Here is a 57,671-nt window from a genome sequence, read left to right as displayed (position 1 = left end):
GTTCGCAGCATTATTGCGCTGGCCGGAAAAATCGCCGCTATTTGGCGCGCTTTCCCGGTCATTCCAGGGCAAATCGGGATTGTACGTGAAAAAAAACGGCATCCAAAGATGCCGTTCATTTTGTTGATCTGCCTTTACATCCGTTCACCTTGGGGCGCACGAGTGTGCAGCTTTCAACGTTTGCAACATTTATTACCGCTCGCGGACGCAGAAAACTTCATCTGCGCCCCACGGCAAGAACTGCCTGGTCACAGGCCCAGCCGGGTCAATCCTCGCGGATTGGCTGGCCGACCATCGCATCGACGCGTTCGCGCAATTCCTTGCCCGGTTTGAAGTGGGGGACCCGTTTTTCAGGGACCATCACCTTGTCGCCGGACTTGGGATTGCGGCCGATACGCGGCGGACGGCGGTTGAGCGCGAAGCTGCCAAAGCCACGGATCTCGATGCGCTGGCCGGTCGCAAGGGCGTCGACCATGGCATCGAGGATGGTTTTGACCGCGTAATCCGCATCCTTGGCGACAAGTTGCGGATAACGCTCAGCCAGACGGGCGATCAGCTCCGACTTTGTCATCGTGACCGGAAGATCAGTTCTTGTTGTCGAGTTTGGCCTTCAGCAGCGCGCCCAGGCTGGTGGTGCCCGAAGCAGCGTTGGAGTCAGCCGACATCTTCTGCATGGCTTCCTGGGTCTCGGCGTTGTCCTTGGCCTTGATCGACAGCTGGATGCTGCGTGCCTTGCGGTCGATGTTGATGACCAGGGCTTCGACCGAATCGCCCACCTTCAGGTGGGTACCGGCATCTTCCACGCGGTCGCGGGAGATTTCGGAAGCGCGCAGGTAACCTTCAACTTCGTCGGTCAGCTGGATCACGGCGCCCTTGGGCTCAACCGACTTGACGGTACCGGTCACGATCGCACCCTTGTCGTTCAGGGCGGCGAAGTTGTTGAACGGATCGCCTTCCAGTTGCTTCACGCCCAGGGAGACGCGCTCGCGTTCCACGTCGATGGCCAGCACAACGGCTTCCAGCTCGTCGCCCTTCTTGAACTTGCGCACGGCTTCTTCGCCAGCTTCGGTCCAGGACAGGTCGGACAGGTGCACCAGGCCGTCGATGTTGCCCGGCAGGCCGATGAACACGCCGAAGTCGGTGATCGACTTGATCGAACCCTTGACCTTGTCGCCCTTCTTGTGGCTCATGGCGAAGTCGTCCCACGGGTTCGGCTTGCACTGCTTCATGCCCAGGGAGATACGACGACGCTCTTCGTCGATTTCCAGAACCATGACTTCCACTTCGTCGCCCAGCTGGACAACCTTGTTCGGGGCCACGTTCTTGTTGGTCCAGTCCATTTCGGAGACGTGCACCAGGCCTTCGATGCCTTGTTCGACTTCCACGAATGCACCGTAGTCGGTCAGGTTGGTGACCTTGCCGAACAGGCGGGTGCCTTGCGGGTAGCGACGCGACAGACCGGTCCACGGATCGTCGCCCAGTTGCTTCACGCCCAGGGAGACGCGGTTCTTCTCTTGATCGTACTTGAGGACCTTGGCGGTGATCTCTTGACCAACCGACAGCACTTCCGACGGGTGACGCACACGACGCCATGCCAGGTCGGTGATGTGCAGCAGGCCGTCGATGCCACCCAGGTCAACGAACGCACCGTAGTCGGTGATGTTCTTGACGATACCGGTGACGACGGTGCCTTCCTTCAGGGTTTCCATCAGCTTGGCGCGCTCTTCGCCCATCGAGGCTTCGATCACGGCGCGGCGCGACAGCACCACGTTGTTGCGCTTGCGGTCCAGCTTGATGACCTTGAATTCCAGGGTCTTGCCTTCGAACGGGGTGGTGTCCTTGACCGGACGGGTGTCGACCAGCGAACCCGGCAGGAAGGCACGGATGCCGTTGGTCAGAACGGTCAGGCCGCCCTTGACCTTGCCATTGACGGTACCGGTGACGATCTCGCCGGACTCCATCGCCTTTTCCAGCGAGAGCCACGATGCCAGACGCTTGGCCTTGTCGCGCGACAGGATGGTGTCGCCGAAACCGTTTTCCAGGGATTCGATCGCAACGGAGATGAAGTCGCCGACGTTGACTTCGACTTCGCCGTTGTCGTTCTTGAATTCTTCAACAGGGATGAACGCTTCGGACTTCAGGCCGGCGTTGACGATCACGAAGTTGTGATCCAGGCGCACGACTTCTGCCGAGATGACTTCACCCGAACGCATGTCCTGACGCGACAGCGATTCTTCGAACAGAGCAGCAAATTCGCTGGAGGTATCAACACCTGCAGCGATAACGGTAGTGGTAGACATAAAAGAAAGTAAGAAAGATTGGCCGGTATCCGTGTGATGCAATCATGCTGACTTGCACTGCCGCCTTCGTTGCCGCCGACGACATGGGTACTGGGTTAGGTTTATCAACACCCGACAGACTTTGCATCTGCCGGGCACCAATGGCACTACGGGTACAACAAGGACTTGCCCGTTATGGGGCCGGAAAGTACCGTTTCAAGCAGCTTGCAACGGCCTTCAGTGCCCCAGGGCAGCGTACCAGCTGAGTACCTGCTGCACCGCTTCGTCAGCGGTCATGTCGGATGTATCCAGGTGATATGCGCCCTCCGCAGCCTTCAAGGGGGCCGACGAGCGATTCATGTCGCGTTCGTCGCGCTCCTTCAAATCTCTGGAGAGGTCTTCGATATTAGCAGAAAAACCCTTGTCAATCAATTGCTTATAGCGCCTTGTCGCGCGCGCTTCCACACTGGCCGTCAAAAATACCTTCAGACGGGCGCCAGGAAAGATGACGGTGCCCATGTCGCGGCCATCGGCGACCAGCCCAGGAGGTTTCCTGAATGACAACTGCAAGCCATATAAAGCCTGGCGCACGGTGATCAGGGCGGCGATCTTGGAGGCGGTATTGCCGACCTCTTCGGCGCGGATGGCCTGGGTCACGTCTTCATTGGCCAGGAAGATATGGGCGCCATCGAAATGGCAGTGCAGGTGCTCGGCCGCCTTGGCCAAGGCGTGTTCGTCATCCAGCGCTACACCGCGCCGCAACACGGACAGCGCCGTCAAGCGGTACAGCGCACCCGAATCCAGGTAATGGAAACCCAGCTCCCGGGCCACCTTCTGCGCCACGGTACCCTTGCCCGAGGCGGTCGGGCCATCGATGGTGATGACCGGTATCTTTGCTTTTTCCATGGCCTGAACCCTTTATTTGTGAATAATTTAGTGCAATTCCGTTAAACACAGGGTTTATCAGATCAAGGTTTGTTCGGCAATCTTTTTGAAGACGTCGAAATAATCCGGGAAGGTCTTGGCCACGCACTTGGGGTCGTTGATGCGGATACGGTTGCCACGCCGCAATGCACCATCTAGCGACGCCAGCGAGAAGCACATGGCCATGCGGTGGTCGTCATAGGTGTCGATGGCGGCCGTACCAATCTCGGCCGGCGGGGTCACTGTCAGGGTGTCGGCGCCCTCTTCCACTTGCGCGCCCAGCTTGCGCAATTCGGTGGCCATGGCGGCCAGGCGATCGGTTTCCTTCACGCGCCAGCTGGCGATGTTGCGCAAGGTGCTGGGGCCGTCGGCATAGAGCGCCGCGACGGCGATGGTCATGGCGGCATCGGGGATGTGATTGAAGTCGGCATCAATGGCCTTGAGCGGCCCGTTGGAAGATGCCTCGATCCAGTTCTCGCCCATGGTGATGGTGGCACCCATCTGTTCCAGCGCCTCGACGAAGCGCACGTCCCCCTGGATGCTGTCGCGGCCCACGCCCTCAACCCGGATCGGACCGCCGGTGATGGCACCCGCCGCCAGGAAATACGAGGCCGAGGAAGCATCGCCCTCGACGTGGATGCTGCCGGGACTGCGGTAATGCTGGCCCGGCTTGACGGTGAACTGTTGCCAGCCGTCACGCTCGACTTCCACGCCGAAGCGGCGCATCAGGTTCAGGGTGATCTCGATGTAGGGCTTGGAGATGAGTTCGCCAACCACCTCGATTTGCATCGCCTCTTCGCGCGCCATCAGGGGAGCCGCCATCAGCAAGGCCGTCAGGAACTGGCTGGAGACATTGCCGCGCACCTTCATGCGCGCCGAGGTCAGCTGGCCACGGCGGATGTGCAGCGGCGGGTAGCCCGGATTGCCGGTGTAGTCGATGTGCATGCCCACCGCGTTCAAGGCATCCACCAGGTCGCCGATGGGACGCTCATGCATGCGCGGCACGCCATGCAGGGTGTAGTCGCCGCCCAGCACGGCCAGGGCCGCCGTCAGCGGACGGATGGCGGTGCCGGCGTTGCCCATGAAGAGATCGGCCTGGTGCACCGGCAGCGCACCGTTGACGCCATGCACGATGTAATCCTGGGTGCCTTCGATCTGTTCCCATTTCACGCCCAGGGTCTGCAGGGCCATCAGCATGACCAGCGTATCGTCGGAAGCCAGCAGGTCGAAGATGCGGGTGGTACCGCCCGAGAGGGCCGCCAGCAGCAGGATGCGGTTGGAGATGCTCTTGGAGCCGGGCAGCTTGACCGTGCCCTGCACGTGATGCACCGGGGCCAGGTCGATATGACGGGGATAGGAAGCTTGTTTCATCTTGGTTGCTTTTCTGTGGATGATTCGGTGGAGCAATCCGGCCGCCCAGGCGGCCGTCACATCGTTGCCGGGAAGAATGGTTCAGGAAGCCTTGCGCTCGGCCGCTTCGATGGCCGCTGCCCACTGCAGCCGCGCATGTTGGGCATTGGCATAGACCTGCTCGATGGCCGCGCCGTCGCCAGACGCAATCATCGCGCGGATGCCCTGCAATTGCACCAGGTAGGCATCGACTTCGGTGAGCAGCGCATCGCGGTTGGCCAGCGTGATGTCGCGCCACATCTCCGGCGAGGAAGCGGCAATCCGGGTGAAATCGCGAAAGCCGCTGGCAGCGTACTGGAACAGCGTGTCGGCATGCGGCTTGGCGGCGATGTCGTCCACCAACGCGAAGGCCAGCACGTGCGGCAGATGGCTCACCGAGGCAAAGACCGCATCATGCTCCTGCGGCGAGAGCCGATGGATGATCGCGCCACAGGCACGCCAGGCTTGCGCCACGGTCTCGACGTCGGCGCCACTATTCTCGGGCAAGGCGGTGATGACCACCTTCTTGCCTTCATACAATTCCGCCAGGGCCGCTTCCGGCCCATGCTTTTCGCGTCCGGCAATCGGATGGGCCGGGACGAACTGGCCAATCCGTTCACCCAGCGCCTTGCGGGCGGCAGCGACCACGTCGCTCTTGGTACTGCCGGCGTCGGTGACAATGGCCTGGGGATCGAGGTGCGGACGGATGGCGGCCAGGATGCCTTCGGTCTGCGCGACCGGCGCGGCCACCAAAATCAGGTCGGCGCCCTGCACGGCGGCGGCCGCATCGGTGGCAATGGCATCGATGATGCCCAGCTCGCGCGCCCGTTCCAGGCTGGCCAGCGAGCGGCCCACGCCGACGATGTGCGCGGCCTGGCCGGCACGGCGCAGCGCCAGGGCGAACGAGCCGCCAATCAAACCCACGCCGAAGATGGCGACTTTCTTGAACACGTTGAATTCAGCCTTGAAGAGTGGCAGGACGACAGGCGCTCACAGGCCCAGCGGATAAGAGCCCAGCAGCTTGAAGAAGGCGGCATTCTGGCGCAGTTCTTCCAGCGCCTTGGCGACCTTTTCATCCTGCTCGTGACCTTCCAGGTCCACATAGAAATAGTATTCCCACGCCCCCATGCGGGCCGGCCGCGACTCGAAGCGCGTCATCGACACGCCATGGCGCGCCAGCGGGGCCAGCAGGTTGTAGACCGCACCGGCCTTGTTGGGCACCGACAGCACGATGGAAGTCTGGTCGCGCCCCGACGGCGCCGTGCGCAAACGACCGATCACGGCAAAGCGGGTGCGGTTGTGCGGATCGTCCTGGATGTGGGCATTGACGGTTTGCAGGCTGTACTTCTGGCCGGCGATTTCGCCGGCAATGGCCGCCACGCTTTTATCTTCACCTGCCATGCGCGCGGCCTCGGCGTTGGAAGCCACCGCCTGGCGCTCGATGGCAGGATAGTTCATATTGAGCCAGGCATTGCACTGGGCGAGGGCCTGCGAGTGGGCGCAGATGCGGGTGATGCCATCCATGTTGCCGCTGGCGGTCATCAGGCTGTGATGCACGGGGATGGCCACTTCGCCGCTGATGGTCAGGGTGGTCTGCAGCAGCAGGTCCAGGGTGCGATTGATCACGCCTTCGGACGAATTCTCGATGGGCACCACACCGAAATCGGCGGTACCGGCTTCGGCATCGCGGAACACTTCATCAATCGACACACACGGCAAGCCTTCGATGGCATGGCCGAACTGCTGGTACACCGCCTGCTCGCTGAAGGTGCCTTCGGGGCCGAGGTAAGCCACCACCACACGCTTTTCCAGCGCACGGCATGCTGACATCACCTCGCGGAAGATGGTCTGGATATCGGTGCCCAGCAAGGGGCCGGGATTGCGGTCGGCGGCGCGGCGCAGCACCTGGGCTTCGCGCTCGGGGCGAAACACCGGGGCATTGGTCTCGGCCTTGACGTGGCCCACTTCCTGCGCGACGCGGGCGCGCTGGTTCAGCAGGTCGAGGATCTGCGCATCGATGGCATCGATCTTCTGGCGCAGGGGCAGCAACTTGTCGTCACTCATCTTGCTCTTTCAGTGTCTGCAGGCCGCACGCCGGCGCGAAGACCGGCCTGCGGCGCTGTTTGGCGTGGCGTTGGCAGGGCGTGGCAGAAGACCAGCACCGCACGGGCAACGCGCCCGGGGAGGTGTGGCCTCAGCCGTGCTGCTTTTCGAAGTCTTTCAGATAATCGACCAGGGCTTGTACGCCCTCGATCGGCATCGCGTTGTAGATCGATGCACGCATGCCGCCGACCGACTTGTGGCCTTTCAGCTGCAGCAGGCCGCGCTCTTTGGCGCCGGCCAGGAAGGTGTCATTGAGCGACTCGTCGCGCAGGAAGAACGGCACGTTCATGCGGGAACGGCAATCCGCTGCGATCCGGTTGCTGTAGAAATCGGTGCTGTCCAGGTAACCATAGAGCAGCCCGGCCTTGGCGATGTTGCGCGCTTCCAGCGCAGCCACGCCACCCTGGCGCTTGATCCATTGGAACACCAGGCCGGCGATGTAGATCGCATAGGTCGGCGGGGTGTTGTACATGGAATCGTGGTCGGCCACGGTCTTCCAGTCGAAAGCCGAAGGGCAGAACGGCAGCGCGTGGCCCAGCAGGTCTTCGCGCACGATGACGATGGTCACGCCGGCCGGGCCGATGTTCTTCTGGGCGCCGCCATAGATGACGCCGTATTTCGACACGTCCACTTCGCGCGAGAGGATGTGCGAAGACATGTCGGCCACCAGCGGTGCACCATCGGTATCGGCCGCAACTTCCGGGGTGTACTGGTATTCGACGCCATCGATGGTCTCGTTGCTGCAGATGTGCACATAGGCCGCATTGCGCGAGAGCTTCCAGTCGGCGCGCGCCGGGATGCTGGCGAACTTGCGGTCGGCCGAGGAGGCTGCCACGTTCACGGTGCAGTAACGCCCCGCTTCCTTGATCGACTTGGTGGACCAGGAACCGGTGTTGATGTAGTCGGCCACGCCCGCTTCATGCTTGCCGGCCGGCGAACGCAGCGCAGCCAGGTTCATCGGGATGATGGCATTCTCGGCGATGGCCCCGCCCTGCAGGAACAGCACCTTGTAGTTGGAAGGAATGTGCATCAGCGCGCGCACGTCAGCCAGCGCGGCCTCGATGATGGACATGTATTCCTTGCCGCGATGGCTCATCTCCATGACCGACATGCCACTGCCATGCCAGTCCAGCATCTCGTCGGCTGCCTGTTGCAGCACTTCCTTGGGCAATACCGCCGGACCGGCGGAAAAGTTATAGACCATTTCTGCGTTCGCCATCAAAAAAGGCGGCAGGCGCGTTGCCCGCCGCCCTGGACTTGCTTCACTCGCCAGCGGCAGGTGTCTCGCCGCCAGCGGCCTCGGTGCCTTCGCTTTCGATCACGTCTTCCACATCGGACTCGACCACGCGCTGCAGGCCGGACAGCTTGGTGCCATCTTCCACTGCAATCAGGGTCACGCCCTGGGTGGCGCGGCCCATCTCGCGGATCTCGGAAACGCGGGTACGGATCAGCACGCCACCGGTGGTGATCAGCATGATCTCATCGGTGGAGTCCACCAGCGTGGCGGCCACGACCTTGCCGTTGCGCTCGCTGGTCTGGATGGCGATCATGCCCTTGGTGCCACGGCCGTGACGGGTGTACTCGGTGATCGGAGTACGCTTGCCGAAGCCGTTTTCGGTGGCGGTGAGCACGGACTGCTGCTCGTTCTCGGCCACCAGCAGGGCGATGACCTGCTGGGTTTCTTCCAGGTTCATGCCGCGCACGCCCCGGGCGGTACGGCCCATCGGACGCACGTCGTTTTCATCGAAACGCACGGCCTTGCCGCCGTCGGAGAACAGCATCACGTCATGCTGGCCATCGGTCAGCGCGGCGCCGATCAGGAAGTCGCCCTCATCCAGGTCCACGGCGATGATGCCGGCCTTGCGCGGATTGGAGAAGTCCGACAGCGGGGTCTTCTTGACCGTGCCCAGGCTGGTGGCCATGAAGACGTAGCGGTCATCCGGGAAGCTGCGGTTGGCGCCCGACACCGGCAGGATCACCGTGATCTTCTCGCCATCCTGCAGCGGGAACATGTTGACGATGGGCTTGCCGCGCGAATTGCGCGAACCCTGCGGCACTTCCCAGACCTTCAGCCAGTACAGGCGCCCCCGGTTGGAGAAGCACAGGATGTAGTCGTGCGTATTGGCGATGAAGAGCTGGTCGATCCAGTCGTCATCCTTGGTCGCCATGGCCTGCTTGCCGCGTCCACCGCGCTTTTGCGCGCGGTACTCGGAGACCGGCTGCGACTTCATGTAGCCGGTGTGCGACAGCGTGACCACCATGTCCTGCGGCGTGATCAGGTCTTCGGTGGCCAGGTCGGTGGCGTTGTGCTCGATGGTGGAGCGGCGCTCGTCCTTGGCGCCGATGCCGTAGTCGTTGCGGGCGGCGTTGAGTTCGTCGGTGATGATGGCGGTCACGCGGGCCGGCTTGGAGAGGATATCCAGCAGGTCGGCGATCTGCGCCATCACGTCCTTGTATTCGTTGACGATCTTGTCCTGCTCCAGACCGGTCAGGCGCTGCAGACGCATCTGCAGGATTTCCTGGGCCTGTTCGTCGGAGAGCTTGTAGAGGCCATCGGACTGGATGCCGTAATGGGCCGGCAGGCTTTCCGGACGGAAGGCTTCGATGCCGCCTTCGTTGGCTTCGCCGGCGCGGGCCAGCATCTCGCGCACCATGGACGAATCCCAGGCGCGCGTCATCAGTTCGGCCTTGGCGATCGGCGGGGTCGGTGCGGCGCGGATGATGGCGATGAAGTCATCGATGTTGGCCAGCGCAACCGCCAGGCCTTCCAGCACGTGGCCGCGTTCGCGCGCCTTGCGCAGTTCGAACACGGTACGGCGGGTGACCACTTCGCGTCGGTGCGAGAGGAAGCATTCCAGCAATTGCTTCAGGTTCAGCAGGCGCGGCTGGCCATCGACCAGCGCCACCATGTTCATGCCGAAGGTGTCTTGCAACTGGGTCTGCTTGTACAGATTGTTGAGCACCACTTCCGGCACTTCACCGCGCTTCAATTCGATGACCACGCGCATGCCCGACTTGTCGGACTCGTCGCGCAGGTCGGAGATACCTTCGAGCTTCTTGTCGCGCACCAGCTCGGCGATGCGTTCGAGCAGCGCCTTCTTGTTGACCTGGTAGGGCAGCTCATCGACGATGATGGCGATGCGGCCTTCGCGGCCATATTCTTCGAAGTGGGTCTTGGCGCGCATGACCACACGGCCACGGCCGGTGCGATAACCGTCGCGCACACCCGAGACGCCATAGATGATGCCGCCGGTGGGGAAGTCCGGCGCAGGTACGAGCTCGATCAGTTCATCGATGGTGCAATGTTCGTTGGCCAGCAGGTGCAGCGCGCCGTTGATCACCTCGGTGATGTTGTGCGGCGGGATGTTGGTGGCCATGCCCACGGCGATGCCGGAGGAGCCGTTGACCAGCAGGTTGGGGATACGCGTCGGCAGGACCGAGGGTTCCTTTTCCTTGCCATCGTAGTTGGGCACGAAATCGACGGTTTCCTTTTCGATATCGGCCAGCAATTCGTTGGAAATCTTGTCCAGGCGGCACTCGGTGTAACGCATCGCGGCCGCACCGTCGCCGTCGATGGAACCGAAGTTGCCCTGGCCATCGACCAGGGTATAGCGCAGCGAGAAGTCCTGGGCCATGCGCACCAGGGTGTCATAGATGGAGGCGTCGCCGTGCGGGTGGTACTTACCCATGACTTCGCCGACCACGCGCGCGCACTTCACGAACGGGCGGTTCCAGACGTTGTTCATCTCGTGCATCGCATACAGCACGCGGCGGTGCACCGGCTTCAAGCCATCGCGCACGTCCGGCAGTGCCCGACCCACGATCACGCTCATGGCGTAATCGAGGTAACTCTTGCGCATCTCTTCTTCGAGGGAAATGGGGATGGTTTCTTTAGCGAATTGATCCATTGGAGAGTCGAAAGATGTTTCCCGGCCAGAAAATCGTGCCGGGCGGGCGTGGCCCTTGGACTGATCAGAACAGTGCATTCTAGCACGCCAGGAGGGTCAAAAGCCCCTCAACCGCCCTCTTCACCCCTGCAACGGTTCGCTTCGCCGGTGCTGCAGCGGCCCTACCCCGTTCGACTCGCTATATATATTAGAGATGTGCTGCCGGCCAGGATCACTACCGCGCCGGAACAGGGCCAACATTGCCTGCTGGAACCATGGCGACGGGTGTCGCGATAAGCCGGCGAAATGGCAATGTGGAAAAATTTTCCGAAACTCAATTCTGCGCTCCGCGCCATCGGGAGAAATCCTATGCCGCAAGAACGGCAACGGGCGAGAGAAAATGACAACTACTTGCCTAAGCGAAAATGCGCGAACTGTATGAAAAATAAGGATTTTCTCTAAAAAATCCGGCTTTTTTCAGCCTTAAAGGAACAAAAACGGGCCAAAAATATCGCGTTGCGAAGAAACAACACAGTCCCAAAAACGTTGTCTGGACCAATTGGCAAGCATCGCTGAAGGGCAATCCGTGTGGCAGAATGGCGGCTAAGTTCATTACTAGCCCCATGGAACAAGGGCCTGTGACGACCTGAACACATGATATTATTCATTTTTTTGATGTCGTAATCTTGTAGCGCAGTTTATCTGCGGATATCTCACCCGAGAGGAGAAACATGAACAAATTAGCAAAACTCGTCTTCGCTGCTGCGTCCGCAGCCATCGCACTGTCTGCCACCGCTCAGGAAACCAAGGACATCAAGGTTCGTCCCGGCAGCCTGTACCTGCAAGATGGCCGTGACGTCGTGACCCGCAGCGGTTACGGTCTGTGCTGGCAAACCGCTTACGTGAACGGTCCGTGCGAAGAACCGCCCGCACCGGCTCCGGTTGCCGCTGCTGCTCCTGCTCCGAAGCCCGCTCCGGCTGCTGCTCCGACCTCGGAAAAAGTCACCTACGCTGCTGACGCCTTCTTCGATTTCGACAAGGCAACCCTGAAGCCGGCTGGCAAGGCCAAGCTGGACGAACTGGTTGGCAACCTGAAGTCGATCAACCTGGAAGTCATCATCGCCGTCGGCCACACCGACTCGATCGGTTCGGTCGCCTACAACCAGAAGCTGTCGGTTCGCCGTGCTGAATCCGTCAAGGCTTACCTGGTGTCCAAGGGCGTTGAAGCCAACCGCGTCTACACCGAAGGCAAGGGCAAGTCGCAACCGGTCGCTGACAACAAGACCGCTGCTGGCCGCGCCAAGAACCGTCGCGTGGAAATCGAAGTTGTGGGTACCCGCAAGTAATCGATTGCCGCTACAAGGCTCTGATGAAAACCCCGCTTCGGCGGGGTTTTTTTATTGCTGATGCGTTTGCGGGTCAGCCCTCTTTTAGAGAGTCGCTTGATCTGGCGCGTCCAACCGCTGCTGCCGGATTGGGCTATCATTAGGCCCCATGAATACGACCAATGCGACCATGAACGCCGATCCCCAAGAGATCCAGAAATTCAGTGAACTGGCCCATCGCTGGTGGGACCCGGGTTCCGAATTCCGTCCCCTTCACGAAATCAACCCGCTGCGCCTGGAGTGGATCAACGCCCGCGCCCCGCTGGCCGGCAAGAAGGTGATCGACATCGGCTGCGGTGGCGGCATCCTGGCTGAATCGATGGCCAGGAAAGGCGCCGACGTCACCGGCATCGACCTCTCCGACAAGGCCCTGAAAGTGGCCGACCTGCACAGCATGGAGTCCGGCGTGCAAGTGCGCTACGAAAAGATCGCCGCCGAAGACATGGCTGCCCGCGAAGCCGGCCAGTATGACGTGGTGACCTGCATGGAAATGCTGGAACACGTGCCCGATCCGTCGGCCATCGTGCGCGCGGCAGCCACCCTGGCCAAGCCGGGCGGCAAGCTGTTCTTCTCGACACTGAACCGCAACATGAAGTCCTACGTGATGGCCATCATCGGTGCCGAATACGTGCTGCGCCTGCTACCCAAGGGCACGCACGACTACGCCAAGTTCATCACCCCGGCCGAGCTGGCGCAGTACACGCGCGCAGCCGGCCTGCAGATCGATGCCTTCAAGGGCATGGGTTACAACCCGCTGACCAAGATCTATTCGCTCAACGAAGATACCAGCGTGAACTATCTGGTGGCCTGTACCAAGCTGGCCTGAGCGGCCACACTGTCCGACCACACCTCACCGCCGCAGCCCTTACGCTGCGGCGTTTTTCTCCCTTGTCCTGACAACCATGCCACTACGCCCTCCGCGCGCGATCCTGTTCGACCTCGACGGCACCCTTGCCGATACCGCTCCCGACCTGGCGGCCGCTGCCAACTTCCTGCGCCACCAAAAAGGCATGGAAAATGCCCCCTATGAAAGTTTGCGCCCGGTCGCCTCGGCCGGTGCCCGCGGGCTCATCGGTGCAGCGCTGGGCATCCATCCCGGCGATGCGGAATATGAAGAGTTGCGCGTAATTTTCCTGGATCGCTACCAAGCCAACATGACTACCCACAGCCGTCTCTTCGACGGCATCCCGGAACTGCTGGCGCAACTGGAAGCACGCGGTATCGCCTGGGGCATCGTCACCAACAAGGCCGCGCGTTTCACCGACGTGCTGGCGCCTCAGATCGGACTGGGCCATGCCGGCTGCATCGTCTCGGGCGATACCACCCCGCATGCCAAACCGCATCCGGCCCCCTTGCTGGAAGCGGCCAGGCGTCTGCAGCTGGCGCCCGAGGAGTGCTGGTACGTCGGCGACGACCTGCGTGACGTCCAGGCCGGACGCGCCGCCAACATGCCCACCATTGCCGCCGCCTGGGGCTATTGCGGCCACACCGAGCCCGCCGCCTGGCAAGCCGATGCCCTGCTGCACGCGCCGCTGGACATCCTGACGCTGCTGGACTGATTCGCCTCTCCTCTGCCTTGCAGTTGATGCGCTCGCGGAAACTTGAGCGCATCTTTCCCCTCCTAGCAGTGCCATGTCGCCTCGCATTAGAATGGCGACAAGCCGGCACCTGCCGCAGCATCACCCCCATCACAACCAGAACCGGCCACCTGCGCATTCATCTCCCCAGGACGGACCGGCACCGACAAGGGAAACCCCATGAGCAAGCCGGACCGCGCCTCTCTCACCCAGCACGCCGCCTGGCAACGCCTGCAACGTCCGCTGCGCTGGGCCGGCTGGACCGTGGCCGTACTGCTGGCACTGGCCGCACTGAGCTGGGGCGCACTGCCGGCGCTGGTGCGCAAGATCGCCATCGACCAGACCCAGGCCCAGATCGGCCGCAAGCTGGAGATTGGCGAGATCGCCTTCAATCCCTTCAAGCTGGCCTTGCGCGCCTCGGACATCACGCTCTATGAAGCCGATGGCACGCATCCCTTCTTCAGCGCCAAGGGCTTGCTGGCCGACCTGTCCGCTGCCTCGCTGCTGCGCCTGGCGCCGGTACTGGATGAGATCAGCCTGAACACACCGCAACTGCACGTGGTGCGGCTGGACGCCCAGGGCATCGGCCACTACAACTTCTCCGACATCCTCGACAAGCTGGCGGCACAGCCCAAGAGCGAAGGCCAGGCGCGCTTCTCGCTGGCCAATGTGCAACTGCAGGATGGCCAGATCCGCTTCGAAGACAAGGTAACCGGCAAGAACATCGACATCGCCGCGCTGCAGCTCGGCCTGCCCTTCATCTCCAACCTGCCCGGCAATATCGACAGCTTCGTGCAGCCGCAACTGTCGGCCACCATCAATGGCACGCCGCTGCACCTGAAGGGCCGCAGCAAGCCTTTCGCCTCGACGCAGGAATCGGCCTTCGCCATCGACATCGACCAACTTGATCTGGTGAGCTACCTGCCCTTCGTCCCGGTCGAATTGCCGGTGGCGATCCAGAGCGCCAAGCTCAGCACCAGGCTGGACCTGGGTTTCACCCGCAAGGATGACAAACCGGCCGTGACCCTGGCAGGTGACCTTCGCCTGGATGACCTCGCCCTGCAGGACAAGGCTCGCGCACCGCTTCTCAAGGCCAGGTCGCTGGCGCTGCAGGTGAAGCAATTCGACGTGCTGGCGGCCAGCGGCGAACTCGGCCAGCTGACGCTCGAGCAGCCGCAGGTCTGGGCCAGCATGAATGCGCGTGGAGAGATCAACTGGCAGCGTGCGCTGGCCGGTAGCGGCAATGCCGGTGGCAAGGCGGCCAAACCGGCTGCTCCCCCTGTGGCAACGGCCGCCACGCCGCCGTCCACCATCGTGCTGCAGCAACTGACCGTGCACGGTGGCGAGCTCAACTGGCGCGACGAAGCCAACGCCACGCCTGCCCAGCTCATCAAGCTGGGCAAGATCGATATCAATGCCACCCAGCTCTCCACCGCTGCCGATGCCAAACCTGCGCACCTGATCCTGTCAGCCGTGGAAAACGGCCATGGCAAGCTGGGCTTCGATGGACAGATCCAGCCACTCAAGCCGACGGTAACGGGCAAGATCACGCTGGAGAACGTCGACCTCGCGGGCTACCAGAACTACCTGGCACGCGCGCCCATCAGCGGGGTGGCGGGCAAGCTCTCCGGCCAGACCACGCTACAGCTGCGCGATGGCCATCTCAAGCTCGACGACAGCAAGGTACAACTGGCCGAGCTGCGCCTGACGCCGCCGGGCAAGGGCGCCCAGCCGCTGGCCCTGCAATCGCTGTCGCTGCAGGCGGCGACGCTCACCGATACGCTGGACCAGCCTGTCCCCTTCAAGCTGCAGGCGCGCTTCGACAAGAATGGCAGCGCCGAACTGTCCGGCCAGGCTGCACCGCACTTCAAGAGCGTGGCGTTGGAGCTGGAGGTGAAGGATCTGCCCATCACACCCTTCCAGCACTATTTCACCGATGTGCTCAATGTCACCATCAGCAGCGGCCTGGCCAGCGCCAAGGGCAAGCTGGACGTGACGCCACCGCTTGAGGATCGCAAGCTGGCGCTGGACTACAAGGGCAGCGCCGCCATCACCAACCTGCGCATGCAGGACAAGCAGACCTCCACCGATTTCCTGCGCTGGCGCACGCTGGACCTGGCAGGGATCCAGGCGAAGCTGGGTGGACGTCCGCAAGTGGCGCTGGAAAAAGTCACGCTGTCCAACTTCTATGCACGTGCCATCCTTTCCGAGAAGGGCCGCCTGAACCTGCAGGACATCGTGGTGGCCGATGCGCAGGAGCAGGGCTCGATCACCGACGACAGCAAGAAAGCCGGCAAGGATAGCCAGCCGGCCAATAACGGCAATGCCCGCAAGACCGTTTCCACCGCCCCCGTCACCCCTGCCGCACCTGCTGCCGACGCCCCCATCGTGCGCGTGGGCCAGGTGGTGCTTGAAGGCGGCAACATCAACTACACGGACAACTTCGTCAAACCCAACTACACCGCCAACATGACCGGACTGGCGGGCAGCATCGGCCAGATCTCCTCGGAGAAGCCGCAACCGGCGCCGGTCAACATCACCGGCAAGATCGACAACGATGCACCGCTGCAGATCTCGGGCGCCCTCAATCCGCTCTTCAAGCCCATGTACCTGGATCTCAAGGCCAGCGCCAACGGTGTGCAACTGCCGCGCCTGACGCCCTACTCGGCCAAGTACGCCGGCTATCCGATCACCAAGGGCAAGCTGTCGATGGATGTGCACTACAAGATCGAGAACGACGAGCTGGTGGCCCAGAACGATCTGCGCATCGAGCAACTGAGCTTCGGCGAACGCGTCGACAGCCCCGACGCCACCAATCTGCCGGTGATGCTGGCGGTCTCGCTGCTCAAGGACCGCGATGGCAACATCAACCTGAACCTGCCGATTTCCGGGTCGTTGTCGGACCCGCAGTTTTCGGTGGGCGGCATCATCGTGCGCGTGTTCGTGAACCTGATCGTCAAAGCCGTGACTTCGCCGTTCGCGCTGATCGGTTCGATGTTCCGCCCTGACGAGCACATCGGCGAGCTGCGCTATATCGAGTTCGCGCCCGGCTCCTCGGAAGTGACGGATGAAGTGCGCAAGAAGCTCGATGCGCTGGGCTATGTGCTGCATGAGCGTCCCGGCATCAAGCTCGACATCACTGGCCGCGTCGATCCGCAGGTGGATGACCAGGGCCTGCGCCGCGAAGCGCTGGAGCGCGCGATGCGTGCCCTGAAGCGCGCCGACCTAATCGCCAGGGAGGGGCAACCCGACGGGCCGGTGCGCATCAGTGCGGCCGAACGCAGCAAGTATCTGGAGCGCGTCTACAAGGACGGCAAGTTCGACAAGCCGCGCAACATGATCGGCCTGACCAAAACGATGCCCGAAGCCGAGATGGAAAAGATGATCCTGGAGCATACCGAAGTGACCCAGGATGACTTGCGCAAGCTGGCCCAGCGCCGTGCTGACCAGGTGCGAAATTATTTGCAGGAACAGAGCGTGATCGAACCGGCGCGCATTTTCCTGATCGCGCCCAAGCTGGACGGCGCCGGCATCCCGGACAAGGAGCCGAAGGCACGGGTCGATCTGACGATACAGTGAGGGAGCGGCCGCGCAGGCTGGCCTTGAAAAGCCGGGCGCTGCCCATACAGTAGGGAGTAGGTTATAATCGACCTTCCGCCGAAAAAGCGGGCGCCTCTTCAGGAAGCTCTGCGAGAGGCAAGCGTAATACGCAAGTTCACGCGCCCAGCGGGATTTGCGAAGCTTCAACACCACGGGGCCGACTTGGTTTCGACAGGGGTTGCAAAGCGGAACAGGGCATGCCGAGGACTGGTTACCTCGTTAATCCATCCGGAACTGCTTAAATGCAAACGACGAATCTTACGCTCTCGCAGCGTAAATCGCACCTAGAAACCTAAGAAACTTCTAGCTCTACAGCACTTCTTCCCTGGGGTGTGCTGGCAACAGCGGTAGAGTCATTTACAGGGAATCGTGGCGTATGGGGTTACTTCATACGTCATTAAATCCAAGGTAACTCGTCCTGTCGAAGCGTGTGCGTCCGCGTCGCCAGGATTAAAACCAATTGGCTGCACTACGCATGTAGAACTGTCTGTAGAGTGCTTCTGGACGCGGGTTCGATTCCCGCCGGCTCCACCAATACCAATGCCCGACTGTGTATGCAGTTGGGCATTTTTCTTGCCCCCTCGCATTTCTGCGAGGGTTCACGCGGATGCCTGCGGACTTTGTGGTTCGGCGGATGCCTCCTCAAAGGCATTCATGTGGATCTCTCGGTAAATTACCCGGCCGATGAGTTTGAGATAATGAGCCAGATCCACCTCACAGCACCCGCGCTTGAGTGGCTTCGCAGAAGCTCAAGCAGGACGAAATTGGGTGGGTGTTTTTATGGGTGCCCGGCTGGAACAGGTGGAATTACGGCACTGCCGGAACTGGCTCTGCAGATTGACTGAATCCGCTGACACGACCGATACGGACAAGGCTGAAAAACATGGCAACAAAAAATCTACGAAAGCTATACCTAGCTGGAGCGATGTCAAAACCAGATTGGTCGATTTCGACCGTGCCGGCCTGCTGGGCCTGATACAAGACCTGTATGCTGCCAGCAAGGACAACAAGGCATTTCTGCACGCCCGCTTTGCTTTGGGCGATGACTTCAACTATTTTTGGTTAAATGCCGGATTGACGGAGGAGAAATGAAGAAGCTTGAAAAAGCGGCGCTGGGCACCTGGCGCATTACCAGCATGGAAGCGTGGGATGTCGATTACTTCGATATGGAGGTTCCTGCGCACATCACAATCAAGAATGATCTGACAGGTAAATTCCAGTTCGGGCTGGTGCAAGGCGACATCGATGCCCGTGTTCACGAGAATGGAAGCACGGTGCGTATCGAGTTCTCCTGGTCTGGCGTAGATGAAAACGATCCTGTGAGTGGGCGCGGTTGGCTGGAGGTAACGGATGATAAGGCGCAGGGGCGCATCTTCATCCATCTGGGCGACGACTCGGCTTTCACAGCGGTACGCGCGAGATGAATGGCCCCGCAGTAGATCCGACATTGGAACTACAGGGCCTCCAAACCGAAATGAATCGAACTGCGCCACTTTTTGGGACCGAAATTGGCGCAGTTTTGAAAACTGCGCCATAACTGCGCCAATCGATGCTCAAGCAGCGCCAGCCCTTCCGTGTTATTCAATGCAGACTTGTTGAAGGCACTGCCAGCAGCAGCCGGAATCCAGGCGTTGCTGCTGGCTTTACCTTTAGGGCGTGGGAGCGTCTTAGGTTATCAGATAAATAATCTCCACAATCGCGCCACAGCGTTTCGTGCCGGGCCAGCCCGAATTGTTAGAAAATCGAGCCCCAAAAAGCACGTCCCTTCCCTTCGAGACGATAGACAACGTACCGAATCGACAACACCCACCCGGCGGACAAGCCCCCTGGCCGTGGTTCTCCGTCTTTCTCCGTGAAAATTTCGTGTTAATTCAAGAGGGTTTTGTCGTACCATTACCCGGTCTTACAAATTGTAACGTTTAAAGACACCGGATAAGCGCTGTAAATAAACAAGAAAACGGCGTATCCACCGACGCAGGCAGCGTACCGGCCTGCATCGGATGAAGGGGGTCCGGTAGATAACAGCGCCAAAAAGAAGCCTCGGGGGCTTTCGACGATATGTATTCAGGGGATGTCAGTTTTTCAGTTGCGTCGCATGCACAGTGGGTTCCGGGTATCGAATCCCAAGCCGATTGGCAACGATGGATCAGCAATGATCGCCAGGCTGCCGGTTCCGGGGAACCAGCCGTCAAGGCCATGCCGCCCATGCTGCGCCGGCGCACCAGCCCGGTTGGCAAGCTGGCACTGGAAACAGCCTACGGCGCCCTGACTGCCGCCACCTCCGATCAGCCCCGGGAAGCTGGTCCCGCCTCGACAACGGAGCAACTCGACATCCCGGTGGTCTTCGCCTCCCGCCACGGCGAATGCGCCCGTTCGGTGGAATTGCAAACTGCCCTGGCTGCCGCCGCGCCGATGTCGCCCACAGCCTTCAGTCTGTCGGTCCACAATGCCAACGCCGGGCTGTTTTCCATTGCCCGCGGCAACCAGGCCAATACGGTGGCCATTGCAGCCGGCCAGAGCACGGTCGAACATGCCATCATCGAAGCCTGCGGCCTGCTGGCCGACGGCGCCCGGCAAGTCCTGCTGGTGGTGGCCGACGCACCGCTGCCGGCGCTCTTTTCCGGTTTCGCCGATGAGCACGAAGAACCCTGCGGCTGGTCCTGGCTGATGCAGGCGGCCGACGAAAACGGCGCACTGCCCACCCTGTCGCTGCAGTGGCAGCAGGCGCAGCCGGCCGGCCATACCATGCCCGCCTCACAGGCCACCGCCGGCGCCGCTGCGATCCTGCGCTTCTTCCTCGACGCCGCGACGTCCACTCTGCAGCGCCAGGCCGACGGCCGTCGCTGGCACTGGATGCGGCATGCTTGAACGGATCCTGGCACTGATCGACCGTGGCTGGCGCATCCTGGCCACGGGGATGTGTTTCGCCCTCTTCGGACTGGGCGGGCTGCTGTTGCGGCTGGTGATCTTCCCCATCCTGCAGGTCCTGGTCCGCAATCCGCAGCAGCGTGTGCTGTGGTCGCGCCACCTCATCCGCCTGGCGTTTCGTGCCTTCGTCGAAGTGATGCGCCTGTGCGGCGTGATCCGCTATGAAATCACCGGCTTGGAACGGCTGAACCGCAACGGCCTGCTGATCCTGTCCAACCATCCGACGCTCATCGATACGGTGCTGCTGATGGCCTTCGTGCGCCATGCCGACTGCATCGTCAAGGGCGCACTGTGGCGCAATCCCTTTACTCGCGGACCGGTGCGCGCAGCCGGTTACATCAGCAATGCCCAGGGACCGGACCTGATCGACGATTGCATCCGCTCCATCCGCAGCGGCGGCAATCTCATCATCTTCCCCGAGGGCACCCGCACGCCCGGCGACGGCCAGATCAGCCTCAAGCGCGGCGCGGCCAACGTCGCCGTGCGCGGCGGCTGCACGATCACGCCGGTGCGCATCCGATGCACGCCCGGCACCCTCAGCAAGGGGGAGAAGTGGTGGCAGGTGCCGGCCACGCGCGCGCATTTCCGCCTGCACATCGGCGAGGACCTTCATCCCGACCACATCATCGGCAACGAGCAGCCGCACGGCGCCGACCATCCGACGCTGGCCGCGCGCCAACTGACGACTTACCTGCAACAGTACTTCATGAAAGAGAACTAGGCGATGCACGACCTGGAACAAGACATCAAGCAACTCATCATCGAGTCCCTCGACCTGGAAGACCTCGCCCCCGAGGATATCGACAGCGCGGCGCCGCTATTCGGCGACGGCCTGGGGCTGGATTCCATCGATGCGCTTGAACTGGGCATGAGCCTGCAGAAACGCTACGGCATCAAGCTCTCGGCCAATTCCGAAGAAACCCGCAAGCACTTCGCCTCGGTACAGGCACTGGCTGCGCTGGTGGCCAGCCACCAGGCCACCGCCTGAGCAGCCTCCACGCTGCGCGCTGCACATAACCACAACGACCCCGCCAAGCCATTTGCAAGAGATGCACATCATGACCCCTCTGACACCTGACATGACCAAGGACGACATCACCGTGTGGATCGTCGATATGCTGCACGAGATGTTCGAGCTCGACAAAGCCGCCATCACGCCACAGTCCAACCTCTACACCGATCTCGACATCGACAGCATCGATGCCGTCGACATCGTGGTCAAACTCAACCAGACCACCGGCAAGCGCATCCAGCCCGATGTCTTCCGCAGCGTACGCACGGTGCAGGATGTCGTGGATATCCTGGCCACGCTGATGCACGAACAAGCGCACGCGTAAGCGCATGAAGCCTCCCGCGATGTCCCGGCTGGCCACCCTGGCCGGCCCGCTGTTGATCCTGCTCTATCCCCTGCTGATCTGGTACGCCCACGGCAAGCTGGAGCCGCGCATGCTGGCGCTGCTGCTGGTATTGATCGCCGCCATACGCCTGTTCACCAGCCGCAGCGGCCGCCCGCTGCGCTGGATGGGCGTGGCCGCGCTGACGCTGGCCGCGCCGGCCCTGGCCTGGAATGCGCTGCTGCCGCTGAAGCTCTATCCGGTGGCCATCAGCGCCGGCATGCTGGCCCTGTTCGGCTACAGCCTCTACAAACCGCCCACCGTCATCGAACGCATGGCGCGCCTGAGTTCACCCGACCTGCCGCTGTTCGTGATCGCCTATACGCGCCGGGTCACCCAGGTGTGGTGCCTGTTCTTCGCGGTCAATGGCAGCATCGCCCTGGGCACCGCACTGTGGGCCTCGCCGGCGGTGTGGTCGATGTATACCGGGGTCATTTCCTACATTGCCATGGGCGTGCTGTTTGCCGGCGAATACCTGGTACGCCTCTACGTCCGGCGCCAGCATCATGCGTGAGGCAGTCCACATGCACGCCACCGCAAGGCTGGACCTGCTGCAACTGCCGTTCCAGGCATTTCACGGCGAACGCGTGATCGGCTGGCGCGACGGCGCCGCGGTCACGCACGCCACCTGGTGCGCCGAGCTGCTGCGCTGGAAGCAGCTGCTGCAGACCACGCCGGGACAGCGTTTCGCGCTCTTCCATCTCGACACGCTGCATTTCGCCGCCGCGCTGTTTGGCACCTGGCTGGCCGGCAAGACCGCCTACCTGCCCAGCGACGCCCTGCCCGACACCTGCAGCCAGTTGCGCGGCGAGGTCGATGGTTTCCTCGGCGACTTCGGTGTCCATTGCCCGGCCCTGCAGCCCGCTCCTGATGCCGCCTTCGACGAGCCTTCCGCTCCTTGGCCCGCCTTGCGCGCGGACTTCCCCGGCCTGGTGGTCTACACCTCCGGCAGCACCGGGCAAGCCCAGGCCATCCCCAAGCAACTGGGCCAGATGGCCAATGAAGTGGCCACGCTGGAGGCGCTCTTCGGTGCCACAGTGGGCCAGGCCGAAGTGGTCGCCACGGTATCGCATCAACACATCTATGGCTTGCTGTTCAAGGTCTTGTGGGCGCTGTGTGCGGGACGTCCGGTGCACGCAGGCAGCGCGTTCTTCCCCGAGGATCTGCAGCGCATGGCTGGTAACCGCCCGTGGCTGCTGCTGTCCAGCCCGGCCCATCTGAAACGCCTGCCCGCGCAGGCCACGCAACCGGATGCGCGCCAACTGCGCGCGATCTTCTCTTCCGGCGGTCCGCTGCCGGCCGAAGCGGCATGCGATGCCGCGCGGCTGCTGGGGCAGCGTCCGCTGGAAATCTATGGCAGCTCCGAAACCGGTGGCATCGCCTGGCGCCAGCCCGACAGCGATCTCCTGCAGCGCCGCGAGCACTGGCAGGCCATGCCCGCCGTGTCCGTACGCATCGGCGCCGAAGGCGAGCTGGAAGTGCGCTCGCCGCACCTGCCCGACAGTGGCTGGTTCAGCATGGCCGACCGTGCCGTACTGCTGGAAGACCTCCCCGCCGCCTTTGAACTGCGCGGGCGCAGCGACCGCATCGTCAAGCTGGAAGAAAAACGCATCTCGCTGACGCGCATCGAACAACTGCTGGCCGCCAGTCCGCTGGTCGAGGAAGTGCGCGTGATCGTTCATCAAGGCCGCCGCGCACGCCAGTTCGTCGCTGCCTTCGTGGTGCCCACTGCGCAAGGTCAAGCCCTGCTGGCTGCACAAGGCAAGCTGGCCCTCAATGCCGAGCTCAAGACGGCATTGGCCGGTGCCATCGAGGCCATCGCCCTGCCGCGCCTGTGGCGTTACCTGCAGGCGCTGCCGGTGAACCCGCAAGGCAAGGTCACACTCTCGGCACTGACCGCGCTGCTGGAGAATAGCGCGCCCACGCTTGCGAACGTGACCGAACTGGAACGCAGCGCCGAGCAAGTGCAACTGGCGCTGGACATCCCTGCCGACCTGCTCTACTTCCGGGGCCACTTCCCCGGCTCGCCCATCCTGCCCGGCGTGGTGCAGACCGACTGGTCGCTCACGCTGGGCCGGCGCTATTTCGATCTGCCACCGCGCTTCCTGGGCCTGCAGGCCTTGAAGTTCCAGCGCGTCATCACACCAGGCATGCGCGTGCTGCTGGACCTGCAGTTCGACACCGCCAAGTCCCAGTTGTCCTTCCGTCTGCATTCGGACGCCGGCCAGCACGCCAGCGGCCGCTTCCTGCTGGGGGCAGCATGAACGCGCCCTCCATGCACAGCACCGTGGTGGTCATCCCGGTCTACGATCATGAGCACGCCATCGGCGCGGTGGTCGCTGCCGTGCGCAGTCACGGGCTGCCCTGCATCCTGGTCGACGATGGCAGCAGCCCCGCCTGTGCCGCCGTGCTGCAACAACTGGCCGCCACCGATCCGCAACAGATCACGCTGCTGGTCCACACCCGCAACCAGGGCAAGGGCGGCGCCGTCATGACCGGCCTGCGCCATGCCGCGTTGGCTGGCTACACCCACGCCTTGCAGATCGATGCCGACGGCCAGCACGACAGCGCCGACATCCCACGTTTCCTCGCCGCCTCGCAGGCGGCCCCGGCCGCGGTCATCAACGGCAAGCCGATCTATGACGACAGCGTGCCCAAGGGCCGGCTCTATGCCCGCTACCTGACGCACGTGTGGGTATGGATCAATACGCTGTCGCTGGAGATTGCCGATTCGATGTGCGGCTTCCGCCTCTATCCCCTGGCGCCGACGCTGCAGTTGATGGACAGCGCCACTATCGGACTGCGCATGGATTTCGATACCGAAATCCTGGTGCGCCTCTACTGGCGCGGCCTGCGCGTGCACAACCTGGCCACGCGGGTGCGCTATCCGGCCGATGGTGTGTCGCACTTCCAGGTCTGGCTGGACAACGTACTGATCTCGCGCATGCATGCCCGCTTGTTCTTCGGCATGCTGCTGCGCGCGCCGCTGCTGCTGGCGCGCGGCAGCTGGCGCCGGCTGGGCGGGCGCAGCGCATGAGCCATCCACCCCGTACGCGCCATTGGGCGCAGATCAACGAAGTCAGTTTCGTGGCCGGTATGCGCTTGCTGTTCTCGGTCTATCGCCTGCTGGGCCGGCTACCCTTCCGGCTGATGCTCTATCCGGTGCTGTGCTGGTACATCACTGCCAATGGCCGGGCCCGCCAGGCCTCGCGTGCGTTTCTGGCGCAGGTGCGGCGATACCGTCCGGAGCTGCCGCTGCGTTCCGGGATTTTTGGCGTTTTCCTTCACTTCTCCGCATTCGGGGAAAGCCTGCTGGACAAGATGTTGCTGTGGGGCGGCCTGTTCCCCATCAAGAACGTTCATATACACGGTAGCGCACCTATTTCCGAGGCCATCGCGGCAGGGCGCGGCGGACTCATCATCTGCACCCATCTCGGCAACCTCGAACTGTGCCGCGTGATCGGCCGCCAGCATCCCGCGCTCAAGCTGACGGTGCTGGTGCATACGCGCCACGCCCAGGCCTTCAACCAGATGCTGGCCCAGCTGGATCCGGGCAGCCAGTTGAACCTGATGCAAGTCACCGACATGTCACCTGCTACCGCCATGATGCTGTCCGAGAAGGTGGCACAGGGCGAGTTCGTGGTCATCGCCGGTGACCGGGTGCCGGTCTCGCCGCAGCCACGGGTGGCGCGTGCGCCTTTCCTGGGCCGCAGCGCCCCCTTTCCGATCGGCCCCTACGTCATGGCGGCACTGCTGCAATGCCCGGTGTTCCTGATGTTCTCCCGGCGCAGCGCCGAGGGGGCGGAGGTCAGCTTCGAAGCCTTCCGCGACAGCATCGTCCTGCCGCGCAAGCAGCGCGACGAGGTGCTGGGCGAACTGGCCGCCGCCTATGCGGCACGGCTGGAAGCACACTGCCTGCAAGCGCCTTACCAGTGGTTCAATTTCTATGATTTCTGGGCTGATTCCGCCCTGGACGAACAGCATGCCTCACACTGACGTTTCTTCTTCCTTCAACAGCGCCCCTATCCGCTTCGGCGCCCAGCCGCTCACCATCGAGGATGTGGTGGCGCTGGCGCGGCGCGAGCGCACGGCGCAACTGCATGACGCTGACAGCTTCCGTGCGCGCATCGCGCGCGGTGCCGATTTCCTGGATCGCCTCCTGCGTGAGGATGGCACCATCTATGGCGTCACCACCGGCTATGGCGATTCCTGCACGGTGACCGTACCGCCGCAACTGGTTCCGGAACTGCCGCATCACCTCTACACCTACCACGGCTGCGGCCTGGGAGTGCTGTTCACGCCGGAGCAGGCGCGCGCCATCCTGGCGGCCCGGCTCAATTCCCTGTGCCAGGGCTTCTCGGGCGTGAGCGTGGCCTTGCTGGAACAGATCACGGCGCTGCTGCAGCACGACCTGTTGCCGCAGATTCCCTGCGAGGGCTCGGTGGGCGCCAGTGGCGATCTCACGCCGCTGTCCTACCTGGCCGCCGTGCTGTGCGGTGAGCGCCAGGTCTGGCGTGATGGCGCCACGGTGCCGGCCGCCGAGGCACTGGCCGCAGCCGGCCTGACGCCGCTGCGCCTGCGTCCCAAGGAAGGACTGGCCATCATGAACGGCACCGCCGTCATGACCGCGCTGGCCTGCCTGGCCTTTGACCGTGCGCGCTACCTGTGCCAGCTGGCTACCCGCATCACGGCCATGAGCAGCTTCACGCTGGATGGCAATGCCCACCATTTCGATGCCACCCTGTTCTCGGCCAAGCCGCATCCGGGACAGCAGCAAGTGGCGGCCTGGCTGCAGCGCGACCTGCCCTGCGGCCAGGCGCACCGCAACGAAAAGCGCCTGCAGGATCGCTACTCGGTGCGCTGTGCGCCGCATGTGATCGGCGTACTCAACGATGCATTGCCGTCGCTGCGCCAGTTCATCGAGAACGAACTCAACAGTGCCAACGACAACCCGCTGATCGATCCGGATGGCGAGCGCGTGCTGCATGGCGGCCATTTCTATGGGGGCCACATCGCCTTCGCCATGGACAGCATGAAGACCGCCGTGGCGAACATCGCCGACCTGCTCGATCGCCAGATGGCCCTGATGGTGGACCAGCGCTACAACAACGGCCTGCCGGCCAACCTGTCCGGCGCCCAGGGCGAACGCGCGCCCATCAACCATGGCCTGAAGGCCCTGCAGATCAGCGCCTCGGCCTGGACCGCCGAAGCCCTCAAGCTGACCATGCCGGCCTCGGTGTTCTCACGCTCCACCGAATGCCACAACCAGGACAAGGTGAGCATGGGCACCATTGCCGCGCGCGATTGCCTGCGCGTACTGGAACTGACCGAACAGGTCGCGGCCGCCTTGCTGATCACGGTGCGCCAGGGCGTATGGCTGCGCAGCCAGCGCCAGCAGCCCGGCGATACACCGCTGCGGGACTTGCCGGCCGGCCGCCTGGCGGCCATGCAGGCGGCGCTGGCCGAAGACATCGCCGTGGTCGCTGAAGACCGCATGCTGGAGCCCGACCTGCGCCTGCTGCTGCAGCGCATCCGCGCCCAGGCCTGGAGCCTGTATGAGTGACACCATCCTGCCGCCGGGCAAGATCACGCTGGCCAATTCGCCCTGGCGCGGGGAAGTCGAATTGCAGATCCAGTTCTATGATCTCGATCCGATGGAAATCGTCTGGCATGGCCGCTATGTCGAATACATGGAAACCGCGCGCTGCGCCCTGCTCGACGGCATCGGCTACAACTATCCGGCCATGAAGGCATCCGGCTATGGCTGGCCGGTGATCGACCTGCACCTGCGCTATGCCGCACCGGCCCGCTTCGGCCAGCGCATCCGCGTGAGCGCGGCCATCGTCGAATGGGAAAACCGCCTGCGCATCGATTACCTCATCAGCGACGCCGCCAGCGGCGCGCGCCTGACCCGCGCCTCCACCGTCCAGGTCGCGGTGCAGATGAACAACCACGAGATGTGCTTCGTATCGCCGCCGGTGTTGTGGCACAAGCTCGGACTGACACCTCCTGCCCCATGAATAAGCGCTCACTCCTCGCCAGCCTGGCCTTGCTGGCCATCCTGCCCGCCGCCCGCGCGGCCGCACCGGTCCAGCAGATCCAGGCCATCCTGGCCAAGCCGGCCGTCATGTGCGGCCGCTTCGACCAGACCAAGCAGCTGACCGGCATCAAGAAGCCCCTGCTAGCCCAGGGCCGCTTCTGCGTGGTCAAGGGCCGGGGCATCCTGTGGCAGACGCTGCAACCATTCCCGAACACCCTGCGCATCACGCGCGAGGCCATCATGCAGATCCAGGATGGCCGCGTCGCCATGAAGCTCGATGCCCAGCAGGAACCGGTGGTGAAGATGATCAATAGCGTCCTCTTCTCGCTGCTGGCGGGTGACCTGAGCCAGCTCGACCAGCTCTTCGAACTCGACGGCAGCCTGCGCGACGGCCACTGGCAGGTCGCGCTCAAGGCGCGCCAGCCGACCCTGGCCAAGGCCATCGGCGAGATCAGCCTGGCCGGTGCCAGCTATGTGGACAAGGTGAGCATGAAGGAAGCCAGCGGCGACCGCACCGAGATCAGCTTCTCCGCCATCAAGACGGGCGAAGGCGCCATGACGGCCGAAGAAGGAGCCCTGTTTGACTAAGCCCGTCCGTCGCCTGCAGAGCCTGTTGGCGCTGGCCTGGCTGCTGGCGGTGCTGCTGGTGGCCGCCCACAATGCCTGGCTGTGGCTGGGCCAGCGCGCCAGTCCCGATACCGACATCCTGGCGCTGCTGCCCGGCACCGGCGGCAAGGATGCCGTGCGCCAGCAAGCCTTCAGCCACATGGTCGACTCGGCTCAGCAAAAGCTGGTGGTACTGGTCGGCGACCGCGACTGGGGCCGTGCCCAAGCTGGCGCACAGGCCTACCTGGCCGCCCTGCGCGCACAGGATGAACTGCTCGCACCGGCCAGCGGCGACAGCGCGCAATGGCAAAGCCAGTGGCTGGACAGCCTGGCGCACAGCCGCAGCCTGCTGCTGACCGACAGCCAACGTGCCCGGCTGGCCAACGCAACGGCGCAACAGTGGAGCCAGCGTGCGTTGAGCAGCCTCTACGGTGCCTTCGGCGGACCGCGCCTGGGCGCTTGGCAAGACGATCCCTTTGGGCTCTTCGGCGACTGGGTGCAGGAGCGCGCCAGAGAAACGCCCGTGCGGCCGCGCGACGGCATGCTCTTCGTGGAACGCGATGGCGTGAACTACGCCCTGCTGCTGCTGGAACTGAAGGCCCCGGTCTTTTCCCTGCAGGCCCAGGAGCAGGTGATCCCGCTGCTGGCTCAAGCCAGGCAAGCGGCCAGCGCGCAAGCCGCGCAGGTCCTGACCGGTGGCGTAGTCCTGCATGCCGCTGCGGCCAGTGCCCAGGCCGGCAGCGAAAGCGCCACCATCGGCGTCGGCTCGCTGCTGGGCATCCTGCTGCTGATGTGGCTGAGCTTCCGCTCCGTCAAGCCGATTTTCTACATCGCCCTGTCCATCGCCGTGGGCTGCCTGGGGGCGCTGTCGGTGAGCATGCTGGTGTTCGGCAAGATCCATCTGCTGACCCTGGTCTTCGGCGCCAGCCTGATCGGCATCGCCCAGGACTATGGCATCTACTTCCTCTGCGCACGCATGGCCGCACCCGCCACGCAGGATTCAGCAGCGCTGTTGCGACGCCTCTTGCCGGGCCTGGCGCTGATGCTGCTGGCAGCGCTGATCGGCTATCTCGGCATGGCCTTGACGCCCTTCCCCGGTCTGCAGCAAATGGCCGTGTTCTCGGCCCTGGGTCTGGTGTTTGCCTGGCTGACGGTGGCGTGCTGGTTCCCGCAGCTGATCGGTCCGCACAGCCTGCGCGCCAGCCCGCAGGCGCAGCGCTTCGGGCACAGCATCGCCCGCTGGCCGGACCTGCTGGGCGGCGTGGCCTGGCACCTGGTCCTGCCGGCCGCAGTGGCGCTGATCGGGCTGGCCATCGCCGGTATCACCCGCCTGCACAGCAGCGACGACATCCGCGCCCTGCAGAACAGTCCGGCGGCCCTGCTACAGGACCAGATCCGCATCAGCCAGTTGCTGGACATGGCCGCGCCGGTGCAGTTCTACCTGGTGCGAGGCGCCTCGGCCGAGGCCGTGCTGCAGCAGGAAGAAGCCCTGCGCGAAAAACTGCAGCCGCTGGTACAGCGCAAGATCATCAGCGGCGTGCAGGCGGTCTCCAACTGGGTTCCCTCGCAGCGCCGCCAGCAGGACAACCTGGCCTTGCTGCACCGGGCCCTGCTGGATGGCCAAAGCACTGCGCCCGATGCCATCACCCTGACCGCACGCGCCATCGACGAAAGCCCGCAGTGGGCACAAGCGCTGCGCCAGCGCATGCTGGACAAGACCCAGCCGCTCACCCCGGCCGAATTCCTGGCCACCCCGGCCGGGGCTGCTTCGCGCCACCTGTGGCTGGGCGAAGTGGATGGCCGTTTTGCCAGCATCGTTGCCCTGCGCGGCCTGAGCGACTATCGCCAGCTGGGTCAACTGGCCGCCGTGGCTGATGGACTGCCGGGGGTGCAATGGGTGGACAAGGTGGGCGATATCTCGTCCGTGCTGCGCCAGTACCGCCTCACCATGGGCTGGGCGCTGCTGTGTGCCTACGCCGCCATCTTCGCGCTGCTGGCGCTGCGCTACCGCCGCCGCGCCTGGCGCGCGCTGGCACCGCCGCTGCTGGCCTCGCTGCTGACGCTGGGCCTGTTCGGCTGGATCGGCCAGCCGCTGCAACTGTTCCACGTGCTGGCCGGATTGCTGGTGCTGGGGCTGGGTGTGGATTACGGCATCTTCCTGCTGGAATCCGCCTCGGGCCAGCGCGCCCACGCCTGGCTGACCGTCGGCCTGTCGGCTGCGAGCGCGCTGCTCTCCTTCGGCTTGCTGGCCTTGAGCCACAGCCCGCCGCTGCACGCCTTCGGCCTCACCATGCTGTGCGGCATGCTGCTGGTGTGGCTGCTGGCGCCCCTGTTCACCCACCCCGGCGCTGCCGCGCAGCCCGGCAAGGAATCCGCATGAAGCCCTCCCTCCTGCTGGCCGCCGTCAGCGCCGCCTTGCTGCTGGGCGCCTGCGCCACCCCGCAACCGCCCGACGTGCGCCCCCCGGCGCGCCTGTCGCTGCGCCTGCCGCCGGCCGCCCTGGGCCAGAGCCTGAGCCTGCAGCAACACCTGACGGTGGAACGCGGCAGCCGCACCGACCAGCTCGACACCGCCCTGGAAATCGATGCCGACCATCTGGACCTGGTGGGCCTGGCGTTCGGCCAGCGCGTCATGTCCCTTCACTATGACGGGCAGCAGTTGCAAGTGTGGCGCCACGCCATGCTGCCCAGCCAGGTGCAAGGTGAAGATGTACTGCAAGACGTGCAACTCACCCTATGGCCCGCCGAGGCCATCCGCCAGGCGCTGCCGGAGGGATGGGAGCTGCGTGAAGCCCAGGCGCAGCGCACGCTGCTGCTGCACGGCGAACCGATCACCGTGATCGACTACCCCGACCAGCGACGCTGGGGCGGCAAAGTGATCCTGACCAATCTGCGTTACCACTACAAGCTGACGATACAGTCGGTGGTGACCCCTGAATGACATCGCCATCCCCATGAGCCTTTATCTGAACGCCCTCGGCATGGTTTGTCCGCTCGGCAGCACGCACGAGGGCATCCGCGCACGCCTCCTGGCCGGCGACAGCGGCCTGCGCCCCGATGCGCGCTACGTCGATGCCCATGGCACGCCGTTGGCCCTCGGTGCAATCCCCCCCGACACGCTTCTCCCCGAGGACAGCCACCTGCCCCTGCGCGAACGCAGCCGCAACAATCGCCTGGCGCTGGCCGCGTTGCACTGCATCCGTCCCCAAGTGGATGCCGCCATCACCCGCTATGGAGCTCAACGTGTAGGCATCGTCCTGGGCACCAGTACCTCCGGCATTGCCGAGGGCGAAGCCGCCTTCGCCGCGCGCGCCGCCAGTGGCAGCTTCCCGCCCGGTTATCACTACGGCCAGCAGGAGCTGGGTTCACCGGCCACCGCCCTGCAACTGACGCTGGGCACCAGCGGACCGGCCTATGTGCAATCGAGCGCCTGCGCCTCCAGCGGCAAGGCCATCGCCAGTGCTGCGCGGCTGCTCAACATGGGCTTGTGCGATGTCGTCCTCTGCGGCGGCGTCGATACCTTGTGCGAGTTCACCATCGCCGGCTTCTCGGCGCTGGAGTCGGTGAGCGCGCAACGCTGCAATCCGCTTTCGCTGCATCGCCAGGGCATCAACATCGGCGAGGGCGCGGCCCTGTTCCTGCTCACGCGCGAACCTGCAGCGGTGCAATTGAGCGGCTGGGGCGAGTCCTCCGATGCCTATCACATCTCGGCGCCGGACCCCGAAGGCAAGGGCGCGCAACTGGCCATCGGCCAGGCCCTGTGCCGCGCCGGCCTGGACGCCGGCCAGATCGACTACATCAACCTGCACGGCACCGCCACGGCGCAAAACGATGCGATGGAGTCGCACGTGGTGCAGGCGCTGTTCGGACTGGAGGTGCCGGTGAGCTCGACCAAACCCTTCACCGGCCACACCCTGGGCGCGGCCAGCGCCATCGAGGCCGGGCTGTGCTGGCTGCTGATGCAGGACGACAATCCGGATGGCCTGCTGCCGCCGCACCTGTGGGATGGCGTGGCCGATCCGGCGCTGCCTCCGCTGAAACCCGTCGCGCCTGGACAATCGCTGGGACGGCCGCTGCAACACGTGCTGTCGAACTCCTTCGCTTTTGGCGGCAGCAATGTGGCCCTGGTGTTTTCGCGTGGGGAGGCAGCATGAGTACGGTGCAACAAGGCATCCCGCCGATCGGGCAATTGCTGCCGCACGCCGCCCCGATGATCCTGATCGATCGCGTCGTCGCCGTGGGCGAAGAGACGCTGCAGGCCGAACTGGAGATCCGCACCGACAGCCTGTTCCAGACCGGCACCGGAGTCGGTGCCTGGGTCGGCATCGAATACATGGCCCAGAGCATCGCCGCCTGGGCCGGTTACCAGGAACTGTGCCGGGGCGGCCGCGCCAGGATCGGTTTCCTGCTGGGATCGCGCCGCTATCACTGCGCGGTTCCCGAATTTGTCACCGGCATGCGCCTGGGCGTGTCGGTGCAACTACTGTTGCAGGCGGAGAACGGGCTGGGCTCATTCGAGTGCCGCATCACCGACCTGGCGACGCAACAAGAACTGGCGCAAGCCACCGTGTCGGTGTTCCAGCCGCACGACGCAACACACTATCTTCAAGAAGGCATGGCATGACCACATCGGGAGAACACAGCATTTTCGTCACCGGCTCGAGCCGGGGCATCGGCCGCGCCATCGCGCTGCGCCTGGCACGCGAGGGATACCACATCGTCCTGCATTGCCATGCACGGCGCGACGCCGCCGACCAGGTGGCCGCCGAGATTGCGGCGCTGGGCCGCCAGGTCCGCGTATTGCAATTCGATGTCGCCAACCGCGAGCAAGCCTCGCAAGCCCTGCTGGCGGACGTCGAACAGCACGGCTGCTACTACGGCGTGGTCTGCAACGCCGGCATCACCCGCGACAACGCGTTTCCCGCCATGCCCGGCGAAGACTGGGACAGCGTATTGCGCACCAACCTCGATGGTTTCTACAACGTGCTCAATCCGCTGGTCATGCCCATGGTGCGGCGGCGCGCCGCGGGCCGCATCGTGACCCTGGCCTCGGTGTCCGGGCTGATCGGCAATCGTGGCCAGGTCAACTACAGCGCGGCCAAGGCCGGCGTCATCGGCGCCACCAAGGCGCTGGCGCTGGAACTGGCCAAGCGCGACATCACCGTCAATTGCGTCGCCCCCGGCCTGATCGATACCGACATGACCGAAGATGCTCCTGTCGAGGAAATCCTCAAACTGATCCCTGCCCGCCGCGCCGGCAAGCCCGAGGAAGTGGCGGCGGCGGTGGCCTTCCTGATGTCGCCCGATGCGGCCTACATCACGCGCCAGGTGATCTCGGTCAACGGAGGCCTGGCATGACGCATCACCGCAGCGAGCGCCGGGTCGTGGTCACCGGCATGGCCGGCATCAGCCCCATCGGCACCGACTGGACCAGCGCACTGGCGCAGTTGAAGACCTATACCAATGCCGTGCAGCGCATGCCCGGCTGGGATGACTACATCGGCCTGCACACCCGCCTGGGCGCGCCGGCAGCAGAGTTTTCGCTGTCCGAACGCTACAACCGCAAGACCACGCGCAGCATGGGCCGGGTCGCCCTGATGGCCACCCGCGCCAGCGAATGGGCGCTGGCCGATGCCGGACTGCTGGAAGATCCCCTGTTGAAAAGCGGCCAGCTCGGCATCGCCTATGGTTCCTCGGCCGGCACGCCCAATGCGATTGCCGACTTCGCCATGATGTTCGCCGAAAAGAATACCCGCGACATCAACGCCAACACCTACCTGAAGATGATGGCCCACACCGCGCCGGTCAACATGGGCGTGTTCTTCGGCATCACCGGCCGCATCATCACCACCTCCAGCGCCTGCACCTCGGGTAGCCAGGGCATCGGCTATGCCTATGAAACCATCCGCAGCGCACGCCAGGTGGCCATGGTGGCCGGTGGTTCGGAAGAACTGTGCGCCACCGAAGCGGCCGTCTTCGACACCCTCTACGCCACCAGCGTGCGCAACGACACACCGCGTATCACCCCCAGCCCCTTCGATCGCGACCGCGACGGCCTGGTCCTGGGCGAAGGTGCCGGCAGCCTGATCCTGGAAGACCTGGAACACGCCCAGGCACGCGGCGCCCGCATCTACGCCGAGATCGTCGGCTTCGGCACCAACAGCGACGGTGCCCACGTCACCAATCCCAACGCAGCCACCATGCAGGCCGCCATCCAGATGGCACTGGACGATGCCGACCTGCCCGCCTCGGCCATCGGCTACATCAATGCCCACGGCACCGGCACGCGCCAGGGCGACGTCGCCGAGACCCAGGCCACCGCCCGCATCTTCGGCAACCGCACGCCCATCAGCTCGCTCAAGAGCTACATGGGCCACACCCTGGGGGCGTGCGGCGCGCTGGAAGCCTGGATGTCCATCGAGATGATGCGCCATGGCTGGTTCGCTCCGACCATCAACCTGCAGCATCCCGATCCCGACTGCGGTGAGCTGGACTATCTCACCGGCGAAGGACGCGCACTGCAGTGCGACTACGTGATGTCGAACAACTTTGCCTTCGGCGGCATCAACACCTCGCTCATCTTCAAGCGCTGGCCCTGACAGCGCCCTGCCCCCCTCTCTGCAGCCACTCACCACAAGGAAAACAAGCGATATGAAGACAATTTCCCTCACCCTCGCACTGACCCTGGCGCTGGCCGCCGCGATGCCTGCCCAGGCGCGCGATACCAAGCACCTGCTGCCGCTGGATAGCGCCGCCAACATGAAGGATAAGGAAGGAATCCTGGATGGCTCGGTCAAGTTCTACTTTGCCGGCCAGCCGCATCCGGCAGTGCTGGAAAAGATCTCCACCGACGTCACCAACCAGAAGACCAATGCCGTCGGCAAGAGCGATGAAGAGGCCTGCAAATGGGTCTTCCTGTCGGCACTGGTACAGCTGCACAAGAAGGCCAAGGAGTTGGGCGGCAACGGTGTGGTCAACATCGTGAGTTATTACAAGAAGAACGAGATGGCCAGCGCCACCGAGTTCGAATGCCATGCCGGCGCCACCATGGCCGGCGTCGCCCTCAAGGGTGACATCGTGAAACTGGGCCAGTAAGCCGCCATGCCATCCACCTTCGCCTGGGTCGTGGATGGCCGCGCCTTCGTGGGTGCGTGTACCTGTCCCTCCACGCTGGGACGGCTGGCAGCGGTCCTGTCACCGGATGAACGCACGCGCCTGCAAGGCTTCCTGCGCCCCCAGCGCGCGGGGGAATTCCTGCTGGGCCGGCTGCTGATGCGGCATGCGCTGATGCAGGCCAGCCGCTGCGGCCTGGCAGACATCGAGGTGATCGAAAGGCGCGGTGCCAGCCCCGTCGTGCGTATCGCCGGGGCGCTGGCCGATGGCATCGCCCAGCCTGCCGCGAGCATTTCGCACAGCCGTGGCTGGGTCGCTTGCGCCGTAGCGATGGGCACGCAGATCGGCGTGGATATCGAAGCGCCCTCGCCTGAACGCGATCTGGACTCGCTGGCCGACCTGGCCTTCACGCCGGAAGAATTGTCCGGCCTGGCACAGCACGGCGAGCACCAGCGGGAAGCCGCCTTCTATCGCCTGTGGTGTGCCAAGGAGGCCGATTACAAATACCGTCATAACGCCAGCCTCAACCAGGTGAGCGTGGCGGTGGACGCCGTGCCGTTCCTGCATCACGAAACGCAGCCGCACTATCACCTGTGCCTCTGCACCGGGGTGCAGGCGCGGCAGCATCGTACGCACGACATGGCGCTGGATGAGTTGCTGGCCATGACGGGCAGCAATACAGCTTCAATACAGTAACAACGCAGCAGCAATACAGTCTCAATACGGCAGCAATACAGTTGAAGCAAACCAGCGACGAACTGTATCGATACACAACAACACACCACCACGCAGACACATCAAGGGGAAAACATGTCCGCAAAACACACCTGGCTGCTTGCAGCCGGCACACTTCTGTTGACCACCGCCTGCTCCACGCCGGAGGAACGCATGGCCAAGCTGCAGCTCAAGCAGCAACGGCTGGAACTGAAGGCGCAGCAACTGGCCCAGCGCAACGAAGCCCGCAGCAAGGTACAGACCACGGCGGTGATCGATCAGCGCCGCCCGCTGGAGAATGTCATCAAGGCCTTGAGCAGTTGCGACGCCAGCTTTGCCGTCACCTTGCGCCAGTTCGCCGATACGCTGCAGCCGGCCTTCGTGGTCACGGTCAAGGGGACGGTGGCCAGCATTGACGTGCCGGACCGCCGCACGCCGGGGCGCGACCGCATCGCCGCTGCCGGCGCTGCACAGGCCTATGGCCAGACCTTGAGCGCTTACTACGACGAGAGCCTGGAAATCAACGGCCAGGTGCAGAAATTCAGCTGGGGCTTCTACAGCCCGGCCACGCCGGAACAGCTGGTGCAGGCATTGGGCATGGCCATTCCCAATTTCAAGCGCACCAGCCGCGAACTCAACGGCAACTACACGCGTATGGAAATCTTCGACCGTGGCGGCTGGCATCGCACCACGCGGTTTGATTACTACCGAGGCCAGGCCAATGTGCTGGGCGAGCGCACCCTGGTGATCGAACCCTCGCGCGACCCGGCTTTCCCCGGTAGCCGCATCGGCTGCTCGGTGCGGGGTACGCAGGTGGCGCAGTTCCTGGATGAGTTGCGGCCTGAGGTGGAGTAAGGAAAGCGTCTGAGCTGATCGTCCGTCCGCGTGTATGCATCACGGCGTCGCGCGGACAGCATGCCTGGAACCGGCATGCATTAATGCATGACCGCACCCTCCGGTCATGCATCAACGCATCACACAATCAAAACTCCCCGCCTCATTCACCGGCCCGCTGCCCCGGTACTGCGGCCACGCCGGATAGCGGCACAAGGGCCGGCTGCGGCCTGGTACCGCCGTGGTATCAACGACGATCTGGTTCACCGGTGCCTGTGCCTGCTCCACCCATTGCTCCAGCGCCGTCAGCGAATCCCAGGAAGCATTGAAGGCCGTGCCGAACACGTGCCCATAACCGGGGATCTCGTAATAGCGCACGAAGCCCTCCAGCTGCTCCGCTCCCATGGCCTTCTGCAGCCGCGCCAGATACTGGCGCGTGGCCTGCGTGCTGACCAGCGCATCGGCCGTGCCATGGGCGATGAGGATCTTGCCGCCCTTGTTGCGGAACGCCGAAAGATCGGTCTCGTTCACATCCTGCAAGCCATTGAGCTGTACCACGCGCGCCTGGTAGGGGCCCGGCCTGGCGGGGTCCAGCGCGAGCGGATTGAAACTGACGTCGCGCGTGACGAAGTAGCGCACCCACTGATCCCAGAACGTACTGTGATACGGCGGGCTGCCCTTGCTGCTGACGGGCGGCATCGGGTTGGCAGGCTGCTCCGTGCCCAGCCCCAAGGTCAGGATGGTGGCCTGGAAGGGGCTGCCGGTCCCGGTCCCCCAATCCGTGCCCCAGGTATTGAAGCCGGGATAGCTTGTCTCGCCGCTGGCCAGTGGATAACTCAGCGCCAGCGGCGTACTGAAGACCTTGAAGGTGGCGATCTGCGCATCCGACAGACAGGTATCGCCACCCTCGCCACCACCTTCGCAGCGCAACGGCTTGCCATTGAGCCGGGCAGTGGCCGGATCGAAGCTGGCATTGCAGGCATCGATGTTGCTGATGACCCCATCGGTCACGCCATCAAGACGGTCGCAAGCGGCCATGGCAGCGTCGAACAGCAGCTTGCGCTTGGCCGCATCGGGATAGGCACCGGGCTGCGCCATGGCCTGCGTCATGCGGCCGAACTGCAGGTCCAGGGCCACCGCATTCCAGGCCGGATACAGCGCGATCACGCCATCCACGTCGGCGGGCCAGCGGCTGGCCATGGCCAGCGCCTCGCGTCCGCCCGTGGAGCCACCGGCAAAATAAGTCCGCGCGGGCCGCTGCCCGTAATGCGCGGTGATGATGGCCAGCGCAGTATCGCGGGTTTTCTTGAGGGCATCCCCGGCGAAATTGCGCAGGGCTTCGTCATTGCTGCCGAAAGAACCATCGCGCGAGCCCATGGCATTGGCCTGGTGGCCGGAATCGCTGGCGAAGGTGGCATAGCCGCGTCCCAGCGGACCGGGCTGCGTGGCCGCACCGGCCGGGACATTGGCGGCCACGTCGGGAATGCTGCCGTCATAGCCGCCCCCGCCGAACATGAGGGCTTTGCCATTCCACTGCGCCGGCAGATCAATCTGGAAGCGGATCGCCGGTGCGGCCGGATCCACCGGACTGATCTCACCGCTGAGCTTGCAATACGCCCCGATCGCCTTGGCCCCCTCGCCGCCGGCGGCCACCATGTCGGTGGCGGTCACGCGCGCACCGCGCGTGGGCAAGCCGATGGCCGAAGCGGGGATGCTCATCTCGCGCAACTGGGTGCAGCTTTGCGGCGGGCGCACCGGATGCTCAGGCAGGCTGCTGCAGGCAGACAGCAGCGCGATGAGGGATGGGACAAACAAGGCCGAATGCAACGAATGCAGCAATGGCCTGGCGGGTGTTCCTGGCATGGCGGTCTCCTCGTGGTTTGAATGTCTTCTACGTCACGCGTGTACCGCCACACTATACGTCACCCCGGCGGGTGCCCGTGCCAGGCATTCTCCAGCAAGGCCCGCAGTGCCGTACGCTCCAGCGGGCGCGGATTGGCATAGGCATTCTGCAAGGCAATGTCGGTGCAGCGATCCAGCTCGTCATGCGGCATGCCCAGCTCGCGCAAGGACAGCGGCGCCTGCAGCGCGCGCGCCAGCGCATGCACGCCCTGCGCAGCCTCCTCCACACCGAGCGCACGCGCGATGCGCTGCATGGCCTGTGACGCGGCCGGGGCGTTGTAGGCCAGCGCGTGCGGCAGGATCACGGTATGCGTCTGGGCGTGCGGCAGGTTGTAGCTGCCGCCCAGCGTATGGCACAGCTTGTGATGCAGCGACATGCCCACATTGCCCAGCACCGTGCCGCACAGCCAGGCACCGTACAGGCACTGGCTGCGAGCGGCCATGTCATCGGCGCGCACCAGCAGTTGCGGCAGTCCCCCGGCCAGGGCGCGCAGGCCCTCTTCGGCCAGCATCGACATGATCGGGTTGGCATCGGGCGCATAGAGGCCTTCGGCCGCGTGCGCCATGGCATTGATGCCGCTGGTTACCGACAGCTCCAGCGGCAGGCCCCGGCTCAGTTCGGGATCGTAGATGACCGTGCGCGGCAGCACGCGCGCATCGCGCCCGGTCTTCTTCAAACCTGCTTCGGTGATGCCGTAGATGGGCGTCATCTCGCTGCCGGCATAGGTGGTGGGGATGGCCAGGATGGGCAGGTCCGATTCCAGCGCGATGGCCTTGCCCAATCCCATCGTGGAACCGCCGCCGATGGCGATGGCGCAGTCCGCATCCAGTTCACGCGCCACCTCGCGGGCGTGGCGCGCGGTCTCGATGGGCACGTGCATGACGGCCTGGTCGAACAGCCCGGCACAGCGGTCGCCGATCAGCGCGGCGATGCGCTCGGCCTCGCCACGCTGGCCGGGCGTGCACAGCACCAGGGCGCGGCGCGCGCCCAGCAGTTCGGTCTCGCGCACCAGGTGTTGCAGGCTGCCGGCACCGAAGATCACGCGGGCCGCAGCGCTGGTATAGGTAAAGCCGTGTGCTGGAATGGAGGGGGACATGGCAGGCTCAGTGGCGTTATTTGCGCTGGGGGTTGAGGATGAAATCATAGTCCAGCGTGTAGAAAGGCTGGTCGCACTGCGTGCCATCGGGTGCAGTACCGGGCTCATGGCGTGGCCAGTCGGCGATGAGCGTGGAGCGTACGCCAAAGACGGCATCGGACTCCAGATAGGGATCGCCCCGGCGGAAGACGTGCGTGATGAGGGTCTCGTAGCCCTCGGCCTGGATACGGAAATGCAGGTGTGCCGGACGCCAGGGATGGCGGCCCAGGGTCTCCAGCATCTTGCCCACCGGCCCGTCATGCGGGATCGGATAGGAACTGGCGAGGATGCTGCGGAAGTGGTAGCGCCCTTGCGCATCGGCATGCAGCGTGCCGCGCGCCTGCCACTGCGCGAGGTCGGGATATTGCACGTCATAGAAACCGTCCTCATCGGCTTGCCATACCTCCAGCCGGGCGTGCGGGACGGGCTGGCCATCCAGCCCGCGCACGCAGCCGCTGACGAAGCAGGGCTGGCCCTTGGCGCCGTTGGCGATGTCCGCCCCCAGCGGATAGACCGGCGAATTCTCCACGTGGAAAGGACCGAACACGGTGGCCTCGGTACAGCCGGCCGGCTTGTGGTTCTGCTGCGCCATCACCAGGGTCGACAGGCCCAGGGTGTCGGAGAGGAGGATGAATTCCTGGCGCTTGTCCGAGCACAGCTGGCCAGTCTCGGTCAGGAAGCGGATGCCCTCGAACCATTCCGCCTCGGTCAGCTTGACCTCGCGGGCGAAGGCGTGCAGGTGCTGCACCAGGCTGGTCATGATCTGCCGCAGGCGTTCATCGGGCATGCCGGCGTGGCGCGCCAGGACGGCCTGGGTGATGGTGTCTTCGTTGAGATTGAGCATGGTCTCCTCGCGATGGGGGCAGGGTTTTGATTTTTTCGGTGAGCGGTAATATAGGCCATACCAGCCGGTAAATTAAAAATACTGATTGGTAGATTTTATCCGGCATTGGTAGTAATCTAGCCTCCTCTGCAAGCCCGACCGGACTCAGAAAGTGTATTGCCGGGTGTATTGCACACTGTGTTGCTACCGTATTCCAACTGTATTCCGACTGTATTGCCCGCTGTATTGCTGCTGGTGCCGCGTTTTGTCCATGAGGAGTCTCCCGATGTCCAAGGTCACCGTCCGCTCGCTCGACCTGCTGCGTCAGCAAGGCTGGCGCCTGGCCTGCTGCGTCTTCCTGCTGGCGCTGGTGGCGGTATGGCCCGGCCGTGCGGCGCAGGCGGCGCAACCCTGGCGCGAGGCGCTGCCCGGTTCGCTGCAGACGATCGGCAGCGGCACCATGACCTGGCTGGGTTTCCGCATCTATCACGCCACCCTGTGGGCGCCGCAAAAGCCGCTCGATGAGAGCCAGCCCTTTGCCCTGCAGCTGGACTACAAGGTCAAGATCAGCCGCGACAAGCTGGCCTCCACCTCCATCGAGGAAATCCAGCGCATGAGCCCGGCCCCCATCGCCGGCACCACCCTGGCGCGCTGGAAAAACGAACTGCACCGCGCCTTCATCGACGTGGCCGATGGCGACGAACTGGTCGGCGTCTACCTGCCCCAGCGCGGCATGCGCCTCTATGACCGGGACAAGCTGCTGGCCGAGATCGCCGATCCGGAACTGGCGCGCGCCTTCTTCAACATCTGGCTGGGCCAGCCCAGCCGCGACGACAACCTGCGCCGCCGCCTGCTCGGGGAGTCGCCTTGAGCGCGGTACCGGCCCCATCCGCCGCACCCGCCACGCGGACGAGCAACGCCGCTTACGGCGTGCTGGGCGCGCCGCTGGCGATGGCGGCGCTGCCGCTGTTCGTGCAGATTCCTGCGTATTACGCCAGCCATGTCGGCGTGGCGCTGGCGCCGCTGGGCTGGGTGCTGTTTGCCGCGCGCCTCCTGGACATGCTGCAGGATCCCCTGTTTGGTCACCTGCTGGACCGCTCGGCACAGCGCCAGAAGCGCTGGATGGCGGTTGCCGGCGTGGTGCTTGCGTCAACCTTCATCTGCCTCTGGAAGCCCCCTTCCACGGCCCAGGCCGCCATGCTCTGGCTGGTCGGCATGCTGGTGCTGGCTTATGGGGCGCATAGCATGCTGAGCATCGCCTATCTCTCCTGGGGTTCGCGCCTGCCGGAACAAGGCATGCGCGCCGTGGCCTGGCGTGAAGGCGCCGGCCTGGCCGGGGTGATCGTGGCCAGTGTGGTGCCGGTGGGCATCCTGGCGGCGGACCCGGCGCTGATCGATCAGCGCCTGACCTGGTATTGCCTGTGCTTCGCTGCGGTGCTGGGCCTGGCGCTGCTGTTGCTGCTGCGTCAGCCGGCGCCGCCGATGGTGGCGCAGGGCCAGCGCTGGCTGGTATCGCTGCGCGGCCTGTGGGCCAACCGGGCGTTCCGCTCCCTGCTGCCACCCTATCTGCTCAATGCCTTGTCGGCCGCCATTCCGGCCACGCTGGCGCTGTTCTTCATCGAAGATCAATTGCAGGAACGCGCACTGGCCGGACTCTTCCTGGCCGCCTACTTTGGCGCGGCCGCGCTGGGCCTGCCGCTGTGGAGCACCCTCGCACGGCGTTTCGGCACCATCGCCTGCTGGCGCCAGGCCATGCTGTTGTCCATCGCCGGCTTCGTCGGTGCGGTATTGCTGGGGCCGGGCGAGCGCTGGGCGTTTCTCGTCGTGTGCTTGGCCACCGGTGCGGCGCTGGGCGCCGATCTGCTGCTGCCGCCGGTTCTGCTGGCACGCGTGGTGACCCAGCCGGCCTCCACCGGTGCCGCCTTCGGCATCCTCACCATGCTGGGCAAGTTGGCCCTGGCGCTGGCGGGCATCGCGCTGACGCTGTTGTCGGCCCTCGATTACCACCCTGGACAGGGGCCCAGCTACAGCCTGCCCCTCGTCTACGCTGCCCTGCCCTGCGTACTGAAACTGGCCGCCTTCCTGGCGCTGGGGCGCTATGGACGCCGGTACAGCGTCTGAGCGATTGAACCTCGATTCACCATGAAGAAGAATGCCCACGCGCCGGTCCACCCGGCTTCCACTCTGCGCCTGATCCTGGGTGACCAGTTGAATCCGCAGCACTCCTGGTTCGACCACCTCGATCCAGAGGTGGTCTACGTGCTCATGGAAGTCCGTTCCGAAACCGACTACGTGTTGCACCATGCGCAAAAGATCCTGGCCCTCTTCGCCGCCATGCGCGCCTTCGCGGAGCAGTTGCGGGCGGCCGGCCATCGGGTGCGCTACATCCGACTGGATGATCCCAGCAACCGGCAATCGCTGGCGGACAATCTCGATGCGCTGGCCGCGCATTACCGGGCCCGTTGCGTGCAATGGCAATCCCCGGACGAATGGCGCGTTGACCAGGCCTTGCAGCAATGGGGAGAGGCATGGATGCAAGCGCACCAGGGACAGATCTCCATAGTGGATAGCGAACACTTCCTCACCGCCCGCCACGAATTGCCGTGCCTCTTCGAAGGCCGCAAGCAATGGCTGATGGAGCATTTCTATCGGCAGATGCGGCGGCGCTTCGAGTTGCTCCTCGATGGCGAAGGCAAGCCCGAGGGTGGCCAATGGAATTTCGACCACGACAACCGCAAGCGCTGGCCCGGCAATCCGCCTGAACCACAAGACTGGCGCCAGCCGCATGACCATGGCGCGCTGTGGGACATGCTGCAGGCCGCGGGCGTGCGCAGCTTCGGCGATCCGCAAGCCACGCAGTTGCGCTGGCCGCTGGACCGCGCCGAAGCCCTGCAGCATCTGGAGCATTTCGTCAGCACCGTGCTGCCGCACTTCGGCGACTACGAAGACGCCATGAGCAGCCAGGCCCAGCGCCTGTTCCATTGCTTGCTGTCGTTCGCGCTCAATGTGAAGATGCTGCACCCGCTGGAAGTGGTGCGCCGCGCCGAGGCCGCCTGGCGCGAAGGCCATGCACCCCTGGCGGCGGTGGAAGGTTTCATCCGCCAGATCATCGGCTGGCGTGAATATGTACGCGGCATCTACTGGTCGCAGATGCCCGGCTATGACGAGCGCAACGCCCTGGCGCACCAGCTGCCCCTGCCGGCCTGGTTCTGGACCGGCCAGACCCGCATGAACTGCCTGCGCCACGCCATCGGCCAGTCCCTCCAGACGGCCCACGCGCATCACATCCAGCGCCTGATGGTCATCGGCAATTTCGCCCTGCTGGCGGGGCTCGACCCCAAGGCCCTGCATCACTGGTACCTGGGCATCTACATCGATGCCTTCGAATGGGTGGAATTGCCCAATACCCTGGGCATGAGCCAGTGGGCCGACGGCGGCATCATCGCCACCAAGCCCTACGTGAGCAGCGCCGCCTACATCGGCCGCATGAGCGACTATTGCCAGGGCTGCGCCTACGACCCCAAGCAAAAGACCAGCGCCGAAGCCTGCCCCTTCAATGCCCTGTACTGGGATTTCTTCCTGCGCCACCAGGCCACCTTCGGCAACAATCCGCGCATGGGCATGGCCTTTCAGCAGATCAAAAAGATACCCGCAGCCGATATCACTGCCCTGCAGCAACGCGCGGCCGAACTGCGCAGCCGGCTCGATAGCCTTTGAAGCGCGCACCAGCACGCCTTCCCAAGCTACGGTAATTGCTGCCGATGCCTGTAAAAGCAGGCAAAATACACAAAATCTGACGAACTCACGAAATTCTCTGCATAATGGGCAGTCAAAAGCTTGCTCATCGGCACCACTGTTGCTTTTCGTCGAAAACCGATTATACCGAATTCAAATTCTATCTAATGAATTTGATTTATTTGTGTAAAATACCGATAATGGATTTATGAAAACCGCAAAGACAACCAGCTCCGAGGTCTGCACCACGCAGGAAGCGGCCCACATCCTGGGCATCTCGGTGTCCTCCGTTCAGCAACTGGTCGAGGCCGGCATCATCGAGGCCTGGAAGACCAAGGGTGGACATCGCCGCATCCCGCTGGCAGCCGTGCAGGCATACAAGGCCACGCCGGGCTCGTCCTCGGCCGGCGAGTCCGAGCATGGCCGCAGCAGTCCGGCGCCGCGTCCCGGCAATGGCCGCACGGCCGTGCTGATCATCGAGGACAACCGCCTGCAGCGCGAGCTGTACGCCAGCGCGCTGGCCTCCTGGGGCCTGCCGCTGGACCTGGTGTATTGCGACAACGGTTACAAGGCGCTCCTGGAGATCGCGCGCAGCAAACCCGACGTGGTGCTGGCCGATATCGTCATGGAAGGCATGGATGGCTACGAAGTGGTCAAGACCATCCTCCACGATCCGGAGCTGCAGGATGTGAGCATCGCTATCGTCAGCAGCCTGGATGCAGAAGAAATGGCGCAGCGGGGCGGTATTCCGGCCGGGGTGGTGTTCTTCCCCAAGCCGGTCAATTTTGATGAATTGCGCGGTTACATGCGGGCTTGCAGTGCTCGCAGGGAGCGCGAGACCCGCTAAGGGATCACCGAGGAAAGGCCTGCAGTGCCATGAATGACCGGAAACACCCCTCTCTTTCTCTCCGGTTCGCGCGCATCGACCTGCGCCTGGCCCTGGGCCTGTTTTCGCTGCTGCTGATCTGCGGTCTGTGGCTGGGGGCGCTGAAGGAACTCGGCACCAGTCGTGAAAACAACCTCGAAGACGCCCGCCGCGACGCCCAGTCGCTGTCGCGACTGTTCCTCGAACACGCCTACCGCACCATTGAGGCGGCCGACCAGGCCGCCGTCTATCTGCGCTACCGCTATGCCGAACGCGGCCAGTCGCTGGATCTGGCCACCGAGGTCAGCAACGGCCTGGTGGCGCGCAATGTCTACAACCTCTTCTCCATCGTCGATGCCAAGGGCGACGTGGTGCTCTCCAGCAAACCCTTCACCCCGCTGAACCTGTCTGACCGCGAGCACGTGCAGGTGCACATGCAGGGCGGCGAAGACAAGCTCTTCATCAGCAAGCCGGTGCTCGGGCGCGTCTCCAAGAAATGGTCGCTGCAGCTGACCCGCCGCATCAACCGCCCGGATGGCGGCTTCGGCGGCGTCGTCGTGGTCTCCATGGATCCGCAGTACTTCACCAGCCTGTACCACCAGATCGACGTCGGCCGCCATGGCGTGATCACGCTGCTCGGTGCCGATGGCGTGGCGCGCGTGCGGCGCACCGGCGAGATGGATTCCATGGGCGAGCAGGTCAGCGGTGGCAAGGTCTACGCCGCCATGCTGGCTCAGGGCACCGGCGTCATCGAGGCGGTGAGTCGCGTCGACGGCCGCGAACGCATCTATGCCTTCCACAAGCTGCGCGACTATCCGCTCTACGCCTCGGTGGGCATCGACATCGAAGAACGCCTGGCCCCCTATTACCGCGAACGCAACCGCACCCTGACGCTGGCCACCTTGATCACGCTGGCCGTGCTGATCTTCAATGCAGTGCTGATCTGGATGGCCGGCTCGCTGGTCAAGAGCCGCCAGGATGCCATGCAGGCCAGCCAGGCCAAGTCGCGCTTCCTGTCCAACATGTCGCATGAATTCCGCACACCGCTCAATGGCGTACTGGGCTATTCGGACGCCCTGCGCGAAGAACTGGGCGAGTCGCCCCTGGCGCAATATGCCACCGCCATCCATGACAGCGGCAACCGCCTTCTGGAACTGGTCGAGGCCATCCTCGAAGTGACAGCCCTGGAGGACCGCCGGGTGCCCGTTCAGCGCGAACCCGAGAACATCCGCGAACTGGTCGGCCAGGCCATTGCCCGCCATTACCAGAACGCCCAGGCCAAGGGGCTGCAGCTGGAATGCCGCATCAGCGATGACGTCCCGCAGATCGTCGTGTGCGACCAGCGCAAGGTGCTGCGCGTACTGGAAAACCTGATCGGCAATGCGGTGCGCTATACCGACACCGGGCGCATCCTGGTGGAGGTCGAACGTAGCGGCGGGCAGCTGGCAATCCGCATCAAGGACACCGGCATCGGCATTGCGGCCGGGCAACTCGATACCATCTTCGAGAAGTTCACCCAGGCCGATGACAGCGAACGGCGCGCCAAGGATGGCGCGGGCCTGGGCCTGACCATCGCGCAACGCCTGGTGACGCTCATGGGAGGCCAACTCATGTTACAGTCCAAACAACACCAAGGGTCTACATTCAGCTTCACATTGCCGCTGCAAGAGCCGAAGTAAATCGGCCGCGAACATATGAGAACAGAGGGGAAAAACGTGCATCTGGTCCAGTCACTTGACGACTATCACCATATCGACCCCAGCCACCTGCTGGAAGCCGTGGGCGGAGACGCCGGCACCGTCGCTGCGCTGGCGCGCACCTTCGTGGAGAGCGCGCCACCGATCTTCGCCCGGCTGGAGCAGGCGGCCCTGGCGGGCAACGCCGAGCGCAGCCGGCACGAAAGCCATACCTTGAAAGGCATGAGCGCGCTGTTCCAGGCCCAGGCCCTCACCACGCTGCTGCTGCAGACCGAGCAGGCCGCCCGCAACGGCCAGGCGCCGCGTCCGGAAGAACTGGCGCAACTGCAGGCCAGCTTTGCGCTGGTGCTGGAAGAAATCGGGCGCTGCGCGCGCTCCCTGCCCCAGTCCTGACCTGCAAGGGCAGCCTCTGCCCTGCCAGCCCATGACTTCTTCCATGCCCGCCACGCCGCGCATCCGCAAATCCGCCGTCACCCTCGGCGCCTTGCTGCTGGGGCTGCTGGCGGCCACCGTCATCGTTTCCGGCGCGCTGCTGTACCGCGCCAGCCTCAATGACTGGCGCAGCGACCTGGCGACTCTTTCCACGGCGCTGGCCGAAAGTACCGCCCAGAGCATTTCCTCGGCCCGGCTGGTACTGGACAGCATCCAGTCCGACATCGAAATGGCCAACGTCAGCGACGAGGCCCAGCTGCGCGAGCATGTCAGCACCGCCGCCTATTCCCAGACCCTGCGCGAGAAGATCCGCGGCCTGCCCTTCATCCAGGGCATCGGCATCAGCAATGCCCAGGGACGTGTCATCGCGCTCTCCCGCGTGTACCCGCCAACGACGGTGGATGTGGCGGACCGCGACTATTACTTCCACCACAGCCAGAGCGCCTCGACCGAGGATTTCCTGAGCGAAACCATCACTTCGCGTGCATCGGGCATACAGACCTTCTATCTCACCCGCCGCATCAACGACCGCGAAGGGCGCATGCTGGGCATCGTGATCGTGTCCCTGCCCTGCTCGTTCTTTGAAGATTTCTTCAGTGCCGTGATCAAGGACAAGCCCTTCTCCATCCTGCTGGCGCGCCAGGACGGAAAGCCGCTGATCGGTACTTCACTGGCGCACGACCACACCGCGCGGCGCGACATCAAGCCGCTGGCCGATCTGCATCTGCCGCGTCCGGCCGGCGTGGACGACAAAGCGCCTTATGTCTTCATGCAATCGCACTGGCTGGGCGTGCACCGGCCCGTGCGCAATGCGCCGATGTACCTGGAGATCGGCGTGACCGACAAGGTGTATTTCAGTGAATGGCTGGAATCGATGTACCCCTTGATGCTGGTGGCGGTCGTCAGCCTGGTCGGCCTGATCGGCGGCTTCGGGGTGGCCTTGCGCCAGGTGCAGCGGCGCGAGCAGGATGCCCAACTGGCCCTGCAGATGAAAGAAGAAGCCGACCACGCCAACGAAGCCAAGTCGCGCTTCCTGGCCATGGTCAGCCATGAAATCCGCACTCCCATGAACGGCATCTTGGGCCTGTCTGAACTGCTGATGGAGTCGGGCCTGTCGACCAAGCAGCGGCACTACGCCGACAGCATCCACAATGCCACCGGCGGACTGGTGCGCATCATCAACGACATCCTGGATTTTTCCAAGATCGAATCCGGCAAGCTCGATCTGGAAGAGGTGCCTTTCCATCCGGCGCGGCTGGTGCGCGAGGTGGCCGAACTGTACCGGCCTTCGATCCACAACAAGGAGGTGCAGCTGGACGTGCGCATCGATTGCGACGACGCCCTCTGCCTGGTCGGCGACCCCGCGCGGCTGAAGCAGGTGCTGGGCAACCTCCTGAGCAATGCCATCAAGTTCACCCAGGCCGGCTACGTGCGGCTGAGCATGGCGGCCCAGCCTGAAGAGGCCACACCACCGCGCTTTCGACTCTTCTTTGCCATTGCCGACAGCGGCATCGGCATTTCGCCCGAAGCCCTGACCCAGCTCTTCCAGCCCTTCACCCAGGCCGACAGCTCGATCTCCCGCCGCTTCGGCGGCACCGGGCTGGGGCTGGCCATCTGCAAGAACCTGGTGGAACTGATGGGCGGCCAGATCGCCTGCCAGAGCGTGCCGGGCCATTCCACCAAGTTCAGCTTTGACATCCTGTGCCCGGAAGGCGTGGCGCCAGCCAGCACACGGCAGGGCAATGCCGCGCCCGCCCCGCAGAGCGCCGCCAGCCCGCCGCAGCCCGCCCCGGCAGTACCAGTGGCCACGCTGGCGCCAGCGCCTGTCACGCTCACCGGCGCGCGCATCCTGGTGGCCGAGGACACCGAGATCAACCGCCAGTTGCTGCGCATCCTGCTGGCGCGCCGCGGCTGCATCCTCGACGAGGTGGAAAACGGCCAGCAGGCGCTGGAGGCCTTGCGCAACGGCAGCTACGACATGGTGCTGATGGACTGCATGATGCCCATCATGGACGGCTACCAGGCCACCGCCGAGATCCGCGCCTTCGAACAGGCCCAGGGACGCCCGCGCACACCCATCATCGCCCTCACGGCCAGCGCCATCGAAGGCGACCGCCAGCGCTGCCTGGATGCCGGCATGGACGATTACCTCAGCAAGCCCTTCACCCAGGTCGGCCTGATGAACGCGGTGGAAAAATGGCTGCAAAACCATGAAACCGGCCTGCATGAGCCTGATTCAGGAAAATCCTTAAGGAAATAAAACAACTGCTTAATTTGTTTTATTTGATTTATTTGCTGCACCATCCTATGATGGTTCCTGAGCGCGCCGATATTCATTTCAACTACGCGCGCAACTATCAGGAGTCGTCATCATGAAATGGTTCTACGATCTGAAGATCGCCCACAAGCTCAATGCCGCCTTTTTGGTGGTATTGGTGTTCATCGTGGCCCTTGGTGGCTTCTCCATTGCGCAGTTGGCACAGGTGAACAAGGCTTCCACGGATATCGCCACCAACTGGCTGCCCAGCATCGACAGCCTGTCCAAGATGAGCCTGGCGCTGGCCCGCTCGCGCAGCTTCGACATGCAGCAACTGCTGACCGACGACAAAAAGGAAGAACAGGCGTCCCGCGAGCGCGCCAGCAAGCAGATGGCGCTGTTGGAGAAGGAGGTGACGCGCTACGGCACCCTCGTTTCGGAGCCGCGCGAGAAAGAGCTGTACCCAGAGATCCAGCGCAACATGGCCGACTACAAGGCAGCCCATGAGCGCATAACAAAACTGTTCACGGAGGGCCAGAAGCAAGCCGGCCACGAGGTGCTCAATACCAGCTCTACCCCCGTCTATCGCAAGTTGCAAGACCAGATCAGTGAGCTCACCGAGGTCAACAGCAAAGGCGCCGCAGCCTCTGACCAGCAGGCGAACCACGTGTATGAACAAGCCCGCCTGGCCATCTTGATGCTCATCGGGTGCTGCATCGCCCTGGCCATGGCCCTGTCCTGGTGGATTGCACGTCTGGTGGCCCGTCCGCTGACCCAGGCTGTCGCCATCGCCCGCCAGGTGGCCGGCGGCGACCTGACCGCCCGCATCCCCGAGAACGCCGGCCGCGACGAAACCGGCCAGTTGATGGCCGCCCTGAAGCAGATGAACGACAGCCTGCTCAACATCGTCCACGAAGTGCGCATCGGCACCGACACCATCAGCACCGCCTCGGCCGAGATCGCTACGGGCAACATGGACCTGTCCTCGCGTACCGAACAGCAAGCCGGCGCCCTGGAAGAAACCGCCTCGGCCATGGAAGAACTGACCTCCACCGTGCGCCAGAACTCCGACAATGCACGCCAGGCCAACCAGCTGGCGGTCTCTGCGTCGGAGGTGGCCCAGGCTGGAGGCCAGGTGGTGGGCAAGGTAGTTCATACCATGGGTGCCATCAATGAATCCTCGCGCAGAATTGTGGACATCATCTCGGTCATCGACGGCATCGCCTTCCAGACCAACATCCTGGCCCTGAATGCCGCCGTGGAAGCGGCCCGCGCCGGGGAACAGGGACGCGGCTTCGCGGTGGTCGCCTCTGAGGTGCGCTCGCTGGCCCAGCGCAGCGCCTCGGCAGCGCGTGAAATCAAGACCCTCATTGACGATTCGGTGGCCAAGGTCGAGACCGGCACCGAGCTGGTCGGCGAAGCCGGCCAGACCATGGATGAAGTGGTGGCCAGCGTCAAGCGCGTCTCCGACATCGTGGCCGAGATCACGGCGGCCAGTGCCGAGCAGAGCCAGGGCATCGAACAGATCAACAATGCCGTGGTGCAGATGGATGAAAACACCCAGCAGAACGCCGCGCTGGTCGAACAGGCCGCCGCTGCCGCCAAGGCCCTGCAGGAACAGGCTGCGCGCCTGACGCAGACGGTCGGCGTGTTCCGCCTCGATAGCGGCGCTCAGGCGGCACCGGCCCGCGCCAAGCCCGTTGAGCCGGTCCAAGCCACCCAGCCCGCCAAGCGTAGTGCCGCACCGCGCGACGTCACCCCGGCCCGTGCCGCCGTGAGCGCCCCGCGTGCCAGGACAATCGCCCGGCCAGCCGCCGCAGCAGCGCCGGCCGGCTCGCCCAAGAGCAAGCATGACAGCGCCGACAACGGCGACTGGGAACAATTCTGATCAATCGGGGACACCATGGACGCCTTTCAAAAAGAAATCGACGAACGTACCAACCTGACTTCCAGCAACAAGTTCGAACTGCTGCTCTTCCGTGTCGGCACTCCCGACGGCAGCACGGAAAAGCCCGGCGAACTGTACGGCATCAACGTGTTCAAGATCCGCGAGATCGTGCCCATGATGGACATTACTGCCGCAGCCGGGATGCGCTCGCCGATGCTGGGCATGGTCAACATCCGCGGCCAGGTGATGTCGGTGGTGGACCTGCCGGCCATAGCGGGCTGCAAGGCCGGACACGGCCTGAATATCCTGCTCATCACCGAGTTCGCCCGCCATACGCAGGCTTTCGCGGTGGAATCGGTGGAAGAGATCGTGCGCCTGGACTGGAGCCAGGTCTTGCCGGCCGACTCCAGTGCCCACGGCAACGTGGTCACCAGCATCGCCCGCCTCGATTCGGCCCAGGACGGTGGCCGCCTGGTGCAGGTGCTGGACGTCGAACAGATCCTCAACATGGTCTCGCCGGTCAAGGAGCAGATGCAGCCACCGCCGCCCGAGAGCAGCAACGCATTGAAGATCAAGCCGGGCTCGGTGGTACTGGCCGCAGATGATTCGCGCATGGCCCGGGCCCTGATCGAACAATGCCTGACCGACCTCAAGCTGCCCTACATCATGACCAACGACGGCCTGCAAGCCTGGAACAAGCTCAAGGAGCTGGCCCAGCAGGCCGAGCAGGAGGGCAAGCCGCTCACCGACAAGGTGGCCATGGTGCTGACCGACCTGGAGATGCCGGAGATGGATGGTTTCACCCTGACCCGCAAGATCAAGGCCTCGGACCTCTACAAGCAATTGCCGGTGGTGATTCATTCTTCACTGACCGGCGCCGCCAACGAAGACCATGTGCGCTCGGTGGGCGCCAATGGCTACGTCGCAAAGTTTTCACCGCCTGACCTGGCAGCAATGCTGCGCAAGGTGCTGCCCCCCTGACGGCACCTACTTGCAGAGCCAGCAACGGCGCTTTTTACAAGCGCACGGCCGACGCAATGTCGGCCGGCAACACCCGCACCACGCCACCCTCACCGGTGGCGTGGTGCTTTGTGCCTGATCGATGCGCGCGCATGCGGCGCTGATGCCGACCAATCCTGACCGGATTGAGCTATCTCAAAATATTTCGAGATCAAGCTTCTAGAATCAATAGTGAACATCCCTCCCGCGAGCCTTGCTCTTGCTGGCGATGCGGATGTCTCCGCCCCGACCCGCGTGGGGGTCGTATCCTGCTGCAGGAGGCTGGTCATGCCCCATACTGCCGATCCCGTTGCCCCCCTGCCCGGCAGTACCGATGCAGGCATGCTGGCCCAGCGCATTCCGACCCTGCTGGCCGAGATGGATGCGGAACACCGCGAGGTGCTGGAGAGTGTGGCCGCGCTGGCGGTGGTGCCGCCAGCGCGCTTTGCCAGCGCCTATGCCGCCCTGGTGGCGCAGATCGAGGAAGGATTCCGGGAAGAAGAGAAAATGATGGACGCCATCGGCTACGCCGAACTGCGCGCCCATCGCCGCGACCATGCGGAACTGCTGGCCCTGATGCATCGCCTGCGGCCCTATCTGGACGACGGCAACGCCCCGCTGGCCGATATCGTGATGGGGATGATCCCGGCCATGCTGGTGCGGCATATGGCGGGGATGGACCAGGCCCTGGCGCTGGCTTTACGCCTGCATGGCGGCCTGGCGGACCCGGCCTGAACGGCGCTGGCTGGCCGGCCGACCGCTCCGCAATCAGGCTTGCAGGGGCAGGGAGGCCGGCACGCCGGCTTCGGTGACGGATTCGGGCCGGCGGATGATCTCCGGACCGGCACCGTAGTCGGCCAGTGTCACCCGGTAGAAATCAATGAATTGCGCCGCCGGCATGGGCTTGGCAAACAGCCAGCCCTGGGCGAAATCCACCCCGTGTTCGCTCAGGTAGGCGGCCTGCTCCAGCGTTTCCACACCTTCGGCGACGATGTGCAGGTCCAGGCTCTTGGCCATGGCGATGATGTGGTCGATCACGGCACTGGTGGCCGCCCCCGTGCCGATGGTGCTGACGAAGGACTTGTCGATCTTCAGCGCATCCATGGGCAAACCCTGCAGGTATTGCAGGTTCGAATAGCCGGTACCGAAATCATCCAGTGCCATGGAGTGGCCCAGCTCCCGTGCCCGCGCCAGGGTGACGCGCGCTGCAGCGATATCCATGCAACCGCGTTCGGTGGCTTCCATCCAGAACTGCTCGGTGCGGATGTCGGCGCCCGCCAGGGTCTGGCCGAGCACATCGAGGATGCGGCCGGTCTTGATGTCCTGGGCGGCGACGTTGACGGCCACGTGCAGCGCGCGATCGGCGCGCAATGTGTCACCCAGTTCCTTGACCACGGTGGCGATGACCAGATCGGTCATCGGCAGGATCAGGCCGCTTTCCTCGGCCAGCGGCACGAACAGGTCCGGCCGCACGATGCTGCCATCCGGACGACGCCATCGGATCAGCGCTTCGGCACCCATGCAGCGGCCGCTGGCCAGCTCGATGATGGGCTGGTAATGGACGATGAATTCCTTCTTGCGCACCGCCAGTTGCAATTCGGCCAGAGGCGACAGCCGGGCCTGCGAGACCCGCAGCACCAGCACGACCAGCCCCAGCGCCAGCAGCATGCCCACCGGCAGGAACCAGTGCTGCTCGCTGGTCATGGTCTCCAGCACGTGCTGGCCATCGGTCAGGGCGGCCGCCGTCCAGCCGTCGCGGCTGACGGTAGAGACAAAGAATCCGTCGAAATCCTGGTTACCCAGTCCGCGCAACGCGCGCCCGGCCATACCGGTCGAGACCGGCATGCCATATTGCGCCACCAGGCCGATGCCATTGCGCGCCAGCACCACGTGCACACCGTCTTCCAGCACCACGTCGACAAAGCGCTCGCGATGCACCAGCGCCACGTGGGCGCCATACCGGACCGCCATCATGCTGGGGCCATCAGTGACGAAGGAAGCCTGGTTCAATGCCACGCCAACACCGTCGCCGGTAGTGAACGTGGACTTGGGCTGCGGCCGGCGCAGCGCCTGGGCCTGGCGATCCCAGGAGGTGCATTTGAGCAGACCGTTTTCGTAATAGCCCATTTCTTCGATGGCGGCGGAATTGACGGTAATGAGCCGCATCTGCACGATGTGTTCATCCGAACAGGGATGCAGCAACAGTGGCGACAAGGCCTTCAGCGACAGCTGCGTAGACTGGAAGGTGGTTTCGGCACGCTCGACCACGGTCTGGGCATAGCGGGTGAGCCGCTCATGCTCGGACTGGATCACCGCCTGGCGCGACAGCCACAGCATGCCGGTCACCGGCGCCGTCGCCGCCACGATGGTGGCAATGATGGTCAGCACCACCACCTTGCTCTTGTTGTTCACGTTCCATCCCCCTAGTGCCGCTAACTTGTCCGCGGCTGGTCCGAATCAGATCCCGTTGATTTGATACTCATCATTAGACCGTGTTTAAACAATTAAATCAATTTAATCATTTTATAAACTCTAAATCGTTTTTGCATGGCCTGAGAATGGTCTTCTCCGCGCACCGGGCATTCCCTTGTTTTTCATTTAAAATCATATAGATACAAAACAAAACAGGGCCACTGCCCGGCCCCTTGGCCGGTGCCGCCTCAGTTGGACGCGCGCAACGAATTTATTAATTACCAGACCAGGCAATCATTTTTTTAGCGATTTAAATGAATTTGTGCTTTAATGATTCCATCGATCAATTTCTGGGAGTCGATGATGCGTCTGAATCTGCCGGTGACCGAGCAAGAGCGCGAGATTGACGCCCATGCCTCGATCGTCTCAAGAACTGATCTGCAGGGCCGCATCACCTACGTCAATCCGGCCTTCGTGAGCATCAGCGGCTTCAGCGAGCAGGAGCTGATCGGTGCGCCGCAGAACATCGTGCGCCATCCGGACATGCCGGAACTGATCTTCGGCGACCTCTGGAGCAGGCTCAAGGCAGGCTTGCCGTGGACCGGGCTGCTCAAGAACCGCTGCAAGAATGGCGATTTCTACTGGGTCAGGGCCAATGTCATGCCCATGTGGGAGCGCGGTGTCTGCACCGGCTACGTCTCGGTGCGCATCAAGGTCAGCCGCGCGGAGATCGATGCGGCAGAACAGGCTTATCGGGAACTGAACCAGGCCAGCGCGCGCGTGGCGCAGCAGCGCGGCGATGCGGTTCCGGCGGCCCAGCACGGCACACTGCGCCAGCGCAGCCGTCCGACACCGGCCCGCTGCGCAACATGAACGGAGAGCCCGGCTCCAGCCCCCGCTATGGAGCCATTGCCAGGGAGGCAAACATGGGACATTGCGATGCATCGATGGTCAACGAGTGCGTCCACCTGCGTCCGCAGGCCGAGGAACCACTCGATACCTGCGCACTGGTCAAGGCCAATGCGCGCTACCGCCACATCATCGGCAACACCCCGGCGATCATCTACAGCAGCGTGCCTTCGGGGGATTTCAAGCTCACCTTCGTGAGCGAAAACGCCTCGCGCCTGCTGGGCTACGAGCCCTGGGAAATGCTGGACGATCCCAACTTCTGGTTCAACCACATCCATCCCGACGATACCGCCGCGATCTTCTCCAGCCTGGCCATGCTGTTCGTGGAAGACCAGAAGATCTACGAATACCGTTTCCGCACCCACGATGGCAGCTACCTGTGGATGCACGACACCCTGCGCCTGATCCGCGATGCCGACGGCATGCCCCTGGAAGTGATCGGCCTGATGACCGACATCACCGGCCGCAAGCAGCTGGAAGATGCCCTGCAGCGCCAGGCCGAGGAACAGAGCGCCCTGATCGAGCAGCTCAAGATGGCCCAGGCGCAACTGATGCAATCCGAGAAGCTGGCTTCCATCGGCCAGCTCGCCGCCGGCGTGGCCCACGAGATCAACAACCCGATCGGCTTCGTCAACGCCAACCTCAACACCCTGGGCAACTACGTCGCCACACTGCTCGAAGGCATCAAGCTGTACCAGTGCGTCACCAGCGGCAACCTGCCCTCCAGCGTGGCGCAGTCGGAACTGAAGTCCTTCGAGGACCGCGCCGACCTGCAATTCCTGAGCGAAGACGTCACCGAACTGCTGGCCGAATCCAACGAGGGCCTGCAGCGCGTCAAGAGCATCGTGCAGTCGCTCAAGGATTTCTCGCGCACCGGCGAGAGCAACTGGCAGATGGCCGACCTGCATCGCGGCCTGGACAGCACCCTCAACATCGCCAACAACGAACTGAAGTACAAGGTCACCATCATCAAGGAATATGGCGAGCTGCCCATGGTCAAATGCCTGGCTTCGGAACTGAACCAGGTCTTCATGAACCTGCTGGTCAATGCCGCCCAGGCCATCCACGACCGCGGCAGCGTGACCATCCGCACCGAGCGCGTCGGCCAACGCGTGGCCGTGAGCATCAGCGACACCGGCCACGGCATCGCACCGGAACACATCAACCGCATCTTCGAACCTTTCTTCACCACCAAGCCGGTCGGCAGCGGGACCGGCCTGGGATTGTCGCTGTCCTACGGCATCATCAAGAAGCATGGCGGCGACATTCATGTCAGCAGCGCACCGGGCAGAGGCACCACCTTCCGGATCGAATTGCCCATCGATCCCGCCAGCGCCCAGCCGTCGAGCATGGCCTCGGGCGAACCAGGAGAAGCATCATGACCGCCATCCATAGCCAGGAACTCCAGACCCTGCAACAAGCCGACCCGTTCGCCCTGCCGCCGCCGTGCGTGCTGCTGGTTGATGACGAGCAGAGCATCCTGTCGGCCCTGAAGCGCACCTTCCGGCCCCAGGGCTACCGCCTGCTGACCGCCACCAGCGCCGAAGCCGGCCTGGACATCCTGGCCAGCGCCGAAGTGGACCTGGTGATCTCCGACATGCGCATGCCCGGCATGAACGGCGCCCAGTTCCTGGCCCAGGTCAGGCAGCAGTGGCCGGCCACCATGCGCATCCTGCTGACCGGCTATTCCGAGATCGGCAGCACCATCTCGGCCATCAACGATGGCGGCATCCACCATTACCTCGCCAAGCCCTGGGAAGACCGCGAGCTGCTCATGACGGTCGCCCACGCCCTGGAGGAACAGCAACTGCGCAAGCAGAAGATGGCGCTGGAACGCAAGGTGC

Annotated in this window: 51 protein-coding genes and 1 other RNA gene (1 of these 52 running past the window's edge); 40 read left to right on the top strand and 12 right to left on the bottom strand. The window is 63.8% G+C overall.

Features of this window, described 5'->3' with window-relative positions; genetic code table 11:
- Positions 1 to 265: 265 nt before the first annotated feature.
- From ACVC5H_RS06490 to gyrA, 8 genes are all read right to left on the bottom strand, one after another.
- Positions 266 to 571: an integration host factor subunit beta gene (locus ACVC5H_RS06490; RefSeq protein ID WP_006462119.1), complete on the bottom strand. Its 306-nt coding sequence runs from the start codon at positions 569 to 571 to the stop codon at positions 266 to 268.
- A 13-nt stretch (positions 572 to 584) separates the two neighbouring features.
- Positions 585 to 2,300 carry a 30S ribosomal protein S1 gene (rpsA, locus tag ACVC5H_RS06485; protein WP_081441923.1) on the bottom strand — a complete coding sequence of 572 codons (1,716 nt, stop codon included), beginning with the start codon at positions 2,298 to 2,300 and terminating at the stop codon, positions 585 to 587.
- Between the two features lie 216 nt (positions 2,301 to 2,516).
- On the bottom strand, positions 2,517 to 3,185 hold the full coding sequence (gene cmk / locus ACVC5H_RS06480; RefSeq protein WP_489621547.1) for a (d)CMP kinase: 669 nt from the start codon (positions 3,183 to 3,185) through the stop codon (positions 2,517 to 2,519).
- Between the two features lie 57 nt (positions 3,186 to 3,242).
- Positions 3,243 to 4,574, bottom strand: a complete 1,332-nt coding sequence (gene aroA, locus ACVC5H_RS06475) for a 3-phosphoshikimate 1-carboxyvinyltransferase (protein ID WP_489621546.1) — start codon at positions 4,572 to 4,574, stop codon at positions 3,243 to 3,245.
- A gap of 81 nt (positions 4,575 to 4,655) precedes the next feature.
- The gene (locus ACVC5H_RS06470; RefSeq protein ID WP_489621545.1) at positions 4,656 to 5,543 is read right to left on the bottom strand and encodes a prephenate dehydrogenase; all 888 of its coding nucleotides are present in this window, start codon (positions 5,541 to 5,543) and stop codon (positions 4,656 to 4,658) included.
- Between the two features lie 39 nt (positions 5,544 to 5,582).
- On the bottom strand, positions 5,583 to 6,656 hold the full coding sequence (gene pheA / locus ACVC5H_RS06465) for a prephenate dehydratase (protein WP_489621544.1): 1,074 nt from the start codon (positions 6,654 to 6,656) through the stop codon (positions 5,583 to 5,585).
- A 130-nt stretch (positions 6,657 to 6,786) separates the two neighbouring features.
- Complete coding sequence (gene serC, locus ACVC5H_RS06460; RefSeq protein WP_489621543.1) at positions 6,787 to 7,899, bottom strand: 3-phosphoserine/phosphohydroxythreonine transaminase; 1,113 nt, start codon at positions 7,897 to 7,899, stop codon at positions 6,787 to 6,789.
- 58 nt (positions 7,900 to 7,957) lie between these two features.
- A complete protein-coding gene (gene gyrA, locus ACVC5H_RS06455) occupies positions 7,958 to 10,603 on the bottom strand; it encodes a DNA gyrase subunit A (RefSeq protein WP_489621542.1) in 2,646 nt (881 codons plus the stop codon).
- Between the two features lie 710 nt (positions 10,604 to 11,313).
- Between gyrA and ompA the strand changes: the two genes are divergently transcribed.
- The 27 genes from ompA to ACVC5H_RS06320 all read left to right on the top strand — a co-directional run bounded on the left by ompA (position 11,314) and on the right by ACVC5H_RS06320 (position 36,793).
- A complete protein-coding gene (gene ompA / locus ACVC5H_RS06450) occupies positions 11,314 to 11,928 on the top strand; it encodes an outer membrane protein OmpA (protein WP_489621541.1) in 615 nt (204 codons plus the stop codon).
- Between the two features lie 148 nt (positions 11,929 to 12,076).
- Positions 12,077 to 12,793, top strand: a complete 717-nt coding sequence (ubiG, locus tag ACVC5H_RS06445; protein ID WP_489621540.1) for a bifunctional 2-polyprenyl-6-hydroxyphenol methylase/3-demethylubiquinol 3-O-methyltransferase UbiG — start codon at positions 12,077 to 12,079, stop codon at positions 12,791 to 12,793.
- Positions 12,794 to 12,869: 76 nt separating this feature from the next.
- Complete coding sequence (locus ACVC5H_RS06440; RefSeq protein WP_489621539.1) at positions 12,870 to 13,526, top strand: HAD family hydrolase; 657 nt, start codon at positions 12,870 to 12,872, stop codon at positions 13,524 to 13,526.
- 198 nt (positions 13,527 to 13,724) lie between these two features.
- Complete coding sequence (locus ACVC5H_RS06435; RefSeq protein ID WP_489621538.1) at positions 13,725 to 17,123, top strand: DUF748 domain-containing protein; 3,399 nt, start codon at positions 13,725 to 13,727, stop codon at positions 17,121 to 17,123.
- Positions 17,124 to 17,297: 174 nt separating this feature from the next.
- Positions 17,298 to 17,678: a transfer-messenger RNA gene (ssrA, locus tag ACVC5H_RS06430) on the top strand.
- Positions 17,679 to 17,873: 195 nt separating this feature from the next.
- The gene (locus ACVC5H_RS06425) at positions 17,874 to 18,236 is read left to right on the top strand and encodes a hypothetical protein (protein WP_489621537.1); all 363 of its coding nucleotides are present in this window, start codon (positions 17,874 to 17,876) and stop codon (positions 18,234 to 18,236) included.
- Positions 18,233 to 18,568 carry a hypothetical protein gene (locus ACVC5H_RS06420; protein ID WP_489621536.1) on the top strand — a complete coding sequence of 112 codons (336 nt, stop codon included), beginning with the start codon at positions 18,233 to 18,235 and terminating at the stop codon, positions 18,566 to 18,568. Before ACVC5H_RS06425 ends, ACVC5H_RS06420 begins: the two co-directional genes overlap by 4 nt.
- 634 nt (positions 18,569 to 19,202) lie before the next feature.
- Positions 19,203 to 20,012, top strand: coding sequence for a beta-ketoacyl synthase chain length factor (locus tag ACVC5H_RS06415; protein WP_489621535.1), 810 nt, complete (start codon positions 19,203 to 19,205; stop codon positions 20,010 to 20,012).
- Positions 20,005 to 20,793 carry a lysophospholipid acyltransferase family protein gene (locus ACVC5H_RS06410; protein WP_489621534.1) on the top strand — a complete coding sequence of 263 codons (789 nt, stop codon included), beginning with the start codon at positions 20,005 to 20,007 and terminating at the stop codon, positions 20,791 to 20,793. The genes ACVC5H_RS06415 and ACVC5H_RS06410 overlap by 8 nt, the downstream gene beginning before the upstream one ends.
- A 3-nt stretch (positions 20,794 to 20,796) precedes the next feature.
- Positions 20,797 to 21,060: a phosphopantetheine-binding protein gene (locus ACVC5H_RS06405; RefSeq protein ID WP_489621533.1), complete on the top strand. Its 264-nt coding sequence runs from the start codon at positions 20,797 to 20,799 to the stop codon at positions 21,058 to 21,060.
- Positions 21,061 to 21,130: 70 nt separating this feature from the next.
- The gene (locus ACVC5H_RS06400) at positions 21,131 to 21,409 is read left to right on the top strand and encodes an acyl carrier protein (RefSeq protein ID WP_489621532.1); all 279 of its coding nucleotides are present in this window, start codon (positions 21,131 to 21,133) and stop codon (positions 21,407 to 21,409) included.
- A 4-nt stretch (positions 21,410 to 21,413) separates the two neighbouring features.
- Positions 21,414 to 21,980, top strand: coding sequence for a COG4648 family protein (locus ACVC5H_RS06395; protein WP_489621531.1), 567 nt, complete (start codon positions 21,414 to 21,416; stop codon positions 21,978 to 21,980).
- Positions 21,981 to 21,990: 10 nt separating this feature from the next.
- The gene (locus tag ACVC5H_RS06390) at positions 21,991 to 23,730 is read left to right on the top strand and encodes an ApeI family dehydratase (protein WP_489621530.1); all 1,740 of its coding nucleotides are present in this window, start codon (positions 21,991 to 21,993) and stop codon (positions 23,728 to 23,730) included.
- Positions 23,727 to 24,503 (top strand): glycosyltransferase family 2 protein, encoded by a 777-nt coding sequence (locus ACVC5H_RS06385; RefSeq protein ID WP_489621529.1) that lies wholly within the window; start codon positions 23,727 to 23,729, stop codon positions 24,501 to 24,503. The genes ACVC5H_RS06390 and ACVC5H_RS06385 overlap by 4 nt, the downstream gene beginning before the upstream one ends.
- Positions 24,500 to 25,462 (top strand): lysophospholipid acyltransferase family protein, encoded by a 963-nt coding sequence (locus ACVC5H_RS06380; RefSeq protein WP_489621528.1) that lies wholly within the window; start codon positions 24,500 to 24,502, stop codon positions 25,460 to 25,462. The genes ACVC5H_RS06385 and ACVC5H_RS06380 overlap by 4 nt, the downstream gene beginning before the upstream one ends.
- The gene (locus ACVC5H_RS06375) at positions 25,449 to 27,029 is read left to right on the top strand and encodes an HAL/PAL/TAL family ammonia-lyase (RefSeq protein WP_489621527.1); all 1,581 of its coding nucleotides are present in this window, start codon (positions 25,449 to 25,451) and stop codon (positions 27,027 to 27,029) included. The genes ACVC5H_RS06380 and ACVC5H_RS06375 overlap by 14 nt, the downstream gene beginning before the upstream one ends.
- Complete coding sequence (locus ACVC5H_RS06370; RefSeq protein ID WP_489621526.1) at positions 27,022 to 27,486, top strand: acyl-CoA thioesterase; 465 nt, start codon at positions 27,022 to 27,024, stop codon at positions 27,484 to 27,486. Before ACVC5H_RS06375 ends, ACVC5H_RS06370 begins: the two co-directional genes overlap by 8 nt.
- On the top strand, positions 27,483 to 28,094 hold the full coding sequence (locus ACVC5H_RS06365) for an outer membrane lipoprotein carrier protein LolA (RefSeq protein WP_489621525.1): 612 nt from the start codon (positions 27,483 to 27,485) through the stop codon (positions 28,092 to 28,094). Before ACVC5H_RS06370 ends, ACVC5H_RS06365 begins: the two co-directional genes overlap by 4 nt.
- On the top strand, positions 28,087 to 30,492 hold the full coding sequence (locus ACVC5H_RS06360; protein ID WP_489621524.1) for an MMPL family transporter: 2,406 nt from the start codon (positions 28,087 to 28,089) through the stop codon (positions 30,490 to 30,492). Before ACVC5H_RS06365 ends, ACVC5H_RS06360 begins: the two co-directional genes overlap by 8 nt.
- Entirely contained in the window at positions 30,489 to 31,052 is a 564-nt protein-coding gene (locus ACVC5H_RS06355) for a DUF3261 domain-containing protein (protein ID WP_489621523.1), read from the top strand. Before ACVC5H_RS06360 ends, ACVC5H_RS06355 begins: the two co-directional genes overlap by 4 nt.
- Before the next feature lie 13 nt (positions 31,053 to 31,065).
- Positions 31,066 to 32,265, top strand: coding sequence for a beta-ketoacyl-[acyl-carrier-protein] synthase family protein (locus ACVC5H_RS06350; RefSeq protein WP_489621522.1), 1,200 nt, complete (start codon positions 31,066 to 31,068; stop codon positions 32,263 to 32,265).
- Positions 32,262 to 32,735 carry a hotdog family protein gene (locus ACVC5H_RS06345; RefSeq protein ID WP_489621521.1) on the top strand — a complete coding sequence of 158 codons (474 nt, stop codon included), beginning with the start codon at positions 32,262 to 32,264 and terminating at the stop codon, positions 32,733 to 32,735. The genes ACVC5H_RS06350 and ACVC5H_RS06345 overlap by 4 nt, the downstream gene beginning before the upstream one ends.
- Complete coding sequence (gene fabG, locus ACVC5H_RS06340) at positions 32,732 to 33,469, top strand: 3-oxoacyl-ACP reductase FabG (RefSeq protein WP_489621520.1); 738 nt, start codon at positions 32,732 to 32,734, stop codon at positions 33,467 to 33,469. Before ACVC5H_RS06345 ends, fabG begins: the two co-directional genes overlap by 4 nt.
- Positions 33,466 to 34,710: a beta-ketoacyl-ACP synthase gene (locus tag ACVC5H_RS06335; RefSeq protein WP_489621519.1), complete on the top strand. Its 1,245-nt coding sequence runs from the start codon at positions 33,466 to 33,468 to the stop codon at positions 34,708 to 34,710. The genes fabG and ACVC5H_RS06335 overlap by 4 nt, the downstream gene beginning before the upstream one ends.
- Positions 34,711 to 34,762: 52 nt before the next feature.
- Positions 34,763 to 35,206 (top strand): excinuclease ATPase subunit, encoded by a 444-nt coding sequence (locus ACVC5H_RS06330; protein ID WP_489621518.1) that lies wholly within the window; start codon positions 34,763 to 34,765, stop codon positions 35,204 to 35,206.
- A 6-nt stretch (positions 35,207 to 35,212) separates the two neighbouring features.
- Positions 35,213 to 35,920 (top strand): 4'-phosphopantetheinyl transferase family protein, encoded by a 708-nt coding sequence (locus ACVC5H_RS06325; protein ID WP_489621517.1) that lies wholly within the window; start codon positions 35,213 to 35,215, stop codon positions 35,918 to 35,920.
- Positions 35,921 to 36,034: 114 nt separating this feature from the next.
- Entirely contained in the window at positions 36,035 to 36,793 is a 759-nt protein-coding gene (locus ACVC5H_RS06320) for a hypothetical protein (RefSeq protein WP_489621516.1), read from the top strand.
- Positions 36,794 to 36,904: 111 nt separating this feature from the next.
- Here ACVC5H_RS06320 and ACVC5H_RS06315 read toward each other — a convergent pair whose 3' ends face one another.
- Genes ACVC5H_RS06315 through ACVC5H_RS06305 form a run of 3 tightly spaced genes read right to left on the bottom strand, consistent with a single transcriptional unit; the run spans position 36,905 to position 40,654 of the window.
- Positions 36,905 to 38,635 carry a tannase/feruloyl esterase family alpha/beta hydrolase gene (locus tag ACVC5H_RS06315; protein ID WP_489621515.1) on the bottom strand — a complete coding sequence of 577 codons (1,731 nt, stop codon included), beginning with the start codon at positions 38,633 to 38,635 and terminating at the stop codon, positions 36,905 to 36,907.
- 59 nt (positions 38,636 to 38,694) lie between these two features.
- Positions 38,695 to 39,771: a maleylacetate reductase gene (locus ACVC5H_RS06310; RefSeq protein WP_489621514.1), complete on the bottom strand. Its 1,077-nt coding sequence runs from the start codon at positions 39,769 to 39,771 to the stop codon at positions 38,695 to 38,697.
- Positions 39,772 to 39,787: 16 nt separating this feature from the next.
- Positions 39,788 to 40,654, bottom strand: a complete 867-nt coding sequence (locus tag ACVC5H_RS06305) for an intradiol ring-cleavage dioxygenase (RefSeq protein WP_489621513.1) — start codon at positions 40,652 to 40,654, stop codon at positions 39,788 to 39,790.
- Between the two features lie 265 nt (positions 40,655 to 40,919).
- Here ACVC5H_RS06305 and ACVC5H_RS06300 point away from each other — a divergent pair, with 265 nt between their 5' ends.
- The 10 genes from ACVC5H_RS06300 to ACVC5H_RS06255 all read left to right on the top strand — a co-directional run bounded on the left by ACVC5H_RS06300 (position 40,920) and on the right by ACVC5H_RS06255 (position 53,241).
- Entirely contained in the window at positions 40,920 to 41,504 is a 585-nt protein-coding gene (locus ACVC5H_RS06300; protein ID WP_489621512.1) for a chalcone isomerase family protein, read from the top strand.
- Complete coding sequence (locus ACVC5H_RS06295; protein WP_489621511.1) at positions 41,501 to 42,754, top strand: MFS transporter; 1,254 nt, start codon at positions 41,501 to 41,503, stop codon at positions 42,752 to 42,754. Before ACVC5H_RS06300 ends, ACVC5H_RS06295 begins: the two co-directional genes overlap by 4 nt.
- A gap of 21 nt (positions 42,755 to 42,775) precedes the next feature.
- Entirely contained in the window at positions 42,776 to 44,350 is a 1,575-nt protein-coding gene (locus ACVC5H_RS06290) for a cryptochrome/photolyase family protein (protein WP_489621510.1), read from the top strand.
- A 226-nt stretch (positions 44,351 to 44,576) separates the two neighbouring features.
- A complete protein-coding gene (locus ACVC5H_RS06285; RefSeq protein ID WP_489621509.1) occupies positions 44,577 to 45,215 on the top strand; it encodes a response regulator in 639 nt (212 codons plus the stop codon).
- Positions 45,216 to 45,244: 29 nt separating this feature from the next.
- Positions 45,245 to 46,912, top strand: coding sequence for a sensor histidine kinase (locus ACVC5H_RS06280; protein WP_489621508.1), 1,668 nt, complete (start codon positions 45,245 to 45,247; stop codon positions 46,910 to 46,912).
- Between the two features lie 36 nt (positions 46,913 to 46,948).
- Positions 46,949 to 47,323 (top strand): Hpt domain-containing protein, encoded by a 375-nt coding sequence (locus ACVC5H_RS06275; protein ID WP_489621507.1) that lies wholly within the window; start codon positions 46,949 to 46,951, stop codon positions 47,321 to 47,323.
- A 31-nt stretch (positions 47,324 to 47,354) separates the two neighbouring features.
- Positions 47,355 to 49,622 (top strand): hybrid sensor histidine kinase/response regulator, encoded by a 2,268-nt coding sequence (locus ACVC5H_RS06270; protein ID WP_489621506.1) that lies wholly within the window; start codon positions 47,355 to 47,357, stop codon positions 49,620 to 49,622.
- 112 nt (positions 49,623 to 49,734) lie between these two features.
- Positions 49,735 to 51,507, top strand: coding sequence for a methyl-accepting chemotaxis protein (locus ACVC5H_RS06265; RefSeq protein ID WP_489621505.1), 1,773 nt, complete (start codon positions 49,735 to 49,737; stop codon positions 51,505 to 51,507).
- Positions 51,508 to 51,522: 15 nt separating this feature from the next.
- Positions 51,523 to 52,488, top strand: coding sequence for a chemotaxis protein (locus ACVC5H_RS06260; protein WP_489621504.1), 966 nt, complete (start codon positions 51,523 to 51,525; stop codon positions 52,486 to 52,488).
- Positions 52,489 to 52,794: 306 nt separating this feature from the next.
- Positions 52,795 to 53,241 (top strand): bacteriohemerythrin, encoded by a 447-nt coding sequence (locus ACVC5H_RS06255; protein ID WP_489621503.1) that lies wholly within the window; start codon positions 52,795 to 52,797, stop codon positions 53,239 to 53,241.
- Between the two features lie 33 nt (positions 53,242 to 53,274).
- On the opposite strand, the gene ACVC5H_RS06250 is transcribed toward ACVC5H_RS06255, so the two are convergent.
- Positions 53,275 to 54,918: an EAL domain-containing protein gene (locus tag ACVC5H_RS06250; RefSeq protein ID WP_489621502.1), complete on the bottom strand. Its 1,644-nt coding sequence runs from the start codon at positions 54,916 to 54,918 to the stop codon at positions 53,275 to 53,277.
- A 363-nt stretch (positions 54,919 to 55,281) separates the two neighbouring features.
- On the opposite strand from ACVC5H_RS06250, the gene ACVC5H_RS06245 reads away from it, so the two are divergent.
- The 3 genes in view from ACVC5H_RS06245 to nosR are tightly spaced (at most 53 nt apart) and all read left to right on the top strand, a layout consistent with a single transcriptional unit that may run on beyond the window.
- Positions 55,282 to 55,791 (top strand): PAS domain-containing protein, encoded by a 510-nt coding sequence (locus ACVC5H_RS06245; protein ID WP_489621501.1) that lies wholly within the window; start codon positions 55,282 to 55,284, stop codon positions 55,789 to 55,791.
- Between the two features lie 53 nt (positions 55,792 to 55,844).
- A complete protein-coding gene (locus ACVC5H_RS06240; protein WP_489621500.1) occupies positions 55,845 to 57,209 on the top strand; it encodes an ATP-binding protein in 1,365 nt (454 codons plus the stop codon).
- On the top strand, positions 57,206 to 57,671 hold the beginning of the coding sequence (gene nosR, locus ACVC5H_RS06235; RefSeq protein WP_489621499.1) for a response regulator c-di-GMP phosphodiesterase, NosR family. The gene runs 881 nt beyond the window's last position; 466 of the gene's 1,347 nt are visible here — the first part of the coding sequence; its start codon is at positions 57,206 to 57,208; its stop codon lies beyond the right edge, outside the window. The genes ACVC5H_RS06240 and nosR overlap by 4 nt, the downstream gene beginning before the upstream one ends.

The organism is Herbaspirillum sp. Her3 (genome assembly GCF_057961275.1).
The sequence above is the reverse complement of the archived record's forward strand: the minus strand, read 5'-3'. Positions and strand labels throughout refer to the sequence as shown.

Bases quoted from the DNA above. Each gene is read 5' to 3' on its own strand.
- ubiG (WP_489621540.1), top strand. From the start codon at position 12,077: ATGAATACGACCAATGCGACCATGAACGCCGATCCCCAAGAGATCCAG.
- ACVC5H_RS06335 (WP_489621519.1), top strand. From the start codon at position 33,466: ATGACGCATCACCGCAGCGAGCGCCGGGTCGTGGTCACCGGCATGGCC.
- ACVC5H_RS06255 (WP_489621503.1), top strand. From the start codon at position 52,795: ATGCCCCATACTGCCGATCCCGTTGCCCCCCTGCCCGGCAGTACCGAT.
- ACVC5H_RS06330 (WP_489621518.1), top strand. From the start codon at position 34,763: ATGAAGACAATTTCCCTCACCCTCGCACTGACCCTGGCGCTGGCCGCC.
- ACVC5H_RS06260 (WP_489621504.1), top strand. From the start codon at position 51,523: ATGGACGCCTTTCAAAAAGAAATCGACGAACGTACCAACCTGACTTCC.
- ACVC5H_RS06270 (WP_489621506.1), top strand. From the start codon at position 47,355: ATGACTTCTTCCATGCCCGCCACGCCGCGCATCCGCAAATCCGCCGTC.
- ACVC5H_RS06325 (WP_489621517.1), top strand. From the start codon at position 35,213: ATGCCATCCACCTTCGCCTGGGTCGTGGATGGCCGCGCCTTCGTGGGT.
- ACVC5H_RS06490 (WP_006462119.1), bottom strand. From the start codon at position 571: ATGACAAAGTCGGAGCTGATCGCCCGTCTGGCTGAGCGTTATCCGCAA.
- ACVC5H_RS06280 (WP_489621508.1), top strand. From the start codon at position 45,245: ATGAATGACCGGAAACACCCCTCTCTTTCTCTCCGGTTCGCGCGCATC.
- ACVC5H_RS06245 (WP_489621501.1), top strand. From the start codon at position 55,282: ATGCGTCTGAATCTGCCGGTGACCGAGCAAGAGCGCGAGATTGACGCC.
- ACVC5H_RS06355 (WP_489621523.1), top strand. From the start codon at position 30,489: ATGAAGCCCTCCCTCCTGCTGGCCGCCGTCAGCGCCGCCTTGCTGCTG.
- ACVC5H_RS06320 (WP_489621516.1), top strand. From the start codon at position 36,035: ATGTCCGCAAAACACACCTGGCTGCTTGCAGCCGGCACACTTCTGTTG.
- cmk (WP_489621547.1), bottom strand. From the start codon at position 3,185: ATGGAAAAAGCAAAGATACCGGTCATCACCATCGATGGCCCGACCGCC.
- ACVC5H_RS06300 (WP_489621512.1), top strand. From the start codon at position 40,920: ATGTCCAAGGTCACCGTCCGCTCGCTCGACCTGCTGCGTCAGCAAGGC.
- ACVC5H_RS06390 (WP_489621530.1), top strand. From the start codon at position 21,991: ATGCACGCCACCGCAAGGCTGGACCTGCTGCAACTGCCGTTCCAGGCA.
- ACVC5H_RS06305 (WP_489621513.1), bottom strand. From the start codon at position 40,654: ATGCTCAATCTCAACGAAGACACCATCACCCAGGCCGTCCTGGCGCGC.
- fabG (WP_489621520.1), top strand. From the start codon at position 32,732: ATGACCACATCGGGAGAACACAGCATTTTCGTCACCGGCTCGAGCCGG.
- gyrA (WP_489621542.1), bottom strand. From the start codon at position 10,603: ATGGATCAATTCGCTAAAGAAACCATCCCCATTTCCCTCGAAGAAGAG.
- ompA (WP_489621541.1), top strand. From the start codon at position 11,314: ATGAACAAATTAGCAAAACTCGTCTTCGCTGCTGCGTCCGCAGCCATC.
- ACVC5H_RS06400 (WP_489621532.1), top strand. From the start codon at position 21,131: ATGACCCCTCTGACACCTGACATGACCAAGGACGACATCACCGTGTGG.
- pheA (WP_489621544.1), bottom strand. From the start codon at position 6,656: ATGAGTGACGACAAGTTGCTGCCCCTGCGCCAGAAGATCGATGCCATC.
- ACVC5H_RS06410 (WP_489621534.1), top strand. From the start codon at position 20,005: ATGCTTGAACGGATCCTGGCACTGATCGACCGTGGCTGGCGCATCCTG.
- ACVC5H_RS06365 (WP_489621525.1), top strand. From the start codon at position 27,483: ATGAATAAGCGCTCACTCCTCGCCAGCCTGGCCTTGCTGGCCATCCTG.
- ACVC5H_RS06395 (WP_489621531.1), top strand. From the start codon at position 21,414: ATGAAGCCTCCCGCGATGTCCCGGCTGGCCACCCTGGCCGGCCCGCTG.
- ACVC5H_RS06265 (WP_489621505.1), top strand. From the start codon at position 49,735: ATGAAATGGTTCTACGATCTGAAGATCGCCCACAAGCTCAATGCCGCC.
- ACVC5H_RS06380 (WP_489621528.1), top strand. From the start codon at position 24,500: ATGAGCCATCCACCCCGTACGCGCCATTGGGCGCAGATCAACGAAGTC.
- ACVC5H_RS06435 (WP_489621538.1), top strand. From the start codon at position 13,725: ATGAGCAAGCCGGACCGCGCCTCTCTCACCCAGCACGCCGCCTGGCAA.
- ACVC5H_RS06290 (WP_489621510.1), top strand. From the start codon at position 42,776: ATGAAGAAGAATGCCCACGCGCCGGTCCACCCGGCTTCCACTCTGCGC.
- ACVC5H_RS06405 (WP_489621533.1), top strand. From the start codon at position 20,797: ATGCACGACCTGGAACAAGACATCAAGCAACTCATCATCGAGTCCCTC.
- aroA (WP_489621546.1), bottom strand. From the start codon at position 4,574: ATGAAACAAGCTTCCTATCCCCGTCATATCGACCTGGCCCCGGTGCAT.
- ACVC5H_RS06315 (WP_489621515.1), bottom strand. From the start codon at position 38,635: ATGCCAGGAACACCCGCCAGGCCATTGCTGCATTCGTTGCATTCGGCC.
- ACVC5H_RS06285 (WP_489621509.1), top strand. From the start codon at position 44,577: ATGAAAACCGCAAAGACAACCAGCTCCGAGGTCTGCACCACGCAGGAA.
- ACVC5H_RS06385 (WP_489621529.1), top strand. From the start codon at position 23,727: ATGAACGCGCCCTCCATGCACAGCACCGTGGTGGTCATCCCGGTCTAC.
- ACVC5H_RS06345 (WP_489621521.1), top strand. From the start codon at position 32,262: ATGAGTACGGTGCAACAAGGCATCCCGCCGATCGGGCAATTGCTGCCG.
- ACVC5H_RS06415 (WP_489621535.1), top strand. From the start codon at position 19,203: ATGTATTCAGGGGATGTCAGTTTTTCAGTTGCGTCGCATGCACAGTGG.
- ACVC5H_RS06440 (WP_489621539.1), top strand. From the start codon at position 12,870: ATGCCACTACGCCCTCCGCGCGCGATCCTGTTCGACCTCGACGGCACC.
- ACVC5H_RS06370 (WP_489621526.1), top strand. From the start codon at position 27,022: ATGAGTGACACCATCCTGCCGCCGGGCAAGATCACGCTGGCCAATTCG.
- ACVC5H_RS06310 (WP_489621514.1), bottom strand. From the start codon at position 39,771: ATGTCCCCCTCCATTCCAGCACACGGCTTTACCTATACCAGCGCTGCG.
- ACVC5H_RS06420 (WP_489621536.1), top strand. From the start codon at position 18,233: ATGAAGAAGCTTGAAAAAGCGGCGCTGGGCACCTGGCGCATTACCAGC.
- ACVC5H_RS06240 (WP_489621500.1), top strand. From the start codon at position 55,845: ATGGGACATTGCGATGCATCGATGGTCAACGAGTGCGTCCACCTGCGT.
- rpsA (WP_081441923.1), bottom strand. From the start codon at position 2,300: ATGTCTACCACTACCGTTATCGCTGCAGGTGTTGATACCTCCAGCGAA.
- ACVC5H_RS06375 (WP_489621527.1), top strand. From the start codon at position 25,449: ATGCCTCACACTGACGTTTCTTCTTCCTTCAACAGCGCCCCTATCCGC.
- serC (WP_489621543.1), bottom strand. From the start codon at position 7,899: ATGGTCTATAACTTTTCCGCCGGTCCGGCGGTATTGCCCAAGGAAGTG.
- ACVC5H_RS06350 (WP_489621522.1), top strand. From the start codon at position 31,066: ATGAGCCTTTATCTGAACGCCCTCGGCATGGTTTGTCCGCTCGGCAGC.